The organism is Microbacterium sp., assembly GCF_029263575.1.
Taxonomy (GTDB): domain Bacteria; phylum Actinomycetota; class Actinomycetes; order Actinomycetales; family Microbacteriaceae; genus Microbacterium.
The window spans coordinates 1-57,135 of record NZ_JAJUFV010000002.1 but is presented as its reverse complement, the minus strand read 5'-3'; the positions used below and the strand labels follow the sequence as shown (position 1 = coordinate 57,135).

General features: G+C 64.1%; 29 protein-coding genes, 1 tRNA gene and 1 pseudogene. 21 read left to right on the top strand and 10 right to left on the bottom strand.

Features of this window, described 5'->3' with window-relative positions:
* The 4 genes and pseudogenes from Q1J95_RS00420 to Q1J95_RS00405 form a co-directional block, all read left to right on the top strand.
* Positions 1-315, top strand: a pseudogene (locus Q1J95_RS00420) (deoxyguanosinetriphosphate triphosphohydrolase); the annotation flags it as partial.
* Positions 315-2,174, top strand: a complete 1,860-nt coding sequence (gene dnaG, locus Q1J95_RS00415; protein ID WP_300264924.1) for a DNA primase — start codon at positions 315-317, stop codon at positions 2,172-2,174. The pseudogene Q1J95_RS00420 and the gene dnaG, both read left to right, overlap by 1 nt.
* A 36-nt stretch (positions 2,175-2,210) precedes the next feature.
* Positions 2,211-2,987, top strand: coding sequence for an ATP-binding cassette domain-containing protein (locus Q1J95_RS00410; RefSeq protein ID WP_300264921.1), 777 nt, complete (start codon positions 2,211-2,213; stop codon positions 2,985-2,987).
* A 95-nt stretch (positions 2,988-3,082) separates the two neighbouring features.
* Positions 3,083-3,157: transfer RNA gene (locus Q1J95_RS00405), tRNA-Asn, on the top strand.
* Between the two features lie 45 nt (positions 3,158-3,202).
* On the opposite strand, the gene Q1J95_RS00400 is transcribed toward Q1J95_RS00405, so the two are convergent.
* A complete protein-coding gene (locus Q1J95_RS00400; RefSeq protein ID WP_300264918.1) occupies positions 3,203-4,351 on the bottom strand; it encodes a histidine kinase in 1,149 nt (382 codons plus the stop codon).
* A 229-nt stretch (positions 4,352-4,580) separates the two neighbouring features.
* Between Q1J95_RS00400 and Q1J95_RS00395 the strand changes: the two genes are divergently transcribed.
* The 16 genes from Q1J95_RS00395 to Q1J95_RS00320 all read left to right on the top strand — a co-directional run bounded on the left by Q1J95_RS00395 (position 4,581) and on the right by Q1J95_RS00320 (position 47,923).
* Complete coding sequence (locus tag Q1J95_RS00395; protein ID WP_300264915.1) at positions 4,581-5,240, top strand: response regulator transcription factor; 660 nt, start codon at positions 4,581-4,583, stop codon at positions 5,238-5,240.
* A 103-nt stretch (positions 5,241-5,343) separates the two neighbouring features.
* A complete protein-coding gene (locus Q1J95_RS00390; protein ID WP_300264913.1) occupies positions 5,344-6,240 on the top strand; it encodes a 3-hydroxyacyl-CoA dehydrogenase family protein in 897 nt (298 codons plus the stop codon).
* Positions 6,237-7,292 (top strand): HAD family hydrolase, encoded by a 1,056-nt coding sequence (locus tag Q1J95_RS00385; RefSeq protein ID WP_206527857.1) that lies wholly within the window; start codon positions 6,237-6,239, stop codon positions 7,290-7,292. Before Q1J95_RS00390 ends, Q1J95_RS00385 begins: the two co-directional genes overlap by 4 nt.
* Positions 7,282-7,566 carry a phosphopantetheine-binding protein gene (locus tag Q1J95_RS00380; protein ID WP_300264903.1) on the top strand — a complete coding sequence of 95 codons (285 nt, stop codon included), beginning with the start codon at positions 7,282-7,284 and terminating at the stop codon, positions 7,564-7,566. The genes Q1J95_RS00385 and Q1J95_RS00380 overlap by 11 nt, the downstream gene beginning before the upstream one ends.
* Positions 7,550-8,734, top strand: coding sequence for an acyl-CoA dehydrogenase family protein (locus tag Q1J95_RS00375; RefSeq protein ID WP_300264900.1), 1,185 nt, complete (start codon positions 7,550-7,552; stop codon positions 8,732-8,734). Before Q1J95_RS00380 ends, Q1J95_RS00375 begins: the two co-directional genes overlap by 17 nt.
* Positions 8,731-18,615 carry a non-ribosomal peptide synthetase/type I polyketide synthase gene (locus Q1J95_RS00370; protein ID WP_300264897.1) on the top strand — a complete coding sequence of 3,295 codons (9,885 nt, stop codon included), beginning with the start codon at positions 8,731-8,733 and terminating at the stop codon, positions 18,613-18,615. Before Q1J95_RS00375 ends, Q1J95_RS00370 begins: the two co-directional genes overlap by 4 nt.
* Positions 18,612-19,853, top strand: coding sequence for an ACP S-malonyltransferase (locus Q1J95_RS00365; protein ID WP_300264894.1), 1,242 nt, complete (start codon positions 18,612-18,614; stop codon positions 19,851-19,853). Before Q1J95_RS00370 ends, Q1J95_RS00365 begins: the two co-directional genes overlap by 4 nt.
* 10 nt (positions 19,854-19,863) lie before the next feature.
* Positions 19,864-24,330: a type I polyketide synthase gene (locus tag Q1J95_RS00360; RefSeq protein ID WP_300264892.1), complete on the top strand. Its 4,467-nt coding sequence runs from the start codon at positions 19,864-19,866 to the stop codon at positions 24,328-24,330.
* 12 nt (positions 24,331-24,342) lie between these two features.
* Positions 24,343-28,947 carry an SDR family NAD(P)-dependent oxidoreductase gene (locus Q1J95_RS00355; protein WP_300264889.1) on the top strand — a complete coding sequence of 1,535 codons (4,605 nt, stop codon included), beginning with the start codon at positions 24,343-24,345 and terminating at the stop codon, positions 28,945-28,947.
* Entirely contained in the window at positions 28,940-35,716 is a 6,777-nt protein-coding gene (locus tag Q1J95_RS00350; RefSeq protein ID WP_300264886.1) for a non-ribosomal peptide synthetase, read from the top strand. The genes Q1J95_RS00355 and Q1J95_RS00350 overlap by 8 nt, the downstream gene beginning before the upstream one ends.
* On the top strand, positions 35,713-38,916 hold the full coding sequence (locus Q1J95_RS00345; RefSeq protein WP_300264883.1) for an amino acid adenylation domain-containing protein: 3,204 nt from the start codon (positions 35,713-35,715) through the stop codon (positions 38,914-38,916). Before Q1J95_RS00350 ends, Q1J95_RS00345 begins: the two co-directional genes overlap by 4 nt.
* A 1-nt stretch (position 38,917) precedes the next feature.
* Positions 38,918-44,737, top strand: a complete 5,820-nt coding sequence (locus Q1J95_RS00340) for a type I polyketide synthase (RefSeq protein ID WP_300264880.1) — start codon at positions 38,918-38,920, stop codon at positions 44,735-44,737.
* A 59-nt stretch (positions 44,738-44,796) separates the two neighbouring features.
* Positions 44,797-45,732 (top strand): ABC transporter ATP-binding protein, encoded by a 936-nt coding sequence (locus tag Q1J95_RS00335; RefSeq protein ID WP_300264877.1) that lies wholly within the window; start codon positions 44,797-44,799, stop codon positions 45,730-45,732.
* Positions 45,722-46,453, top strand: coding sequence for an ABC transporter permease (locus Q1J95_RS00330; protein WP_300264874.1), 732 nt, complete (start codon positions 45,722-45,724; stop codon positions 46,451-46,453). The genes Q1J95_RS00335 and Q1J95_RS00330 overlap by 11 nt, the downstream gene beginning before the upstream one ends.
* Positions 46,454-46,520: 67 nt before the next feature.
* The gene (locus Q1J95_RS00325) at positions 46,521-47,237 is read left to right on the top strand and encodes an alpha/beta fold hydrolase (RefSeq protein WP_300264871.1); all 717 of its coding nucleotides are present in this window, start codon (positions 46,521-46,523) and stop codon (positions 47,235-47,237) included.
* Positions 47,210-47,923, top strand: a complete 714-nt coding sequence (locus Q1J95_RS00320) for a 4'-phosphopantetheinyl transferase superfamily protein (RefSeq protein WP_300264868.1) — start codon at positions 47,210-47,212, stop codon at positions 47,921-47,923. Before Q1J95_RS00325 ends, Q1J95_RS00320 begins: the two co-directional genes overlap by 28 nt.
* Here Q1J95_RS00320 and Q1J95_RS00315 read toward each other — a convergent pair.
* The 3 genes from Q1J95_RS00315 to def form a co-directional block, all read right to left on the bottom strand.
* Positions 47,863-48,480: a PadR family transcriptional regulator gene (locus tag Q1J95_RS00315; RefSeq protein ID WP_300264866.1), complete on the bottom strand. Its 618-nt coding sequence runs from the start codon at positions 48,478-48,480 to the stop codon at positions 47,863-47,865. The genes Q1J95_RS00320 and Q1J95_RS00315 overlap by 61 nt on opposite strands.
* Before the next feature lie 54 nt (positions 48,481-48,534).
* Entirely contained in the window at positions 48,535-48,924 is a 390-nt protein-coding gene (locus tag Q1J95_RS00310) for a hypothetical protein (RefSeq protein WP_300264863.1), read from the bottom strand.
* Positions 48,925-49,012: 88 nt separating this feature from the next.
* Positions 49,013-49,579 (bottom strand): peptide deformylase, encoded by a 567-nt coding sequence (gene def / locus Q1J95_RS00305; protein ID WP_300264860.1) that lies wholly within the window; start codon positions 49,577-49,579, stop codon positions 49,013-49,015.
* Positions 49,580-49,646: 67 nt separating this feature from the next.
* Here def and Q1J95_RS00300 point away from each other — a divergent pair, with 67 nt between their 5' ends.
* Positions 49,647-50,693, top strand: coding sequence for a DMT family transporter (locus tag Q1J95_RS00300; RefSeq protein ID WP_300264856.1), 1,047 nt, complete (start codon positions 49,647-49,649; stop codon positions 50,691-50,693).
* Here the strand turns inward: Q1J95_RS00300 and pgl are convergent.
* The 6 genes from pgl to Q1J95_RS00270 form a co-directional block, all read right to left on the bottom strand.
* Positions 50,674-51,453: a 6-phosphogluconolactonase gene (gene pgl, locus Q1J95_RS00295; RefSeq protein ID WP_300264854.1), complete on the bottom strand. Its 780-nt coding sequence runs from the start codon at positions 51,451-51,453 to the stop codon at positions 50,674-50,676. The genes Q1J95_RS00300 and pgl overlap by 20 nt on opposite strands.
* Positions 51,454-51,458: 5 nt before the next feature.
* A complete protein-coding gene (locus Q1J95_RS00290; protein WP_300264851.1) occupies positions 51,459-52,394 on the bottom strand; it encodes a glucose-6-phosphate dehydrogenase assembly protein OpcA in 936 nt (311 codons plus the stop codon).
* Positions 52,391-53,938, bottom strand: a complete 1,548-nt coding sequence (gene zwf, locus Q1J95_RS00285; RefSeq protein ID WP_300264848.1) for a glucose-6-phosphate dehydrogenase — start codon at positions 53,936-53,938, stop codon at positions 52,391-52,393. The genes Q1J95_RS00290 and zwf overlap by 4 nt, the downstream gene beginning before the upstream one ends.
* A 47-nt stretch (positions 53,939-53,985) precedes the next feature.
* Positions 53,986-55,593: a glucose-6-phosphate isomerase gene (locus Q1J95_RS00280; RefSeq protein WP_300264845.1), complete on the bottom strand. Its 1,608-nt coding sequence runs from the start codon at positions 55,591-55,593 to the stop codon at positions 53,986-53,988.
* Positions 55,590-56,702 (bottom strand): transaldolase, encoded by a 1,113-nt coding sequence (gene tal / locus Q1J95_RS00275; RefSeq protein WP_300264842.1) that lies wholly within the window; start codon positions 56,700-56,702, stop codon positions 55,590-55,592. Before tal ends, Q1J95_RS00280 begins: the two co-directional genes overlap by 4 nt.
* A partial coding sequence (locus Q1J95_RS00270; protein ID WP_300264839.1) for a transketolase C-terminal domain-containing protein occupies positions 56,699-57,135 on the bottom strand: 437 nt, incomplete at its 5' end. The genes Q1J95_RS00270 and tal, both read right to left, overlap by 4 nt.

Genomic DNA, 57,135 nt, shown 5'->3' with positions numbered 1-57,135 from the left:
TACAAAGAGCAGCGTCGCGTGCTCAAGCGTCTGGCGGATGCCCTGTGGTCGACGGATGCGCTGTGGGTGTCGGGTGCTGACGTGCTCGAGCCGGCGTTCGCGGCAGACTTCCTCGACGCCGCATCGGATGCCGAGCGCGCCCGCGTGGTGGTCGATCAGGTCGCGAGTCTGACGGATCAGACAGCGCTCGACTGGCACGGTCGACTGGTCGGTGACGTCGATCCGGCGGAGGTGGGGATCTGGAGTCCGCGCCATGCTCGCCGCGCACCGCGGGTGCACGCCGTCGCCGAGACGGTCTCCGAAGGAGCCCGCTGATGCCCAGAATCCGGCAGTCAGACGTCGACGAGGTCAAATCTCGCACGAATATCGGTGACATCATCGCCGAACGCGTGGCGCTGAAGTCTGCTGGTGTTGGCTCTCTCAAGGGGCTGTGTCCCTTTCACGACGAGAAGAGTCCGAGCTTTCACGTCCGCCCGCAGGTGGGTTTCTACCACTGCTTCGGATGCGGGGAGTCCGGCGACGTCTATTCGTTCCTGCGGGCGATGGACCATGTCAGCTTCACGGAGGCGGTGGAGCGTCTGGCCGGTCGCATCGGCTACACCCTGCACTACGAAGACGGTGGGGCTGCGCCCGAGAACAGCGGCCGCAGCAGGCTCTATGCGGCCAACAGCGCCGCCGTGGAGTACTTCCGCGCCCAGCTTCTGACACCCGAGGCCGAGACCGCACGCCGGTTCCTCGGCGAGCGTGGCTTCGACGCCGGGGCAGCGGCCCATTTCGGCGTCGGCTATGCACCGCGCGGGTGGGAGAACATGATGAAGGCCCTCACGGCGCAGGGCTTCACCCGGGAGGAACTGCTGGGCGCGGGTCTCGTCTCTCAGGGACAACGCGGCGTATACGACCGTTTTCGTGGCAGGTTGATCTGGCCTATCCGCGACGTCACCGGCCAGACCATCGGCTTCGGCGCACGAAAGCTCTACGAGGACGATCAGGGCCCGAAGTATCTGAATACCCCCGAGACCAACATCTACAAGAAGGCGCAGGTGCTCTACGGGCTCGACCTCGCCAAGCGTGATATCTCGCGCGGTGATCCGCGGCGTGTGGTGGTCGTCGAGGGGTACACCGACGTCATGGCCTGCCATCTCGCGGGAGTGACGACGGCGATCGCGACCTGCGGCACGGCATTCGGCGCCGAGCACATCAAGGTTCTGCGCCGGGTGATGGGGGATGACTCCGGCGCGGGCGAGGTCGTGTTCACCTTCGACGGTGACGAGGCCGGGCAGAAAGCGGCGCTGCGCGCCTTCACCGAAGACGATCGGTTCAACGCACAGACCTTCGTCGCCGTGGCACCCGATGGGCTCGACCCGTGCGACCTGCGATTGCAACGCGGCGATGCGGCGGTCCGAGCTCTGATGGACACCAAGGTGCCCATGTTCGAGTTCGCGATCGACCGCAAGCTCAGCGGCTTCGACCTCGCCACGGTCGAGGGCCAGGTTGGCGCGCTGCGCGCCGCCGCCCCGATCGTGGCAGAGATCCGCGATCAGCTGCTACGACCGGGCTACGAGCGCGTGCTCGCGCGTCGGCTGGGGATGAACCCGACAGAGGTCAGCGCCGAGGTGAAACGGGCCGCACGCGGGGCACGAACCACCCCCGCTCGGCAGGAGCCGGCGGCGGCGCCGAACGCCGAGGCGGAATCGCCGGGCCTGGCCCCGGTAACGCTGGCGAGTCTGCCACGCTCGGCAGAGGTCGCGATGGAGCGCGGCGTGCTGATGGGCGCGCTGCAGTACGGCCATCAGGTCGACCAGGAGATGCTCACCCGGGCGCTGGAGGCGCCGTTTCGCCACCCGGCTCTGGAGACGATTCGTGAGGCGGTCGCGGCTGTCTCTGATCGCACGAAGGCGGGCTGGGCGATGGATGCCGTCAATGCCGTGCGCGAGCCCTACCGGTCGCTGGCGGGGGAGCTGCTGATGGCTCCCTTCCCCGCGAAGGACGAAGAAGGTGCCGTCGCGTCGACGGCTGATCTGACACGCCGGATGATCGTGCGCCACCTCGAGCATGAGAAGAACGAACTGCTGGGCGCCGTGCAGCGCGTGCCCGCAGAATCGGATGGTGGACGTGCGTTGCGGATGCGCCTGCGCGACATCGACGTCGAGCGTCAGCGCTTCGCCGAGTCGTAACAGCCTCAGCGCGCCGGGCGGGAGATGATGGGGGATATGTCTCGAAAGTCCCCCTCGCCGCACGCGATCGACTGTTCTGACCTGGTGATCGATCGCATCGGACACAGCGCACCGACTCGCGCCGTCGACGGAGTGACGTTCGAGCTCTCTCCGGGGGAGCTGATCTGTGTCGCAGGCCCCACCGGTTCGGGTAAGTCGACCCTCGTGGCAGCTCTTGCCGGATCCACTGACCCGTCCGTGCGAATCGTCGGCGGTCGGGCCGAGGTCTGCGGTGTCAACGTGCGAAAGCCGGGCCGACGACACCGCGAGCTCACGTATCTCACCGGCTTCATCCCGCAGGGTGCCGGTGCGGATCTTCCGCCCACTCTCACCGTGCAGGAAGTGATCGCCGAGCCGATCCTGATCCGTGAGAAGCGGGTGAACACGAAGGCGCTCTCGATTCGGGTCGCGACGTTGTTGGACGAGATGCATCTGCCCTTGGGTACCGCCGCGAAGTTTCCCTATGAACTCAGCGCGGGGATGCGTCAGCGCGTGGCGATCGCTCGCGCGTTCGTGCTGCAGCCGAGAGTGCTCATCGCCGACGAACCGCTCGCGAACCTTGACCTGGAGGTGCGCCCGGTCGTCTTCGACGCGATCACCCGACGCCGCAAGGACGAGGGCATGGGCGCCTTGCTGGTCACGAATGATGCCGCATTCATCCGCGAGCTCAACGCTGAGACGTTGATGCTTCGCTCCGGTCATGTGGTCGCGCGCGGGGTGGGCAAAGACCTTCTGTGGGTGCCCAATGCCGAAGCGGATTCCGGTGTCGTCTGAGCCAGCCGACGACACGCCCGACGGCTCTGGTCGATGTCACGACCACCTGCGGGAGTTTGCTAGGATTGTGGAGTTGCCTGCGCGGCATCATGTAATCCCCGATAGCTCAACGGCAGAGCAGCCGGCTGTTAACCGGCAGGTTGTTGGTTCGAATCCAACTCGGGGAGCCAAGTAAGAAGGCGCCGATCTCGGAGAATCGAGATCGGCGCCTTCCTTCATATGAGCGGAATCGTGGCCGTGGCTACCCACTCCTTCTCATGCGCCTGCGACGAGAACTGGCCTCCCATGAGGGTGACCCGTTCGTTCAGCCGAACCATTCCGTATCCACCCGAGGGAATGTCTCGTGAGATCGGGCGCCCCAGTGTATTGCGAATCTCCAGGCTGATGGCCTCCGAGTCGGCGACGACACGGATGGAGACGCACCCTGGGTCGGAGTGTTTCATGACATTGGTCGTGCTCTCTCGGAGCACGCGCGATAGCGTCACGTCGATGAGCCGGGGGAGCGGGTGCTCGAAACAGATGTCGGTCTGCACGCGGTGTCCGGCTGTCCGCAGTGCCAGAGCCGTCGACTCCACGGTGTCCTGCAACCCGTCTGCGCGCGTCGACGGCTGTTCCATCTCTTCACGTGCGATGAGCCTGCGCAGATCGTGCAGTGCGCGGCGGGCGGAGTCTCCGATCTCCTGCTGCGTCTGTGCTCTGAGAACCGGGTCGGTTTCATGATCCATGACCCGCGCCTGCATGGCGATTGCTGTCAGGTCATGCGCAATGACGTCATGCAATTCATCTGCGAGCATCAGACGCTCTTCACGGCGAGCGTCGCGAAACGCCGCCGCCTGTGTCTCCAGATGGATGCTGAACATATGCTCGCGGCTGCGCACTGTGCGCAGGATAAGCCCGAACGATCCAGCCGCGGCCGCAATCAGTAACCCAAGCGCGACCATGGGAGGGTCGGCAGAGCTCTGATTGAGCGTGACGCCTGCCGCCGACACCATGAGCAGGGCGGAGAACATCATCATCAGCAGAGGCGACCCCAAACGGGTGACGGCCCCCGTCGCAATCGCGAGTGCAGAAAAAGCCTCCCCCGACACATCGAGAGGGAAAGAGGCCGCCATGGCCACGGCGAACAATGCGATCGCCAGCGTCGGGGAGAAGAAGAACGTGAGAAAGAGGACCGTGAGGAGGCGGTCGAAGACGGCCTGAGTGAGGGTGACATCAGGGTCAGAGCTGATCATGACGCCACCGACCACCAGCACGGCGAACAGTGTCAGAACAGACGTGACGCCTTCGGCCCTGTTGAGCGGTGGGGCGGAATCGAGTCGGAGGATCTCACCGAACCGCACGATCGCGGACCGAATGTGGCTCATACGGTCCAGTATCGCCGATCAGGAGCAGACACGAATGAAGCGGCAGAACTCAGCCCATGGTCCGGCGGCGGGGATGATGACAGCAAGGAGAAGCGACGACATGTCGGGCCTTTCTGTAGATGCGGAGGGTAAGCACTTTCATCATGCAGGGAATCGGAGGCGTGCCACCACCGTACTTTTGGGTAGAACTACCTCATGCGAATGAAGGAGCGATTGATAAGCTGAAAATATGCGGGAGATCAGTGTGGTTGTCGTCGATGACGACAAACTTGTACGACGTTCATTAGCCACTTTCTTCCGTACCGTAGAGGACATCACGCTCGTGGGCGAGGCCGCCGACGGGGTCGAAGGGCTCGAAGTTGCTCGTGCGACCAAGCCTGACGTCGTGATGCTCGATCTTCATATGCCGCGAATGGGTGGTATCGAGGCCGCGACAGCTATTCGAGCTGAGCTGCCCGATACGGGTGTGCTCGCCATCACGACGTTCGGAACCGCCGATGTCGTGGTTCCCATGATCAGGGCCGGTGCGTCCGGTTATCTGCTGAAAGACTCGGAACCGGAAGACATCATCGCCGCCGTTCGTCGCGTGCACGCGGGCGAAGGTGCATTGTCTCCGGCTGTCACGGGACGCCTGATCGAAACGATCCAGGATGCGCAGCCGGTCTCTCACGTCGAACTGTCACCGGAACAAATTCTCTCTGACCGTGAGCGTGACGTCCTCGACCAGTTGGCCCTAGGGCGCTCGAACGGAGAGATTGCGCGCGCGCTCCACGTTTCTGAGAGCACCGTGAAGACGCATCTACGCAGCATCATGGTGAAGTGGGGTGCGCGCGACCGCGTGCAGATCTTGATCCGCGCTGCGCGTGCTGGGCTCGTGCTCCTCAGCTGACGTGGCTGTCTGATCGGGCGCGGCCAAGTCGTCCGAAAGTACGGCGAGTTCTTCTCCTTGGGGAGGATGTTGACGACTGGACGCCTGCGTCAGAGTCAGAGACATGCAGCACGAACTCTCCGCCAGCACCCACGTCGCCGTCATCGGCATCGGCGAGATGGGGCTGGGGATCGCACTCCTATTGGCTTCCTCAGGACACGAGGTCATCGCCTTTGAGAAAGACCCCGTCCGGCGCGCAGCGCTGCCGCACGAGTTCAAACGACAGCTTCGCCGGCAGCGCATGCTCGCTGGCGAATCAGGTGTCCCGCAGGCTGATCTCATCGGCCGCATCCGTGTGCCTGATGAAGTCGAGGCGGTGCGCGACGCCGACTGGATCATCGACTGCATCGTCGAGAACGAGGATGCGAAGATCGCCCTCGCCGACGCCCTGAGCGACATCGTTCGGCCGGACGCGGTCATCGCCGTAAACACGAGTTGCGTGCCCATCACACGTCTGGCAGCCCGCGCTACAGACCCGACACGCGTGATCGGGATGCACTTCATGAACCCGGTCGCCTCGATTGACGCGGTCGAAGTTATTCCAGCCGTACAGACCTCGGTCGACACAGAAGAGCAGGCCGCTGCGTTTCTTACCTCGCTCGGAAAGAACGCGCTGTTTGTCAGTGACAGTCCCGGGTTCGTGTCGAACCGGCTGTCGCACCTGCTCATGAACGAGGCGGCGATGCTCGTGAGCGAGGGGGTCGCAGAGCCCGGGCGCATCGACAGCATCTTCCGCGATGGCTATGGGCACCGGATGGGACCGCTGGAAACGGCCGATCTGATCGGACTCGACACCGTCGTGAACTCGCTTGATGTTCTGTTCGCCGAGTTCAAAGACACGAAGTTTCGGTGCTCGCCCTATCTGCGCCGACTCGTCGACGCGGGGTATCTCGGACGCAAATCTGGCCGCGGTTTTTACGACTACAGCAGTAAGACGACTACGAGGGTGGCTTCCGCATGACGAATTCGATGACGCTTCCTGCCGTCTCAGCCGTCGCCAAATGCGTCGTCTGGGACCTGGACGACACCCTGTGGACGGGAACCCTTTCCGCTGGCGATGACCTTGTGCTGCGCGACGGCGTGCGCGAGATCGTCATGGCCCTCGATGAGCGCGGAATCCTGCAGTCGATCGCAAGCAAGAACAACCATGACGACGCTTGGGCGCAGGTGGTCGCGTTCAGTCTCGACGAGTACTTTCTGGAGCCGCAGATCAACTGGGGCCCCAAGTCGGCATCGGTAAAGCGGCTCAGCGAGCTTCTCAGCATCGGGATCGACACCCTTGTGTTCGTCGACGATCGCGCGATGGAGCGCGACGAGGTGGCGTTCGCGCACCCGAGCGTCGAGACCGTCGACTCGGCAGACCTCAGCGTGTTGTTGGCGATGCCTCGGCTGAGTCCAGAGGTCGTGACAGAAGATGCCCGACGTCGTCGCTCGATGTATGTCGCTAACCGTCAGCGCACGCAGGACGAAGAGACCCACGCCGGGCCGCACGATGATTTTCTGCGCACCTTGGATCTCACGTTCGACATCGCGCACGCCACAGCAGACGACCTCGACAGGGCCGAAGAGCTCACATTCCGCACGAATCAGCTCAACTCGACGGGAATCCACTACTCGCGCGCAGATCTCGAACAGCTGCTTGAGAGTGATGAACATGACGTGTGGGTGTGTGAGCTCGATGACCGTTACGGCTCGTACGGCAAGATCGGCCTCGCGCTGGTACATCGGACATCGAGCACCTGGACCATCAAGCTGCTGTTGATGTCATGCCGCACGCTCTCGACGGGTGCTGGCACGGTGTTGCTGAACTTTCTTATTCGGCGAGCAGCGGCGCATGAGGTCGCGCTGCACGCGGACTTCCGCCGGACGGACCGAAACCGTCAGATGCTGCTCACGTATCGCTTCGCCGGGTTTGTGCAGCAGACCGATTCCGACCTCGAGACATTCGAGTGGGATGGCGACGAGCTGCCCACATACCCCGACTACATCAAGGTGACCACAGATGAGCATTGACCAGATCAGCACCGACAGCAGCCACGTCGCCACATCGATCCGCGACTACATGACCAGCGGAATGAGCTCACCGTCAGCGCAGGCTCTCACTGATGACGACAACATCTTTGAACTTGGTTTCGTCACGTCGCTGTTCGCCATGCAGCTTCTGGACTTCGTCGAGGAAGAGTTCAGCGTTGAAATTCCTGATGATGAGATCACGCTGGCGAACTTCAGCAGCGTCGCACGTCTTACCGCGCTCGTGACGAGGTTGCGTGATGACCACGCTGCATGAGCCGCAGGTGCTTACCGCGCCCGTGACGCCCATCGCTGAGCGTGCACAGCGCTTCGCCGACGAGACGCTGCGACCTAACGCCGCTTTCTTTGATCGCCAGGGCTGGCTGCCGCGCGATGTGATCGATGAGATGGCCGGTCTCGGGCTGCTGGGTGCGCCGATCGGCACCGAGTGGGGCGGAGCCGGATGCTCCGCGCACGAGTACGGCGAGATCACGGAGATCATCGGCCGTGCCTGCGCGTCGACGAGGACGCTCATGACTGTGCATTCGTCGCTGGTCGGCCAGACGATTCAGCGGCGAGGGAGTCGCGAACAGAAAGTGCGCTACCTTCCCGAGCTGGCTGCCGGCCGGATGCTGGCCTGCTTTGCACTGTCGGAGCCGGAAGTCGGATCGGACGCCAGCGCCGTGCGAACGACCTACACCCGCACTGCCGATGGCTACCGCCTGTCGGGCCGCAAACGCTGGATCTCGTTCGGCGGGATCGCAGACTGTTTCTTGGTCATCGCCACGGGTGAGGCTGGACCCTGTGCCTTTCTCGTCGAGCGTGACTTCGGCGGGGTGACGACGCGCGGTATCGACGGGATGATCGGCAGTCGCGCGAGTGCGATCGCCGACATCTGGTTCGACGATGTTCCGGTGCCCGCGGCGAATCGGCTTGGTGCCGAGGGTGCTGGCTTTGCCTTCATCGCAAACACAGCCTTGCAGTTCGGGAGATTCAGCGTCGCGTGGGGTGGTGTCGCGCTCATCCAGGAGGCGCTGGATGTGATGTCGGAGTACGCGTCGCAACGTGAGCAGTTTGGCGCAGTCATTGGCTCCCATCAGCTCGTGCGCGCTCTCATTGCGGATGCCTTCGTCGATGCAGCGGCTGCGCGTGAACTGGCCGTCGCGGCGGCGCGATCGGTTGAAGCGCGGGCGGGCAGCGCCGTTATTGACACCAACGTTGCGAAGCAGTTCGCTGCCCGCGCCGCGACGCGCGTCACTGCCGACGCCGCGCAGGTGCTGGGTGCGAACGGCTGCTGGGAGGGCCATCCGGCCGAGCGACTTCTTCGCGAGTCGAAGATTCTCGAGGTCATCGAGGGGACTACTCAGCTTCAGCAGCTCATCATCGCAGAACATGCCCTGGCTGGCTTCACGTCGTCCAGGAACAACCTCGGGAAGATCGCATGAGCGAGTCACAGATCATCACCGCCGAGACCCTCGCAGCTTTCGCGGCGGGGGAGCAGCCCGCGGACCTCTTCCATGCATCTGGGGCACATCGGCGTCGCGCCGTCTTTCTCTTTCCCGGTCAGGGAGTGGTCTTCGACGGGATGAGCGCTGGGCTGTGCGAGCAATCGCCGGTGTTTGCCGCTCGCATGCGTGAGTGCGATGCTGCGTTTCAGGCTGTCACCGGCTGGTCGGTCTGGGATGTCATCCACCAGGTCCCGTCAGCGCCCCCGCTCACTGATCTCGACGTGCTCGAACCCGTCATCGTGTCGATCATGCTCTCGCTCGCTGAACTGTGGCGTGCAGCAGGTGTCGAGCCCGAGGCCGTTATCGGTTACAGCATCGGCGAGATCGCGGCGGCGGGCTTCTGCGGCGCTATGTCGTTGGATGAGGTCGCACGAGTAACCGTAGCGTGGGCACGTGGGCAGAAGCCCATTGCCGGGGCAGGCGTCATGGCTGTTCTCGGCCGCTCGGCCGAAGATGTCGAACCCCACATCACCTCGCTGTCGTCCGTGTCGATCGCGGCTCGCCTCTCGCCGACATCCACCGTGATCTCGGGTGAAGAGCACGAAGTCGCAGCCGTTATGCGCGCGACACGCGACGGCGGTGGCTACGCCCAGAACATCTCGGTCGATTTCGCCGCACACTCGCCCGCGGTGGAACCCGAGCGTGACCGCATCCTCGAACTACTCGGAACGTGCGAGCTGGGCCCGTCGCGGCTGCCGTTCTACTCGAGCCTGCGCGGCGGACTCCTCGATACCGTTGGCCTCGGGGCTGAACACTGGTACGACCTGCTGCGCGAGCCGTTCGATCTCGCCGCTGCCGTCACAGCAGCCTGCGCCGACGGCTTTGACGCATTCATCGACCTTGAGCCGCACGCCGGACTCGGAAAAGCGCTCTCGCAGACGTTCGCTGCCATCGACGTCGATGCCATCGCCGTACCGAGCCTTCGCCGTGATCAGCAAGATGCCGCACGTTTCGCGCGTTCCGCTGCCTTCGCGTTCGCTAACGGTGTCGATGTCGACTGGGCCGCGCTCGCGGTTGCCCTGCCTCACATCACTGCGGCAACCGTGGCTCCCGCGGCGCAGGCGGCGGTCAAAGCGTCCGATCCCGGCAATGAGAGCGACCTGCTCGCAGCGCTCACAGCCCGGGTCACTGCTCTGCTCGACGGCACGCGTGCGGACACGCCTGCCGTGCTCGCGGCCGCGGCCGGCACGAACGCCGATACGACGAGTCTGTTCGACCTGGGTTTGACATCGATCGAACTCGTGGAATTGGCAGAACTTCTGCAGCAGCGCACCGGTGTCGAACTCGAAAGCACTTTCGTGCTCGATTTTCAGACTGTCGAGCACATTGTGGCAGAAATCGCTCGACGCCGGACGCCGGATGAAGCGCCAGCCCCGGCCGCGGCGACATCCGTACGCAGCGAAAGTGCGACAGATTTTGCCGAGCCGATTGCCATCATCGGTATGGGTATGCGCCTGCCCGGTGGCATCCGGACGCGAAGCGCCCTGTGGAAGATCCTTGACGAAGGGATCGACGTCGTCACGCCCGTTCCCGCCGGGCGCTGGGAACATAGCGACCTGGACCTGTCCGAGATCACAACGACCGATGGTGGCTATCTCAGCGATATTGATCAATTCGATCCGCTGTTCTTCGGTATCTCGCCGAAGGAAGCCGAGGTCATCGACCCGCAGCAGCGCCTGCTTCTCGAGCTCACGTGGGAAGCGATAGAAGACGCCGGGTACGACCCGTTCCGCATTGGCCGCGAGAGCCGCGTCGGCGCGTTCGTCGGGATCATGCCCGATGACTACAGCCAGGTCGGCCGCAATCTCGGGCACGCACCCGGTGCATACTCCGTGCTGGGCGTGTTGAGCAACGTGGCCGCCGGTCGGGTCAATCACACGTTTGGTTTCACCGGCCCGAGCATCGCGGTTGACGCCGCATGCGCCTCGTCCATCCACGCGATTCACCTGGGCGCGAATGCACTGCGCCAGGGAGACTGCGACGTGGCGGTGGCGGGCGCCGTCAACCTGATCCTCAGCCCGGAGTGGCATGTGTCGTTCTCAGCGCTTCAGGCGTTGGCGCCGAGCGGGCGTTGCCGCAGCTTCGACGCCGGTGCCGATGGTTACATCCGCAGCGAGGGCGCTGCCATGGTGACACTCAAACGACTGTCTGACGCACAACGCGACGGCGACGAGATCATCGCCGTGCTGCGCGGCTCATCGGTCAACCACAACGGTGGCGACGGTGGTTTCACTGTGCCCAGCGGGCAAGCACAGGCCCAGGTCATTCTCGGAGCTCTCGCTCAGGGCGGGCTCGGCATTGACGACGTCTCGTACATCGAGGCGCACGGTTCGGGAACTCCGATCGGCGACCCGCAAGAGGTCAATGCCCTCGCACGCGTATTCCGCGATCGTCAGCAGCCACTTTCGGTCGGCAGCATCAAATCGCACCTGGGTCACCTGGAGGCGGCGGCTGGCATGGCCGGACTGTGCAAGGTGATCGCGTCGATGGATCACGCCACGATCCCGGGGATTCTGCACTTCTCCGAGCCCAATCCGCTCATCTCCTGGGACAGCATTCCCATGCGGGTCTCGGCGCACGGTCAACCGTGGAACACGGATGGCTCTCCGCGGCGAGCCGGGATCAGCTCGTTCGGAATCAGCGGCACCAACGCACACCTGGTCGTCGAGCAGGCACCGCGAACGCAGCGTGCGGTGCGCGAGGTAAGTGGGCTACCCGTGCTGATCGGGTTGTCAGCCAACGACGCGGACGCACTCGAAGAGTCAGCCGCCCAGGTCGCCGAGTGGCGATCGCACGGCGACCATGTCGCCGACATCGCCGCCACGTGGTCAACCCGCCGGGCCCTGGGCTATCGACGCGCGCTGATGACAATCGATGACAGCGATAACCGTGAACTCGTCGCCGTATCGCTAGACGACGATGCCCCGACATCGGTTCGAACTCGCGGAGTGGTCTTTGTGTTCTCCGGTCAGGGGACGCAGTACCTCGGCATGGGAGCCCACCTGTACGAGCATGCGCCGGCTTTCCGCGCACGCATCGACGAACTGGCCGACGAATTCGACAACGCCGCGAATCTGGCAGTGCGCACTGCGATTCTCGGCGATGATGAAGCCGTGTTCAGCGATCAGCTGCTGACGCAAGCATCGATCTTCTCCGTGCAGGTTGCACTCGTCGAACTTTGGCGCGATCTGGGCATCGTGGCGGATGCCGTGATCGGCCACAGCATCGGCGAGTACGCTGCGGCAGTCGCAGCCGGGGCGATGACTTGGCAGCAGGGCGTGCACGCTGTCGTCGAGCGGGGACGCGCCGTCGGCACGGGAGTTGCTGATGAAGCGATGGCGACCCTGCTCGCACCGGCACAGCACGTGCGAACGCTGATCGAAGACATCAACGACATCAGCATCGCCGCTGTCAACGGGCCGGAGAACACCACCGTGTCAGGCACAGTCGAGGCCGTCTCGGCGCTGCGCAAGAAGGCACGATCTGAGCGCATTTTTGTGGAGAGGCTCGACGTCCCGCGCGCTTTTCACTCGCCGCTCATGGCACGCGAGGCTACCGCGCTCGGTACGGCGCTGCAGAGCGCGACATTCAGCCAGCCCACGGCCGCCTGGTTCTCGACCGTCACGGGCGAGCAGATCGAGGGGATTGATTCGCACTACTGGGCACGTCACCTAGCCGAACCGGTGCAATTCGAAGCGGCGCTGGCCGCCGCCGGAACCGCCGGCTACGACCTGTTCCTCGAGATCGGCTCGACGGCGACTGTGGGCGGCCTCATCGCTCAGCAGAGCGCCGGTTCCGAGGTTCTCACGAGCCTTCGGGCCGAGCGGCCGGATGCCGAGCAGCTCGTGCAGACGGCCGGTCGCCTCTGGGAACTCGGCGCCGATGTGCGCCTGTCTCGTCTCCCCGTCGCCCGGGGAAACCGACTGCACGACCGAACCCCACGCCCCTTCAGCCGCCAGCGGGTCTGGTACCGCGACCTAAGGAATGAGCACATGGAGACAGCACAGGAATCCCCAGAGCACCACGCCCAGGTGCTCAGCTACGTCATCGGCGCGCTCGAGCAGATCACCGGCGCCACCGGGTTGACGGCGGACAGCGAGCTGTTCGGGCTCGGAGTGGACTCGCTGATGCTCGTTCAACTCTCGAACCGCCTCGAGCGGCAGTTCGGGCTCGCCGTCGCCGTACGCGAGTATTCCGAATCACTGCACACGCTCGGGCTGATCGCCGAACATGTATCGGCGCACACGGTTCCCGCGGTTCAGACGGAGCCAGCTCAGGTTGAGCCGGCTCAGGTCGAGGAGACGCCGAGCACCGCCGCATCCGCAGGCCGCGCGCCGGGTACGGCCGCTGGCGAATCCAATGCAGCACTCGTTCCGAATCTGCCGACCGCAGCTCCCGCGCAGGCGAGCATCGCACCGCTTTCCGCGCCCACAGAAAGCACCCACGCAGTCATCGAGCGCCAACTTGCACTCATGCAGCAGCAGCTTGCGGTGCTCGGCGGGCAGAGCGTCGGCATCGAAGCGGCCGAACAGCAGGCCGCGCTGACCGCTTCTCTCGCACCGGTCACAGCGCCAAGCCCGCAGACTCTCACCGCACCCGAGCCGACAATTCTGCCCGCCCAGCCGGGCTCTGCTGTCGCCTGCAGGATTAGCCCATCGGGAGTGCCGACTGTGCGCCGCACGGGATCGCACTCGAACAACATCTCCCTGCACGATGACGGCCTCAGCGCCGAGCAGGAGCGATTCGTGCGTGGCTTCGTGCGACGCTATGTGGCACGCACAGCGAAATCGAAAGCATACGCCGAGCGACACCGCGGCCACTTGGCCGACTGGATCGCCTCGCTGAACTTTAATCCGAGCCTGAAAGAGACGGTGTATCCGGTCGTCTCTGAGCGTTCACAGGGCGCCTATTTCTGGGACGTCGACGGCAATGAGTACCTTGACACGACCATGGGGTACGGCGTTCATTTCTTCGGACACAGCCCCGACTTCGTGGTCGATGCGATCAGTGCCCAGCTAGAGAAAGGCTACGACCTCGGCCCACAGAACGCCGTCGTCGGCGAGGTCGCCGAGCTCATCGCAGGCATGACAGGTGCCGAACGCGTCGCCTTCTGCAACACCGGCACCGAGGCTGTCATGGTTGCTGTGCGTCTTGCACGGGCTGTCTCAGGGCGTGACGGCATCGTGCGCTTCACGACTTCATTCCACGGCGCATACGACGGTGTACTCGCTGAAGCGGACGGCGACGAAAGCATGCCGATGTCGATTGGCATTCCGCAGAGCGCGATCGATGACACCACTGTGCTCACCTACGGAAGCGATGAGGCGCTGCGCCGGATCGAAGAGAACGCCGAGAACCTCGCGGCGGTTCTTGTCGAGCCGGTTCAGACACGTAACCTCGCTCTGCAGCCGGAAGCATTCTTGAAGAAGCTGCGTGAAGTGTGCACGCGGCACGGGATCGCGCTGATCTTCGATGAGATCGTCGTCGGATTCCGCGTCGAGCTCGGTGGTGCGCAATCGTACTTCGGCGTCCGCGCCGATATCGCGCTGTATGGAAAGCTGCTCGGTGGCGGTATGCCGATCGGGATTATCGCCGGTGACGCACGGTATCTCGATGCGGTTGACGGTGGCTCGTTCAACACAGACGACGACTCGAAGCCAGCGACACCGACGACGTTCTTCGCCGGCACATTCTGCAAGCATCCGTTGACGATGGTCGCGTGCCGCGCGGTGCTGCAGCGCTTGCGTGACGGCGGCGAGGAGGCTTTGACGCGTCTGAATGACCTGACAGCCGACTTCGCACGTCGCGCGAACGCGCTTTTCGAGTCGGAGCATGTGCCACTGCGCGTGCTGCAGTTCGCCTCGGTTTACCGCTATGAAACGCTGCCGGCGGTCGACATGGCGATGCTCGGATACGAGACCAACCTGTACTTCAAACTGCTCCTCGAGCACGGCATCTTCGTGTGGGAAAAGCACATCGGCTTCTTCTCCATGGAGCACACCCCCCAGCACGCCGATCACATCCTCGCGGCGCTCAAGGCAAGCATCGACGCCCTTCGCTCAGGAGGATTCAGTTTTCAGCGAACCGGTCGTCGCTCGGCGACAGTCGCAGCTGCAGTGCACGCAGACGCCGATGCGGAGGGAGCGCGGGCGATCTCCACACAGGAGAAGCGCGTCTTCGTCCTCTCACAGCTGAAAGGCGGTAACGAGGCGTACCAGGTTGTCAGCGGGCTGAAGTTCGATACGGCGCCAGACGTCGATGCGCTCACAGCCGCGCTACATGCGGCGGTGACGGCGCACCCGGCGCTGCGCACGAGCTATCGCGTCGATGGCGCAGACGTCGAAGCACACGTCGATGCCTCGGCAACCGTGACGGGAGTGCACGTCGACCTCCGTGTTGAGGCCGACACAAGTCTCGAAGGTGTCGTCCGCGAGCTGACAGCACCCTTCGACCTCGCGGTTGCTCCTCTCTGGCGATATGCCCACGTGATCGACCAGCAGGGTGTGCACCGGCTGCTGATCAGCATGCACCATGCGATCGCCGACGGTACGTCGATGCAGATTCTCTTCGCTGACATCGCGCATCACGTCGACACCGGGCGCATCATCGGGCCGGATGCCTCCTATGAGAGCTTTGTCGTCGAACAGAAGAAGGTAGCTCCGACGTACGCCGATGACCGTGGCTGGTGGCTGTCGGCCTTTGAGGCTCTGCCTCCGGCGCTTGAACTGCCGCTGGCGAAGCCGATGCCAGATATCTCGGACTTCCGCGGCGGACATGTCACCTTCACGATCCCAGAGGATCTCGCAGCGAGCCTGAAGAAGCTCGCTGGTGAGCACCGTGTCACCCTGTCATCGCTGTACGCCGGAATGTGGATCATGCTGCTGGCCCGCGTCTGCCAGGTTGACGACGTATGCATCGGCATCCCAGTCGATGAGCGCAACGGCGCATACGAGCACACAATGGGAATGTTCGCGCAGACCGTCCCGCTGCGGGTCGGTGTGGGGTCGGATGAGTCAGCGCTCGAGGTGATCCGTCGTACCCAGAAGGCCACGATCGATTCGCTGGAGCACTCTGCATACTCATACGACAATCTCGTTGCCGACCTCGGTGTGCACGGCCAGTTCGGGCGCAATCCGCTGTTCGATGTGATGTTCACGCTGAACCGTGCCGGTGGCATCCCCGAGCAGATCGGGCAGGCGCGTACGCAACTCATTCCCGTTGAATCACCGTGGGCGATGTTCGCTCTCGCCCTTGAACTCACCGAGGTTGAGGGGATCGTCCTAGGTGATGTGACCTTCTCCGACCCGGTCGGGCGTGCGAACGCAGAGCGACTGGGTGAGCAGTTCGTCGCACTCGCAACCTCGTTGCTCGCCGATCCGCGAACTACGGTGGCAACGCTGGACATCGTCGGCACTCAGCGGGAGACCATCATCACGGCGGGCACCGGCCCCGCCAAGCCGGTGCGTCTGCCGATCGAGCTCCTCGCTGAGTCATTCACCTCCTGGCCCGAACGCATCGCTGTGCGCTCGGCCGAGGGCGAGACGACCTACGCCGAGCTCTGGGCTCGTGCGCACGACTTTGCCGCTCACTTGCGTGCCCGCGGCATCGAGTCCGGAGAAGTCGTCGGAATCAGCCTGCCGGGCGGCTCAGAACTGCTGGCAGCGACAATCGGCGTCCACCTGGCGGGTGCCGCATGGCTGCCGATCGATGTCAGCACCCCCGCGCTGCGACTGCAATCAATCCTCGAGACGTCAGCGGCCGTACTCGTACTGACCACAGCAGAGCTTGCGAAATCGGAGGCTTTGGGCGGCCTCGGCGTCAGCATCGACCAGGTGGCAGGCGGCGATGCTCAAAGCCGTGAGGTCGCCGAACGCGGGAGAGCGGATGTCGCCTACGTGATCTTCACCTCGGGATCCACGGGCATGCCGAAGGGCGTCGTGCAGACAGATCGCGCTCTCGGGAACTTCCTCACCGCGTTCCCTGAAGCGGTCGATTGGAGTGAGGGCAGCGCTGTTGCGTGTTTGACGACGCCCTCCTTCGACATCCATCTGCTGGAGACGCTGGTGACGCTGGTTCGCGGCGGAGCGGTGGCGTTCCCCGACCCGAAGGAACCGACCACACCATCCGCGATTGCCCGGCTGGTGGCTGAGGCTGAGGTGCAGATCCTGCAGATGACGCCCACGCGGCTACGTATGCTCGCAGCTGACATCGGTGCCTTCCAGCAGGCGCTGAGTCAGATCACCACGCTGATCATCGGCGGAGAGGCCTTCCCAGACGATCTCCGGGAGAAGCTGGCGGCATTCGAGGGTCTCGAGGTCTTCAACGCCTATGGACCGACGGAGACCTGCATCTGGTCATCGGTGCGTCGAATCGAGCCCGAGGCACCCGTTTCGTTGGGCACGCCTCTGGCCAACACGACGCTGTACGTCCTGGACGCTCAGCTGTCTCTCGTGCCGGATGGCGTCGAGGGCGACCTGTGGATCGGCGGCGACGGCGTGTCGCCCGGTTATCTCGGCCGCGACGATCTCAACAGCACTGTCTTCGCAGCCAACCCCTTCGGAGACGACATCATCTACCGCACGGGTGATCGTGCGGTATGGATCGATGGCGAGCTCCGCCACCGAGGACGGCAGGACAGCCAGGTGAAACTGCGTGGCTACCGTGTCGAGCTCGAAGAGATCGATCGTGTTCTGGCACAGCTTCCGGGAATTGCCGAAGCCGCCACAACAGTGACCGAAGAGTCACCGGGAAACATGCTGCTGCGCGGCTTCGTACGGTGTGAGACGGGCGCGCACTGGGAAGCAGCGCACATTCGCGCAGCGCTAGCCGAGCGGCTTCCGTCGTACATGGTGCCAGCCTCTGTTGAGGTGCTGGCCGAGATTCCGATGACGACGAGCGGAAAGGTCGACCGACCTGCGCTTCGGGCCTTGCCTCGGTCATCAGCGGCATCCGCGAGCGATGAAGCCCCGAAGACAGTCGATGTGACGACAGCGCTGCTGTCGGCGTGGCATGAGGTGCTCGGCGAGGTCGAGTTCGGGGTTCATGACAGCTTCTTCGACGTGGGCGGAAACTCCTTCAGCCTTGTCATTCTGATCGAGAAGGTCAACGCTGCGTTCGATGTGTCTGTCGATGTCGCCGACGTCTTCGCCAACCCCACGTTCGATCGGCTTCGCACACGATTGGGCGAACTGCTCGCTCCCGCCTCAGCAGGGCACGCGCTGCGCGCCACGAACTGGCGCGACCTGACGTCAGCGGGCGGGCGGCTCAGCCGCTCGCTGGATCTGGCAGTGACCTCCGCCCTCGCCGACGTCGCAACCCGATCGGATCGCTCGGTGCGCGAGGTGTTGCAGGCGGCGTTGGCGGTCACGGCAGGACGGCTGAGCGAACGGGCGCTTGTGCCTCTGCTCATCCCGGCCTCAGCAGAGACAGCGCGCGTGATGACGTTCGACCTGGACGGATGCGCCGACCTCGATGACGTGATCGCCCGGTCTGTCGCCGCTCCGGCGCACGAGCTCGACGCTTTCACCCCGGCGAAAAGCAGACGCGACGAGGTTGCGCTCGCCCTGACGAACACATCTCGACGCGATCTCGTCTCGCACGTCGATGTCGCCGTGGTCATTGACGAGCTCACCCAAGAAAGCGTTGAGGTGCACTACGCCCCTCGCATGTCGGAAGCGGCGATGAACGACCTATTGGATGGCGTCGTCGAACTGCTGAACCTGATCACCGCCTCGGCCGCACCGACGATGACCCACGACCCAGACGAGCGCGTCTCGTCTACTGTCCCGTCTGCCGACCCACAAGAGGAGTCAAAATGAGCCAGATCGCGATCGCCTTCACCGGTCAGGGCGCCCAGTTCATCGGGATGGGCAAACACTGGTACGACGAGCATGAGAGCGTCAGGCAGCGTTATCTGCAGGCCTCGGAGGTGCTCGGATACTCGTTGGAAGAGTTGACCTTCGAAGGCGCGGCCGATGAGCTGACCCGAACTGACCGGGCTCAGGTGGCGCTGCTCGTACTCGAGTACGCGATGTTCGAGGTGCTCACCGAACGTCGCGGTAACGACGGCCTGGTCGTGATCGGACACAGCCTCGGAGAGATCACGGCCCTCGTCGCTGCAGACGCGCTTTCGTTTGTGGATGCGGTGCGGTTGGTGAAAGCCAGGGGAGAGGCCATGGCCGCCGCGGCTGCCGAGACACCGTCCGGAATGTCGGCCGTGCTCGATCTCACTCCGGATCAGGTGACCGATACGGTGCAGCGCCTGCGCGAGGCCGGGCACAGCGTTGAGGTATCGAACTTTAACACCGCTCGGCAGACCGTCGTCTCTGGCGCACCATCGGGCCTCGCGGAGCTGGCGAACGTCGTCGAGGGTATGAACGGACGATGCGTACCGCTGAACGTCGCCGGCGGATTCCACAGCTCGTTCATGGAGAGCGCACGAGAGCAGTATGCGGCCGTCGTCGCCGAGATCGAACTGCGCGGCCCGCGCCTGGACGTCTGGAGCACAGTCACGGGCGACCGCGTCGAGACTGCGGATCAGATCCGCGATGCACTCGCACGCCAGCTCACGGCGCCCGTGCTGTGGGAGAAGGCCGTGCGCTCTATCGCGCGCGCCGACGTCAGCGTGTGGGTTGAAATCGGACCGAAGCCCGTGCTTACCCGGATGATCACCGACATCGTCTCTGGTTCGTCGACGGCCAATCTCTACGACGACGAGGCCGCCGTCGATGCTGCTTTCGACGCGCGTGAGATCGCGCGCCGCACGCCCGGGATCATCGGGCTCTGCCTGGGAGCTGTGGCGTCAACCCGAAACAGAAACTTCGATGACGCTGAGTTCACCCGCGGTGTCGTTGAGCCCTACCAGCGGCTCGTTGCCCTCAATCAGGGTGTTGATGAGCACGGGGTTGCGCCGGTGCGTAGCGAGGCTGAAATGCGCGAGGCCCTGCGTCTGCTCTCCGACATCATGACCGTCAAGCAGGTGCCGGCATCCGAACGGAACGAACGCCTGGACGAGATTCTGCGTCGTTCGGGCGCAGCACGCGAGCTGGTGGGATGACGAACGAACGATGAGCCGCATACTGGATCTCACAGACGTCGCTCTGGCGAAAGGCCGCCCGGATACGGGGAATGCACGGCAGCCGATCGCGATTGTCGGCATGGCTGGGCGCGCGGGGCGCTCACGCGACCTGGCGCAGTTCTGGCAGCTGCTGCGCGACGGTGAGCAGGATTTCACCCGCATCGCCGGGCAACGCCGTGATGATGTTGAGGACTTCCTCGCCGCGCGCGGCACAGCGAGCTTGAGCAATGCGGATCTCATCGGCGGCGCGCGCCTGCCCTCTGTTGCGGATTTCGATCACCGCTTCTTCGGTATGTCGCGTCAGGAGGCGCGAATGCTCGATCCGAATCAGCGCATCTTCCTGCAGACGGCGTGGGAGGCCTTGGAGGATGCCGGACACCTCGGTCAAGACGTCCGCGGTCAGCGTATCGGCGTCTATGTGGGAATGTCGTCGGACTTCGGCCACGACTACCGCTCGATCGTGCAGGCATCGCAGCCGCGCCCGCCTGAGGCAGCCGTTGCGGGCAACGTCCGCTCGATCATCGCGAGTCGGCTCTCCTATCTGCTCGATTTCTCTGGGCCGGCGATGTTGATCGACACCGCGTGCTCTTCCGGGCTCGTCGCGATCTATACGGCCATGCGCGCGCTGCAGTCAGGCGAGTGCACGATGGCGGTCGTGGGCGGAGTCAAATGCGATCTGGTGCCGGTCATCGCGCAGCACGAGGGCGTCGGCGTGGTCGATATCGCAGCCACGGAGGCCGCCGATCACCGTACCCGCACGTTTGATCGGCGCAGTGATGGCACCACAGGAGCAGAAGGCGCATTCGCCTTCGTGCTAAAACGTCTCGACCACGCTGAGCGCGACGGTGACACCGTGCGCGCTGTCGTCCTGGGCGGCGCTGTCAATCAAGACGGCACGTCGAACGGAATCACGGCGCCGGATGCTGCGGCACAAGCCGAGCTCATTCAGGCGGCGCTGGCGGATGCCGAAACACCCGCCGAACGCATCAGCTATGTCGAGGCGCACGGTACGGCGACACGCCTCGGGGACCCTATCGAGATCTCTGGAATCACACGCGCGTTCGGCGCGCGGAGTAGTCGTCAGCAGTTCTGCGCGGTCGGAACGGTGAAGACGAACGTCGGACACATGGACAACGCGGCGGGCCTGGCGGGCTTGGCGAAGGTCGTGCTCTCGATGCAGCACCGTGAGCTGCCGGCGAGCCTGAACTTCCGCGAGCCGAATCCGCAGATCGACTTCGTGGGATCACCGCTGTATGTCAATGACAGGGCAACTGCGTGGGACGATGAGCGTCACCTGCACGCCGGCATCAGCAGCTTCGGTCTCAGCGGCACCAACTGCCATCTCATCGTGCGCAGCGCCGACGCCGTTACTCCTGGTGCGAGTCGTCAGGGCGTCTCGCGCGTGCTGCCGCTCAGCGCCCAGGATGATCTGGCGCTCGGTCGGCTCGCGCAGCGGTATGTCGCCTTCCTCGAGTCGGCCACGATCGATGCCGACGACATGGTCTACACCGCGGGCGTGGGGCGCACGCATCATTCCGTGCGGGCGGGGATCGTGTTTGACGATCACGATGAGCTACTCGATGCCCTGCGCTGCCTCTCGAACGGCTACGCTCACCCCGCCGTCAGTCGGGGAAGCTTCCGTGTCGTCCTGCGCACGCAGCGGGGGGCCCGTGACGGCGATCTCACCGAGGCTGAGCATGAGGCCCTCACGCGGCGCGCCGATTCGCACGCTGCCCAACACAGTGAGGCGGCAGATCGCGAAACGGCCACAGCATTGGCCGAGGCCTATGCTCGCGGCGGCGACGTCGATTTCAGGCGCGCACATGCCGTATCGCGCCGCCGCATCGCCTTGCCCACCTACCCCTTCGAAGACATCCACTGCTGGGTTCCGAGAGCAGCTACGACATCGGCTATGGCAAGCATCGTGAACAACAGCATCCTGGTCTCTGCGGGGCGCGCCGTCGCAGTGCATCGATTGGATGCACGCGAGCACTGGCTGCTGTCAGACCACCGTGTTCAGGGTGTGAGCGTGCTTCCTGGCACGGGGCTCATCGACCTCGTGCTGTCAGCGGCCAGCGCGCTGAGCGCGAAAGCGGTGCCCGTGCGGATCCGACGGATGGTGTTCGAAGAACCCGTGACGGTCGAAGACGCTGAGCCGCGCGAGCTGCACATTCATCTCGACGAGCGCGAGGTCGATGCGCATGAGCATGAATACGACGTGCGCATCGTCTCGCGCGGCGACACCGGCGAATGGACGACGCACGTGCGCGCAGAGCTCGAGGTCACCTCGCACGCCGAGACTCCGGAGGCACTGGATCTCGCAGCGATCAGGGATCGACTCTCGGTCGAGGTAGATCTCGACGATGATCATGACGTGGATCGCGGGCTCGTCTTGGGCTCACGCTGGACTGACGGCCCGCGTTCGGGCAGGACGAATGCGACGGCGACCGAGTATCTTTTCGATTTTGCTCTGCCGCCGCAGAACGCGCATGAGATCGATGAGCATCTGCTTCATCCGGCACTGTTGGATCTGCTCGTGAACGCGACGAACAACCTGACAGAAGACGCAGCCCTCTACCTGCCGTTCTCATACGGTGAGTTGCAGGTGTACGGCAGGCTTCCTGCGCGAGCGTTTGCACATTTCATCCACCGTCCGGAGTCGGTCGAGAAGCGGATGCACGTCTTCGACGTCATCGTCACGGACGCAGCCGGAGCGATCGTGCTGACCGCCGAGCGTTACTGCATCACAGCGGTTCGCGACCAGCGCGACGACGGTTACGGCCACCTCACGGTGGCGAAGCGAATTGACGCGGCCGAGGTCAGCACAGCGACACCTGGTGGTCGTGCGCTTGTTATCGGCAGGGTCAGCGCCACCAGTGACGCGCTCGTCGCCGAACTTGAGCGGCGCGGAATGGCTGTCACCCGGGTGCTGGATCCTGTGGACGCCGAAGACGTCGCCACCGATGCGCAGTTCGCGCTCGGCTACTTCGTTCCCCTCGCCGATGAGCGCGCTGTTGCGGATGCTTCGCGCGGTGCCATCACAGCCGGTCTCGACGTGCTCGATCTCATCGCCACGCGCCGCGTCGGCTTTGAACATGGGCTTGCGATCATCACACGCGGTGCGTATGAGATTGACCCCGCTGCCGACGACGCGAGCCCCGGCCACGCCGCCGTCGGCGGTCTCTTCGACGTTGCCGCCACCGAGTTCCGTGAGCTGGGGATCCGCCTCATCGACATTGACTCTGCGAGCGAAGCGGTTCTGCTGGTAGACGAGATGCTCAGTCCAAAACGTCCGCGTGCTGTGGCATATCGCGGCGGCATCGCCCACGTCACCGATCTGCGCCCAGCACCCATTCCCCTGATTGAGCGTGAGAGCCACGGCGAGGGAGCGGTAATCGTGTCGGGCGGAACCGGCGCTCTTGGACGCGAAGCGGCGCTCGCGTTCAAGGCAGATGGCTACGACTCGGTCGTCGTGTTCGGCTCCTCCGTGACTGATACCCCTCGTTCTGATGAGCTGTTGGAGGCGAGCGGCATCGTTGTCGAACGCTTCGATATCGCCGATGAGGCTCGCACTCGCGAGGTCGTCGCTGAGGTCCGTGAGCGGTACGGCAGTATCACGGGGGTCGTGCACGTGGCGGGTCGACCCGGTGCAGGCTATTTGCACACGAAGACCAGAGCCCAGTTTGAATCGGTTTTCGCGCCCAAGGCGATCGGCGGGTTGAATCTGCACGCGGCGACCGCTGAGGACGAACTTGACTTCTTCGTGCTCTTCTCCAGCATCGCAGCGCTGACCGCTGATATCGGGCAGTCCGACTATACGGCTGCGAACAGGTCTCTCGACGCTCTCGCGCGCCATCGCGCACGTCATGGAATGCCTGCTGTGAGCGTGCAGTGGCCGGCCTGGCGCGAGGTCGGTATGGCGCACCGACTCGGTGCCGTCGACGAGCAGGATCGTTTCGTGCCACTCGACCCAGACGTCGGCATCGATCTGCTGCGGCGGCTCATCAACTGGCGCGATGCGCCCGCGGTGATCATGCCGGGCACGTTGCAGTCGGTGCGCACCTCGACATCGTCGACGGCCACACAGCCGCGAAGCGAAGATGTTCGCCTCCTGGGCTTGGCGCATGTTGATGACATCGACCGCGCGGTCGCTGCTATCTGGGCAGAATGTCTCGGCGTCGACGAACTCGACGCTCATGAGGACTTCGAGCAGCTCGGGGGCAATTCGCTCATCAGCTCGCAGATGATGCGCATCTTTGACGAGCGCTTCCCCGGAGCGCTCGACATCACTGATCTTTTCCGCTACACGACGGTGTCCGCGCAGGCCGAGGTGCTGCGAGAGCGCACCGCTGGCTCCGCAACACCTTCCGCAGACGATCAAGACGATCTCGACGCTCTGCTCGACCGCATCGAACGCGGCGAGTTGAGCATCGAGGAATCGCCCGGGCTCATCTAGAAAGCGAATGCCATGCAAAACGTCCGAGAATTCATCCTTGCCCAGCACGTCGCGAAGAATATCGATCGCGCGCAGACCAAAAAGCTCCTCCGGGAGATATCGGATGCGGCGGTTCGGGAAGATATCGCGATCATCGGGCTGGCGGGACGCTTCGCATCCGCAGGCGACGAAGAGCAGTACTGGGACAGCCTCGTCGAGGGGGCGAACTGTTTGCGTGACTTCCCTCAGCTGCGTAAAGACGACCAGCGCGAGATCCTTCGAAATCCCGCACATGCCGAGCTTCTGCTTGGTGCGCCCGTGGCTGAGGCCGATCTCGATCGGATCTATGACCTGAGTGGGTACATGGACCGCATCGACACTTTCGACGCTGGGTTCTTCTCGATCCCGCCGCTGGAGGCGGACTACATGGACCCGCATCAGCGGGTCGCTCTCGAGATCGCCTACGAGGCGATGGAGAACGCCGGATACGGCGGCGAGGCTATGCGCGGGAGCAGAACAGGAGTTTTCGTCGGGCGAGACCAGACGAACTACTCCTACTACAAGATGTTCTCTGAACGCAGCCCCATGCAGTTGTCTGGCTCATGGGAAGGCATGGTCGCAAGTCGCATCTCATACCTGTTCGACTTCACCGGTCCGTCCATGATGACCGATACAGCCTGTTCTGCGGGCGCGGTGTGCATTCATCAGGCGATCCAGTCCCTGACTCTGGGGGAGTGCGATGTCGCCCTCGCGGGTGGCATCAACCTGTCGTCGGGCGGCGAGGTTCGCCCCGAGCACATCAACGGCGCTTCCATGGACAACGTCGTATCCAGTGCCAGTACTGTTCGTACCTTCGATGCGCGCGCGGATGGCACGCTCTGGGGCGAGGGAGCGGGCATCGTCGTGCTCAAGCCACTGGCGCGTGCACTAGCCGACGGAGACCACATCCGAGCCGTCATCAAAGGCACGGCCATCAACAACGACGGCACTTCGAACAGCATCACGGCGCCGAACGCTCTCATGCAGGAACGTGTGATCCTCGATGCCTGGTCCCGCGCCAGCGTGGATCCCGAGACGATCAGCTATATCGAAGCGCACGGTACCGGTACCGTGCTCGGTGACCCCATCGAGGCGAAGGGCCTGACGAACGCCTTCCGCCGCCACACTCAGGCGCGTCAGTTCTGCGGAATCGGCTCGCTCAAGACGTCAATGGGGCACATGGTCGCGGCATCCGGCGTCGCGGCCGTGACGAAGGTCGTCAAGATGCTCGAAGCAGGCCAGCTGGCGCCGTCGGCCAATTTCGCATCGCCGAACCCCTACATCGACTTCACGGGAAGTCCGCTGTACGTCAACGACCGGCTGTCGGAATGGGAGCCCGTCGATGGGGTCCGCCGTGCCGGGGTGAGCTCATTCGGCTTCATCCGCACCAACGCTCACATGGTGCTGGAAGAAGCGCCGGCGTATCGTCCTTCTGAGCCCGCGCACAGCGCATCGCTGTTCACCCTCAGCGCGAAGACGCCGACTGCGCTTCGCCAACTTGTCGATCGTTTCGCGCGGACACTCGAAAACACCCCGTTCAGCCTCAACGACATCTGTGCGACCGTGAACCTCGGGCGCGGGCACTACGAGCATCGTCTGCTCATCGTCGCCCGTTCGGTCGAAGAGATCCGCGACCGCCTGCGCGAGGTGTACAGCGATGGCATCGCCTCGCGGCCTGCTCGAGCTGTGTTTGCCGGCTCGCATGCGCTGGTGAGTGCGAAAAAGCGCGATCGCGAACCGGGTGAGCTGACGGCAGAAGAGCGCCGGAGCATCACGGCGGATGCCGCGACGGCACTGGGCGACTATCTGCGTGACGGCGATGTTCGCCACCTCGAGCGGCTCGGACAATGCTATGTCGCCGGAGCGCAGGTCGACTTCGCCGAGTTCTATCCGCGCGAAAGCCGTCGGCGTGTGCCGCTGCCGACCTATCCTTATGCCCCCGACCGGCACTGGGCACCGATTCTGACGTCGCGGGTGCAACTGCAGGGCCCCGCCACCTCCTTCAGCCACCCCATTCTCGGCACGATCGTTTCATCAGAGGCCGACGAGATCGTCTTCACCAGCACGATGTCACCGCGAACGCACTGGGTGCTCGATGACCACCGCATCAACCGCACAGCGGTCATTCCCGGCACGACCTACCTGGAGATGGCCAGAGCGGCCTATGCACACGTCACGGGTGCCGAGCACATGCGCCTCTCGCAGGTGTTCTTCCTCACCCCGCTTTCCCTCGACGAAGATGAGTCGGCCGTCGTGACGACGACGCTCACCCGCGATGGGAATGAATATGCGTTCCGTATCGCCGGCGCGCGAGACGGCGAATCGGTGCCGCTTGTGGAGGGTCGTATCGGCGCGTCAGACTCGACAGTGCAGCGGCGTGAGCTCGATCTCATCGCGATCGCAGCGGCCGCCGCCGAGGTGCATGATCCCTATGACGCCGAACCCGAGACCGACGTCTTTCAATTCGGGCCGCGGTGGGACTGCGTTCGCGCAGCCTGGATCGGTGAGACCGAGTCGACAGCGCGCATCCGCCTGCGTGATGGTGTGTCACGCGAGAGCGAGATCGCGCTTCACCCGGCCATGCTAGATCACGCCGTCAACCTCGTATCGCAGATGGGCGAGCACACCTATCTGCCGTATGTCTATAAAGAGCTCGTGCTGCACGGGCCGATGCCTGACGAGTTCCACTCCGTCATCACCAAGCGCCGCGGGGCCGATGGTGATGAGGTCATCACCTACGACGTCGATCTCGTCGATGCCGAGGGAAACGTGTTCGCACAGGTGCGCGACTACTCGGTCAAGCGGGTCGACTGGAGCCGGTTCCAACTCGACAGTGCGCCGCGAAGCCTGGAGTTCTCATGGCGCGAGGTGCCGGATGCAGAGCAGGTAGCCGTATCCGAGGGGTCGTGGGTTCTCGTCATCTGTGATTCCCCGGCGGGCCGCCAGTGGGAGCAGACCTTCGAGGCAGTCGGCCGCGCCGTCGAGGTCGTGCGACTGACGGGAGATATCGAAGCGGATGCGACGAGCTTTACTGCGGTGACGGATCGTGTAGCCGCAGGGGCGGAGGGCATCGTCTGGGCGTTTGACGGTGGCGATGGCCAGCAAGCAACCGATGCTCGGCAGCTGTTCTCATTCGTGCGCCACCTTGTCGACAGTCGAGTGCGACCGTCCGAGGGGCTGAAGATCGCGGTTCGCGACGCCTGGTCTTTCTCGGCGGATGACCGTGTTGCTCCGGCCGCGGCGGCTGCGGCGGCGCTAGGAATCGTGGTCGGACAGGAGCATGAGAACCTGCTGGTCGATGTCGTCTCTGCCGGGCGCGACGCCGATAACGCCGTGCTCGTCCGCGAGATCGTGGACGTTCATCGTGCCACGCCGCGAACGGTCGTCGGATCGCGCGTGCTCATCCGCCGCGCAGACTTCGCCGCAGGTCGCACGGTCGAAGACCACACGGTCACAGGCGCCACGATCGTCATCACCGGGGGAACGGGCGGTCTGGGCCTCGCTCTCGCCGAACGCTTCGCCGCTGCCGGTGCGGCACGGTTGTTGTTGTTGTCACGGCGAACCCCTGATGAGGCGACACGTGCGCGCATCGACGCAATCCCTGGAGCGCGGTGGTTCGGCGTTGACCTCGCCAGGGAAGATGACGTGCACGCATTCACCGAGTGGCTGCGAACCGAACAGATCGCGATCGATATCGTGCTGCACGCTGCTGGCATCGCCGGTGCTGGGTTCCTCGCCCGCAAGGAGGAAGCGGAGTTTGCCGCGGTTCTGGCGCCCAAGGTCTCGGGTGCTCACGCTGCCACCCAGCTGTTGACGGTGCCGGATCAGGGGCGAATCGTGTTCTTCTCGTCGATCACCTCACTGCTCGGTGGGCCGGGACAGGGCGACTACTGCGCCGCGAACGCCTATATGGACGGCCTCGCTGCAGATCTGCGCTCGCGCGGTGTGCACGCGGCATCCGTTCGTTGGCCAGCATGGTCGGGCGCGGGCATGGCCGTGGAGCATGGCGTCGACGATCAGGCGCCTGTGCGCTCGATCTCGCTGGACGACGGCTTTCAGTGGCTGCTGGGCGTGCTCGCAGAGCCCGCCGACGACATCGTGCCCTCGACGTTCGACACACGTGTGCTGGCAGACGAGGCGGCGGGCTTGCCCTTTGAGATCCCTGCCGAGGTCGCCGCGCAGATCGCCGCGAAGCCGGAGAACATCCCCTCCGGTGATGAGATCACGAGCGTGCAACTGACCGGGATCGCAGATCCCACCCCGGTGCAGGTCGCGGTGGGCTCGTGCTATGGGGCGGTTCTCGGCCTGTCGAAGATCGATGCCTTCGCATCTTTCCAGGAGCTCGGCGGCAACTCCCTGGTGACCACGCAGTTGCTGGGTGTGCTTGGCGAACGCTATCCGGGCGTCGTCGACATCGCTGATCTCTTCTCGTATTCCACGGTCGTCGACCTCGCTGACTTCATCGCTTCGTCGACCGGGCAGGAAGAGCCGGCAACCGAGAGCCCGCGCGATGACCTGCTCGGCGAAGTTCTCGCCGAGCTACGAGACGACGAGCTCAGCGCCATGTTCGCTAACGAGGGGGTAGCCAGCCATGAGTGAGACCGTGACGGATGCCCGCAAGGATCTGCTGCGCTACGTGCTGTTGGAGGCGAAGGAGCGTCGACTCGATGCCGACCGCGCCCGACAGTTCGTTGCATCGCTGGCTTCGTCGCGACCGGAGTCGACACCTATGGCCGTCGTCGGCATAGCCTGCCGATTCCCGGGTGGTGAGAGCAAAGAAGAATTCTGGGACGCACTGTCCGAAGGGCGTGAGTCGATCGGCGAGTTCCCTTCTGACCGTCTGGCGGATCTGCTGCGGGTTGACCCGGACGCAGCCGCGAATGTACGCCGCGGCGGATATCTCGAGGCCATCGACGAGTTCGATGCCGAGTACTTTGGGATCCCACCGCGTACGGCCCAGCAGATCGATCCCTACCATCGGGTGTTGATGCATGCGCTCATCGAGGCGATGGACGACGCCGGCCACCCGCGAGACCAGCTTCAGGGGTCCCGAACGGGCGTGTTCGTCGGCAATGACCATACGCATCGTCTGATCACGTCGTATCTGCCATTTCTCGAGGAGACTGACTTTGGCGGCATCACCGGGTCGTGGACCGGTATCCTCGCCAGCAGGCTGTCTTATCACCTCAATTTGCGCGGTCCGGCACAGGTCATCGATACCGGATGCTCGTCGAGCCTCGTAGCGTTGGACGCTGCGATCAAGGCGATCTCGCAGGGCGACTGCGACACGGCCTTCGTCGCCGGCGCGAACCTCTTCCTCTCACCGTCGAGCATCGGCAACGAGACAGAATCCGATGGCAGCCGCGTGCGCCCCTTCGACGCCGCCGCCGACGGCACGGTCTGGAGCGAGGGCGTGGCGGCCGTGTACATCAAACCGCTTGACGCGGCGCAGCGCGATCGCGACCACATCTACGGTGTCATTCTGGGCAGCGCGGTCAACAACGATGGCAAGAGCAACGGTCTCACAGCCCCGAACGCCACCGCACAGCGTGATCTTCTTGTGCAGGCCTGGTCGCGCGCCAAAGTGGTGCCCGAGTCGATCGAGTACATCGAAGCGCACGGCACCGGCACCACGATCGGCGACCCGATCGAGCTGAAGGGGCTGGCAGCTGCCTTCGCGCAGTCGACCGATCGTCGACAGTTCTGCGGAATCGGATCGGTCAAGTCGAACATCGGGCACAGCGTCGGGGCAGCAGGGCTCGCGTCGCTCATCAAGACGCTTCTGACGATCGAGCGGGGTGTGATGACGCCGACGGTGAACTTCACCGCCCCCAATCCTCTAAGCGATCCCTCCGGCTCTCCCGTATACGTTGTCGATCGCACGACCGAGTGGGCCACACCGATCGCTGAACGACGCGCCGGAGTGAGCAGCTTCAGCCTGAGCGGAACGAACTGCCATGTGGTCCTGGCAGGTCACGAGCACAAGCGCGAGCGTGTAGCGCAGCGCGAGAACTATTTCCTGCCGCTCTCAGCACGCGATGAAGACCTGCTCGCACGCGCCGCGAGCGCACTGGAGAGCCATCTGACCGCGAACAGCGAGCTGGCTATGGAAGACATTCTCTTCACCGCCGTGCAGGGGCGCGAGCACCACGAGACCCGTGTTGTCGTGCATGCTCGTGACCGAGATGGGCTGCGAAGCGCGCTGCGCTCTGTCGCCGAGAGTCGAATCGACGAAGCAGTGCTGCGCCGCGGCGATGACGCCGTGGTCCGGTTCGATTCGACGAGCGCTCACGGTGCGCTGTCGCGATACCTCGCTGGCGGCGATCCGACGGCAGAAGAATTCTTCGCCACGGATGACGGACGACGAATCCCGCTACCTCCGCAACCTCTTCGCCGCACGCGCGTGTGGGAGGAACGATCAGCTAGTGCTCCGACAGCCGTCCTCGCCGGACGCTCGGCCGCATCCGGTTCCGATCCGACGAGCATCCTCGCCGACGCGCTACGCCGCGACGGCGACCCGCTCACGAACGCGATGCGCGCCGTATGGAGCGGCGTTCTCGGCTACGCACACATCGATGAATCAGCTGACTTCTTTGCACTGGGCGGAGACTCAATCACAGCGGTCAAACTCACGCAGCAGGCGAGTGCGGTTCTCGGTTCAGCGATCTCGGAGACTGCGATCTTGGAACAGCCGCAGCTGGCTGACTTCGTTCGCGCGCTGCATCAGGAAGGCAACTTCAGCCCGGAGACGCTGTCTGAGCGCGCAGCGCAAGAGTCGGTGAGCGGGGGAGAAAGCGAATCGATCGACCTTCCGATCACGCCGCAACAGCGCAGCATCTTCACCTCAGCGCAGTACTTCCATGACTCGGTGAACTACAACGTCTCGGGCATGCTCCTGGCCCCTGAGCCTCAGAGTGTTTCCGCTCTGCAGGCGGCGCTGGACGCACTGATTGCCCGTCACCCTGCCCTTCGCACCTCGTTCCACCTGATCGATGGCACGCCAGTGCAGCGCGTGCATGCCACAGCATCCGTCCAGATCGACAGGCTCACCCTGGCTGACCCGGAGACGACCGACGAGCATGAGGCTGTCGCAGCCCAGGCGATGTCAGAGTGGGTGCGCCCGTTCGAGCTGACTCGGGCGCCGCTCATCAGAGTCGGCTATGCCGAGTTTGCCGACGGCACCAGTGGCGTGGCCATCGACATGCACCATCTCGTCACCGACGGAATGTCGATGGGTGTGCTCTTCCGCGATCTGCGTCACTTGCTTGACTCTGCGGCGCTGCCGGCGTTGCCCGACGCCGAACAGATCGCTCGTGATTCGGTATTTGCGCACACGGATGCCGCGATGATCGAGCACCGCGGCTACTGGCGTGAGCGTTTTTCGGATGGTGTGCCCGTTCTCGACCTCAACACAGACTTCCGTCGGCCGACGACGCTGTCGGTCGACGGAACGCAGCACGTGCGTGTGGTCGAGGATGACATGCTCGCCGCACTGACTGCCTGGGCACGCGCACGCGGTGTGACACTGACGGCGGTTTTGCTTGCCGCTTACCACCGCGTTCTGGCGATAGCCAGTGGCCAAGAAGACATCGTGATCGGCATGCCTGTGACGGGACGCACGGCACCGGGCTCCGACGATCTGGTCGGGATGTTCGTGAACACCGTCGCCGTCCGCATCGATACGAAAGAGAGCGACACGATCGCCGATGTGGTCTCGCGCACAGGCGAGCGTGTGCGCGAAGCCGTGGCGCACCAGAGTTTCCCGCTTGAGTCGCTTGCCGCCGCAGTGGACGCCCCGCGCCTGGCAGGCAGGCGCCCGATGTTCGACGTATACTTCGCGCATCAGAACATCGATATGGCGTTAGAGAGCGACGGCGAGCGACAGGTGCCGTTCCACACGGGCACCGCCAAATTCGACATCACCCTGTCAGCACGCCCCGCCGCTGGCGGACTCGCGCTGGAGTGGGAGTACGCGACAGCACTGTTTCGCGCGGAGACGATCGAGCTCTACGCGGATCGCTTCGTCCATGTGCTGCGTCAGTTCATCGCATCCGACGCCTCTTCGTCACGTGATTCGCTGGAGCGCATGGATGCGCGTGAGCGCGATCTCATCCGCAGCTACGCGGTTTCGCCGGCGGCAGAACTGGACAAGCGTCAGCCGGAGGGCGTGTTCAGCAGGTTCCTTGACATGGCCAAACGTGACCCCGAGCGGGATGCGATCGTATACCGAGGACGACGCACAAGCTATGGCGAGCTTCGTGAGCGCATCGAGATTCTGCGCTGTGGCCTGCACGCACGAGGCGTGATGCCGGGTGATCGCGTCGGTATTCTCGTCGGGCGCGGCCCTGAGATGATGGCGGCCATGCTGGCTGTCTGCGCGGCCGGTGGCGTGTATGTGCCGTTGAACACCACTTTTCCCGATGAACGACTGCGCGGCATCCTGACGGACTCTGAAGCCCGTCTGGTGCTGTGCGATCAGGATCGTCGCGATGCGGCCGAGCGGGCAGCGCCAGCGGCAACAGCGGTGATCGACGTCGCCGAGTGCCGCGCGGCGGCGGATGCTCCACGCCCCGCCGTTCGTGAGACCTCGCCAGCCGATCCGCTTTACGTCATGTACACCTCTGGCACGACGGGGCGTCCGAAGGGAATTGTCATCCGTCAGGAGGGAATCCTGCGGGTCGTGGTGGACGCCTGGTATGCGCCCGTGCACGAGGACGACACCTTCCTCATGATCTCGGACTACTCATTCGACGGCTCTGTCTATGACCTTTACGGCGCTCTGCTCAACGGTGCACGCGTCGTGATCGCCGAGGCAGAGACAGCCGCCGACGTACCTCGTCTGGTCGAGCTCATCGACCGCGAGTGCATCACGACCTTCTTCATCACGACCGCACTGTTCAACGTGCTCGTCGAGCATGACTCGCAGGCATTGGGAGCCGTGCGCCGAATTATTTTTGGCGGGGAGACCGCCTCGTACCCGCACGTGCAGCGTGCGTGCCTGACCTTCACGAACACGACCTTCATCCATGCATACGGTCCGACGGAGACGAGCGTGTTCGCGACCGTGACGGAAGTGGATGCCGCCAGCTCTGACCCCCTTCCCATCGGTCGTCCTCTCGATTCGACAACCATTCGAGTATTGGATGCCACGGGAGCCCCGTGCCCGGTCGGTGTCGAAGGCGAACTCTACGTGGGCGGACGCGGCGTGGCTGACGGCTATGTCAACCGGCCCGAGCTGCAGGCCGAGAAGTTCGTCTCGCTTCCGGCGGCGCCCGGCGAGCGCCTCTACCGCACCGGAGATCTGGCAGTGCTGGGGTCAGACGGATGCTTCTACCACCGCGGTCGGATCGACGACCAGGTGAAGGTGCGTGGCTTCCGCATCGAACCGCAGGAGATCGCCCGCAGCGCCTGCCGTGCCGCAGGAGTGACGTGGGCTCACGCCGCCGTGCTCGCACGCGGTGGGGCGACGCCGAGCCTGTGCCTGTGGTTCACCGGAGGCGTTGACGGGCCGACATCCGTCGAGCTGCGCACGCACCTGCGCCGGGAGCTGCCCGATTACATGGTGCCCGCGTTCCTTACGAAAGTGGACGAGGTGCCGCTGACGCCCAACGGCAAGGTCGATGTGGCAGCACTGGCTGCGCGCGAGGACGTGGCACCGACGCCGCAGCCCGTTGAGGTAAGTGACGTTATCGCGGACTCGTTGATCGACGACATTCGATCGGTGTGGTCGGATTGCCTGGGCGTTGTCGTGCATGACATCGATGCCGTCTTCTACGAAGCCGGGGGCGACTCGATCAAGGCGATCCAGGTCGTAGCCGGGCTTCGCGATAAGGGGATCGAGATCGAGGTCGCTGACCTTCTCGGAGACGAGACCATTCGCACGCTAGCGGATCGTTTCTCAGACCGGTCGCGATCAGGTGGCGCAAGCGTCGAGCGCGTCAGGGAAGTTGTTCAGTCGACACCGCTCGGTGTGGTGACGCCCTCTCCAGCACAGCAGGCCTACCTCGATGAGGAGCACAATAGCGGGAAGCTCTTTACACAGAGCATCCGCGTGCGCCTCGACTCGTCTGTGCCGGCCACGGCCGTGCGTAGCGCTCTGGAGCAGGCAGTGGAGCGTCATGAGGCGTTGCGCACGACGCTTACCGCGCGCCGCACCCTGAGGCTGCGTTCGACAGATCAGCTGGTGGCACCGATCGTGATCGACGCCCGCGCCGATGACATCGACGACCCGATCGCGGCGGTGCAGGCAGCTGTAGACGAGCAGCACGGCCCGCTCATCGCAGCCGGTGTCGAGGACGATTACATCGTCTTCGCAGCCCATCACCTCAGCGTCGATGTCGTGTCGTGGACGGTGCTGCTGCCTGAGATCGTCGGCACGTTGAGCGGCGAAAGTATCGACCCGGTGGCGACGCGGCCAATAGCGCAATGGTCCGCGGAGATGGCAGAGAAATCAGCTCGCGGCCAACGCCGCAGCGAGCTGCCCTACTGGCGGGCGCTCGCGGCACGTGCGACATATGAGGTCGAACTGTTCACTCGTGGTGAGCTGCGACGCGATGAGACCGTACAGATGCAACACGTGATCGATGGCGAACGCGCTACGGCGCTGTTCGAAGCCGCGCAGGAGCATGCCGGTCTCGGCCGCGACGACGTCGTCGTGCTTGTGATGGCGCGAGCAGCCGCGCAGTGGGGGAGCAGATCGCAGTTGCTCGTGGCTCGCGAGGGGCATGGGCGAGACGCTCTCGGCGATGCCGCCGAGGTGTCCCGAACCGTCGGCTGGTTCACGACGGTCTATCCTCAGCTGGTCGCGGTGACCACGGATGCTGTTGCCGACGCGAAGCAGCTGCGTCGAGATATCGACGAGCTTCCGGCACACGGCACGGGCTTTCGGCCTCTGATTCAGCACGACGATCTCGATGACGACGATCGCTCGCTGCTGGAAGCCATGCGCCCACAGCTGCGCGTGAATTTCTTGGGGACTCAGGAGCACTCGGGCGGGGCATCGTCGTCTGTGCTCGAGGTTGAGCACCTTCCCGCTGAGATGACGGTGGATGCGCACTACGCCTCAGACATCTGGATCGATGTGGTCGCGGAGCTGCGGACGGACGCGCTGGTGGTTGAGGTGCGCCTGCCGGCGAATGATCCGATTGCGCCGGCCTTCTCGATGGCACTCGATTCGGCATTCACCGAGGTCTTCGATGCCTTCGCCTCCACACAGGCGCGGTCAGTTATCGCGCCCGCTGATCTCGGCGCCGACACTCTGGCAGATATTCTCGCCGGTCTCGATCTCGGTTCAGCGGTTGACGCATCCGTTTCGAACACTCCAACGCACAGCGCTTCCGGCGCTGACAACGCACTGAGGAACTCATGACAGACACCGCCGCGCCCGCCGTCGAGTCGATCAATCGGTTGACCGCGATGCAGAAGGGCATGTACTTCAGCACTGTTCGTGACCCTGACAGCGACGCCTACATCGAGCAGTTCGATTTCACTCTCGTCGGCACGCTGCCGCTCGACGCATTGCACCAGGCTTTGGCTGCGACCTGCGCGCACTTCGCGGTGCTGCGCACAGCAATTTCGTATCGAAACACGGACGACCCCTTCCAAGTGGTGATGCGCGAGCGCACCATGCCGGTCGAGGTGGTCGATCTGCGCAGAGACCGCGATGCGCTGTCTCGACTCGACGATGTGAAGGCTGCCGATCGCTTTCGCGGATTCGACCTCGCGGCTGACCCGCTGATGCGCGCCACTGTACTTCTCGTCGACGACGACACCACGCATCTGCTGCTGACCTTTCATCACATCGTGCTCGATGGCTGGTCGCTCGGGCCGCTCTTCGCGACACTGTTCGAGTATCTCGGCGAGGCACAGGAACGCGGTGAGATCATACAGCGTCGGGAAGAGCATCCTTTCGGCCGCTATATCGACTGGTGCCAGTCGGTTCCCAGCGCCGACGCTGAGCATTTCTGGACGGAGCGGCTGAGCGGTTATGAACGCAAAACGCTCATCCCCGTAGACGCGGCGGTGTCGGTTGATGCCACCGTCACGCGAATGCACACCGTGCAGCTCGGCAGCGAGGTCGTCAGTGCCATGGCACGCGCCTCACGTGAGTGGCGCGTCAGCGCAAGTACGATCTTTCATGCCGCCTGGGGCGTATTGCTTCAAAAGGTGGCGTACAGCGACGATGTGGTCTTCGGAAGCGTGGTTTCCGGTCGTGCCGTACCTGTTGAGGGCATCGAACACATGGTGGGGCTCTTCGTCAATACATCGCCCGTCCGCGTGACCAGCACAGCAGATGCGAACTTTGAGCAAATGTGCCGTGCCGTGCACGAGGACTCCCGGCTCGCAACGGCTCACGCGCATCATCCGCTGTACGAGGTGGCTGCGCTGGTGCCCGGGGCAGGCGAGCTGATCGATCACGTGCTCGCATTTGAGAACTATCCGCCGGTCGAATCCTTCGTGAGTGACGACGACGACGAACGGCTGCGGGTCACCGGGTTGGATGTCTTCGAACGCACACCTTACGCCCTGCACGTGGTCGTCAACCCGGGCGATACGCCGACCGTCACGTTCACGTATGACGAGGCACGCTTGCCCCAGGAACGGGTGCAGATGCTGGCCGACGGCCTGGTGCGCATCCTGACCATCGCTCTGGACCAGCCCGCGCTCGCGCTCGATGAGATCGCCCTTGTCGAAGCATCAAACGTCGACATTCACGAAGGCATCATCGACAGTACGATTCTGGAAGAGTTCGCACGCTGGGTGCAGTCGACTCCGGAGGCTATCGCGCTGGATGCCGGACCGGATTCTCTGAGCTACCGCGAGCTCGACGATCGGGCCCGCCGGATAGCCACCGAGGTCGAGTCAGCGGCAGCGGGCAGCGATGCCCCCGTTGGCGTGCTCGTGGGCCGATCCCCGAACCTCGTGGCCGCGCTACTGGGTGTGCTCATGTCGGGTCGGGCATACTTGCCGCTCGATGGAAAGGATCCGGATTCGAGGATCGCGACAATCTTGCGCGATGCCGAGGCCGTCGTCGTCTGCGTCGACCACGATCGTGCGTCGCGAATCCCCACTGATCTGCGCTTACTCAGTGTCGACGTGCAAAGGCTCGGAACCTCGGCCGTGATCACGCGAATCCCCACGCCCGACGCTCCCGCATATGTGATGTACACCTCGGGGTCGACCGGCACACCGAAGGGGTGCATCATCACGCACCGCAACGTGGTGCGCCTGGTCACTGATCAGAGTTATTTCGACTTCACCCCGGCACAGCGCATCCTGCATACCAGCTCACCGGCTTTCGACGCCTTCACGTTCGAAATGTGGGGAGCGCTGCTATCCGGCGCCACTCTCGTCTTCGCCGACGAGATGGACGTCCTCGACGGGAATCGTCTGCGGTCGGTAATCGCCGAGCGAGCCATCACGGCGATGTGGCTCACCGTCGGGCTGTTCAATCAGCTCGCGGATCTCGACCCGGCCCTGTTTGTGGATCTCGACCACCTCCTCATCGGAGGAAGCGCGCTCGCACCGCGCCAGGTGGAGCGGGTCCAGGCGGCTTGTCCCGGACTGCGCATCACGAACGGCTATGGTCCCACAGAGAACACCACGTTCTCGACGACGCACGAGATCACCCCCGACGATCTGCGCGGTGGGCCGATTCCGATTGGCCGCCCCCTTGCACACTCGAGTGCTTTCGTCGTCGATCGTGGTTTCAATCTGTTGCCCCCGGGAGCGCTCGGCGAACTGTGTGTCGGAGGCGCGGGCGTCGCCGCCGGATACTTGCAGCGCCCAGAGCTCACAGCTGAACGCTTTATCTCACTCGCAGCTGTCGGCAGTGCGCGGGTGTATCGGACGGGCGACCTGGTGCGCTCGCGTGCTGATGGGACGCTCGTGTACCTCGGCCGCGCAGACGACCAGGTAAAGATCAACGGCTACCGTGTCGAGATTGGCGAGGTAGAACGCGCTCTCACAGCAGTGGCGGGTGTCAGCACAGCGGCCGTGCTCGCGATCGAGACGGCGGGAGCGTTGCGCCTGGCAGGATTCTTCACGACGCACGGTGACCCTGCGCCGGCAGAGGTGAGGCGTCTGCTCGGAGCCGCACTGCCTGCGTATCTTGTTCCCTCATCGATCGATCGTGTTGACACGATCCCGCTCACTCGCAACGGCAAGGTCGATCGCGCGCAGCTGCTGGCGGCCGTCACCACCGAGCCGAGCACGACGCCGGTGCCGGTGACTGCGGCTCCCGGAAGCAGCGGCGCGGTACTCGCGCAGATCTTCGCCGATGTGCTTGAAGTGGCATCCGTCGACGTGCAGGCAAACTTCTTTGATCTCGGGCTCAACTCGCTCACTCTGCTCACGGTGAACAACCGCATCCGCGCCGAGCTCGGCGTCGAGTTGGCCGTGACCGAGCTGTTCGAACACACCACGGTGCGAGCGCTGGACGAGCGCATCGTGCGCCTGACAACGCCAAATGCAACCGAATCGGCCGACGACGTTGACGATGACGCATCCCTGGTTGCGGCGCCGTCCATGCTGAACCGACTTGCCCTTGATCTTGAGGAAGAGGACTGAGATGACCGATCTGGCACGCGCACAGGAGACTTCGCCGACGACCGGACTGGAGGTGGCCGTCATCGGCATGGCGGGTCGTTTTCCCGGTGCGCGGACGGTGGACGAGTTCTGGGGCAACCTGATCGACGGCGTCGACGCGATCACGCACTTCACCGACGAAGAACTACGTGATCGCGGTGTACCGTCGGAGATTCGCTCGCAAGCCGACTATGTCGGCGCCCGCGGTGTGTTTCCTGAACTCGACGCATTCGATGCTGGCTTCTTCAATTACACTCCGGCGGATGCACGTGTGCTCGATCCGCAGGTGCGCGCGCTGCACGAGGAGGTCTATCACGCCCTGGAGGATGCCGGATACAGCGCCGAGGGCCGTGGCAAGGGTGTTGGACTGTTTCTTGGCGCAACGAACAACCTCGCGTGGGAGGCGCATTCGCTGCAGCAGTACGTGATCCCCTCGGGATCGACTTTCGCGGGAACCCAGCTCAACGACAAGGACTTCGCGGCGACGCGTATCGCCTACACGCTGGATCTCACCGGACCGGCGATGACGCTGCACTCGGCGTGCTCGACCTCGCTCGTGGCTATCGACATGGCGTGCAGATATCTGTGGACCGGGGCGTGCCAGGTCGCCCTCGCAGGCGGCAGCGGGCTCACGCTGCCGCATGAGAACGGCTACATGTATCAGCCAGGCATGATTCACTCGCCCGACGGCCACTGCCGTCCCTTCGACCGCGACGCGGCCGGAACGGTAGAGGGCAATGGCGCAGGCGTCGTCGTCCTCAAGCGACTTGAAGCTGCCCTGCGCGACGGAGACCGAATCTACGCGGTCGTCAAAGGCTCGGCAGTCAACAATGACGGTCACCGCAAGGTGGGCTACACGGCACCGAGTATCGAAGGACAGACCGAGGTGATCCGTCGCGCCTATCGGGTCGCGCAGGTTGCTCCCCAAGAGATCCATTACCTAGAGACTCACGGAACAGGAACCGCTCTCGGAGACCCCATCGAAGTCGAGGCTCTACGTCGAGCCTTCGGTGAGACGACCACGGGGCAGATTGGGCTCGGATCGACGAAGGCCAGCATCGGTCACCTCGATACCGCGGCCGGCGTGACATCTTTCATCAAAGCCTGCAAGGTCGTCAGTGAACGGACTGCTCCGCGTAGCCTGAATTTCACAGAGTGGAACGCGAACATCGTCGCGGAAGGCAGTCCCTTCCACGTCGTGACTGAGACGACCGATCTCGCAGTTCATTCGACGGCTTCGTCGCCGGTACGCGCAGGCGTCAGCTCGTTCGGCATCGGGGGGACGAACGCGCACGTGATCTTGGAGGAGCCGCCCGTCGTCGTCGCAGACGCAGCACAAGCGCGTGACGCGCACTCGTTCGTGCTCGGCGCAGCATCCGAGAGCGCGATTCGCCAGACGCAGGAATCGTTCCTTCGTTTTCTCGAATCCGGTGCTGATGTGCGTCCACAAGACCTCGCATGGACGCTGCAGCAGCGCCAGCGAAACCTTCCGTACCGGTTTGCGACCGCGTTCGATTCACTCGACGATCTGCGTGCGCAACTGGACGAGGCGGTCGCCGCCGGGGGAGATGCACACGATCTGACGGCCGCGCCGACTCGCCGCATCGTCTTCCTTTTCAGCGGAATGGGTGCTCAGTACGCCGGAATGGCGCGCGGACTCTATGAAAGTGAACCAGTGTTCCGCGCGAACATGGACGAAGGGTTCGAATACTGCGCGAGCCTAGGCGTCGAGGAGCCGCGCCAGGCATTCTTTGAGACGGGAGAGGCCGCCGAGGCGCTGCTGACCGACATCGTCAATACCCAGCTGCTGCTGTTTCTGACCGAGTACTCACTCGCGAGCACGGTCATGGCATGGGGGATCTCGCCCGACGCGATGATCGGGCATAGCGCGGGTGAGCTTGCCGCAGCCTGCCTCGCCGGTGTATTCAGCTATGAGTCGGGCGTTCGGCTTGTGCACCTGCGCGGAACGATGATGGCGCGCTCCGCTGCCGGAGCGATGACGTCGGTAAAGGCCTCTGTTGCCGCCATCGAGCCACTGCTCGGTACAGGAGTCGAGCTCGCAGCTGAGAATTCAGCCGAAGACATCACCGTCACCGGCCTTGAGGCGGATATTGCCGCTTTTGAGCAGCGCTGCGAAGAGGGCTTGACCTACTCGAGAATCGACTCACCACGTGCGAACCATTCGCGCACTATGGATGCGGTGCTGGACGACTTCGCACGCGGCTTGGAAGGGATCGAGCTGTCCGCACCGACTCTGCGCTACACCTCGAATGTGACCGGCGACTGGATCACTGCTGACGATGCACAGCGCATCGGCTACTACCTGGCCCACCTGCGAAACACCGTCAAGTTCAAGGCGAACGTTGATACCGTGCTGGCGGATGGCCCCGCGGTCTTCCTCGAACTCGGACCTGGGCGGGTACTGAGCTCTTTCGTCCGGCGCATCGCCGCAGGTGGGGAGAGCACCGCGGTCAACCTGCTGCGACACCGTAAAGAGACTGTGACGGACGCACATCACCTGGCACGCGCAATCGGGCGTATGTGGGAGGCTGGTGTCGCGCCAGATTGGGCGCGCTTCCACGCCGACAGGTCGGTGCGGCGCGTCGCGCTTCCGCTCTACGCCTTTGACCGCACGCCGTACCCCGTCGATGTTGACCGCTTCACCGCATTGCTTGAGGGCGGATCAGCCGCCGTCGGGCCGGCGCAGCGCGCGGCTCTCGACATGACGGTCGGTCAACTCCAATGGACGAGAACGGTCGCGCCAGTGGTGGACAGGCAGGGGCGCGGTCGAGTGATTATCTGTCTCGGCGACGATGATCGGGCTCGTGCCGCCGTCGATGCCGTGCCGCACTGGCGGGCATTCCCGGTGCGCTTCGGAGCGTCGTACCAATTCGACCCGGCAGGCGGCGCCCAGGTGCGCGTCGATCACAGCGGTGACATCCGCCGCCTGTTCGATGACCTTACGGCGCACCGTCAGCACGGCGACGCGATCGTCGCCAGCGGTGACTTCAAGGCCGTGCAAGCATCGACCCGCTCGCTTCTTCGCCTGCTCGACGAGGAAGAGGCTCCGGCATACGAACGTATAGTGGCGCTGACCGATGCTGCGCCCGACGGCACCGCCGACAGCATCGCGGCGTCGTGGGCGGCGGGTATTGCCCGTGAGCAGCACGCGGTGGCCGTCACCGCATTGCAAGCCGATGGCGGACTGGGCGCGGCGTTGCTCGCAGAACTTGACTCCAGCGCAGAGCCGGAGATCGCCGTGCGGCACAGCGCAGACGGTCGTCAGATCGTGCGGCTGCATCCCGTGATGCTTGAGGACGTCGACCCGGTCAGTGACGCGACCGTCATCGTGTGCCCCGCTCACGCGGTCACAGCGGCGATGAACGCGCTCGTGCCGACGCATCCGCTACGGCGGTTTCACATTGTCCCCTACGCAACAGTGCTGGGTCCGACAGCCGACATCGGCGTGACTAACGAGCGGTGCACGGTGGGGGACACCGTGCATGCGCGCGGCGTCCATGCATTGGCGCGAGCTCTTGTCGACGGCATCCGCAATCGTCCGGGAAATCGAGAGATCGTCGTGTGGGACGACGGGCCGCGCACGACCGGTGGCAGTGTTCCAGACCTTGGACGCGAGCTGCGGTCACAGCTTCAGGCTCCGCCGGTGCCGATGCAGCGTCGTGTCACCGTGGTAGCTGCCTGGGATGCTTCCGTCGACGGTTGGAGCGGCGAGACGACCGAATGGTTCAATAGCTTTCATCGCCGTACTGCGGATATTCCGGTTGTGCTGCTGTTGGGAGATGGCGCTGCCGCCTCGGTGCTCGATCTTGCAGCGCGGATGCCGGAATCGGGCATTCCCGTCGCTTATCTGGGTGACGACCCCTTCGTGGCACCTGCGCGACCGGCCGAACCCGAGACCGTCGTCGAAGGGCGAGCGAACATCGCCGGCGTACTGACCGAAGAGCTGCGCACCCTCTTGGGGCTCGAAACCATCCCCCCGCGTGCCGATGTGTTCGATCTCGGCCTCGACTCGGTGCGCTTGACCACCTTCACTCGGGCGCTGGATGGGCGCGGCGTCAAACTGCTCGACAGCGATGTGCATAACAATCCGTCGATTGCGCAACTGAGTGCGTTTCTCATCGAGCAAGCCGGGTCACAAGATGTGTCGGAGGGGGGTTTCACAGCGATCGAACAGCAACTGAGCGCCAACGTCGGCTTCGTGTGCCGGTTCGCTCGCACTCGCGATGACGACGGGGAGTTCGGCAGGCTTGTGTTGCTCGCCGGTGAAACGAGCGAACAGCAGCGTGCACGGGTGATGCGGGAATTGGCCGATCTGCGCGTCGGCCCCGATCAGACGCCGGAGTTGATCTGGCCGATCACAACGGACACGGGCGACGTAGAAGGCGTGGACCTTCCTGTCGTGAAGACTGAGCCGTTCGAAGTGGCCGCTTCGCTGGACGCTGTCTTCAACGAGATCGATCGACGTCAAGACGACGTGCGCCGAATGGTCACGTCCAGGCCCGTGCGGTGGAGCTACCCACTTACGGGTGTGCAGAAGTACCACTTCAAGGGCAAGACGCCGCTGCAGATGTATCTCATCAATTTGCGAGAGCCCGTGCGCATCGATCTCCTCAACCAGGCAATGCGCGACGTGGTTGGCCGTCATGGCGTGATGCGGATGGCTCTTGGTCGATCACGCGGACGCATGGTGTGGAGAGAGCACGAGCCGCCGTCAGACTTCGCTCTTCCGCTGCTCGATCTGTCCAGGTTCTCGCCCGAGGAAGCACAAGAGATTCATCGTGCGCTCGTGCGTCGCAAGTGGACGATCGACTTCAAGGTGCTCGGGCGGCCCATGTACACAGCCGTTCTGATCAAGCATCATGAGCGCAGCTACGACATCCTGTTCCAGTTCGACCACTCGATCTTCGACGCAGGCTCAGGGCAGGTGCTGCGCAGTGACCTCATCCGTCGTTATCGACAGCTCGTCGCCGGAACCACTGCCGCCATGCCTGCTGCGGTGAGCTATCGACACCTGCAGCAGCAGTTCGCCAAGGGCCCTGTCGATATCTCAGCGGACGAGATCGTCGAGCGCTTCGAGTTGGAGCGCTGGACGAGCGGCGCGAAGCAGATTCAGGAGCGGTCGGCGTCGCGGCTTACCGCGGAAGTGCGCCAGCTGCGCTTCTCCACCGACCTCGGCGGTGACGAGGACGGTTCGGGAATCGATCCGTTCGCCGCGGTCGTGCACCTGTATTCCCGACTCGTCGCTCGAACTCTCGAGGTTGATGAAGTCGCCCTGGACGTACTGTTTCGAGCGCGTGAGTACGAGGGACGCGATTACTCAGACATGATGGGCATGATGATCGGCAGCGTTCCCGTTGTCGTTCCGGCCGAGCGCGGTTCGCACGCCTCGGCGCAAGACATCGTGCAAGAGAAGTTCCGCCTGATGGACAGGCACAACATTCACTTCTTGAACCTGTTCTCGAGTCTTCGGCTCATGATGAAGTTCGGCAAGGTCTTCACTGCGACCAAGTCGGTCAAGCCCAAGGGGAACTCGCAGACCTGCATGCTCAATTACGCCGGAAACCTCGAAGCCGAGTACGACGAGATCTGGGACATGACCCTCGATCAGTTGTCGACCGAGCAGGACAAGCTCGACTACGCCGATTTCTACTGCGTCGCGAAGACCACGGGAACGCGCCTCGATTTGCTCTTTCTTACCCGCTGGGATGTTCCGTCCGATGAATTGCACGGCATCCTCCTCGAGGAGGTGGAGGCGCTGCGCGAAGACATCCACGCACCGTAACCGATCGACCAACCAACTGCCCGACACACATCAGGGAAGAATCAATGACATTGATAAATGTGGAAAACGTAACCAAGTCATACAAGAGCAGAGGAAAGACACGCGTCGCCAACCAGGACGTGAGCTTCTCTGTTGAAGAAGGAGAGGTTTACGGCCTTTTCGGCCACAACGGCGCGGGCAAGACGACTCTTGTCAACCAGCTTCTCGGGCTCTTGAAGCCTGATTCGGGCGAGATCCGAATCGCCGGTGAGGACATCGTCAAGAACCGCAATCGTGGCCGGTATCTGTGCTCGGTTCAGCCGCAGTCGAAGACGCCGCTCGGCGAGCTCACACCGCGTGCTGCCATGGGCATCATGGGAAAGCTGCGCGGCGCCAGTGACGCCGAGGTAACCGAACGAACCGACGCGCTGCTGGATGCTCTCAACATCCGCGAGTGGGCGGACGTCGAGGGCAACAAGCTCTCCGGCGGCGTCCTGCGTCTTACCGGATTCTGCATGGCTGCGATTCGCCCCGGACGCGCGGTCATTCTGGATGAGCCGACGAACGACGTCGACCCGGTACGCCGTCGCCTGCTGTGGTCTGCCATCAGAGAGCTCACCGACGACGGCACAGCCGTTCTGCTGGTGACGCACAGCATCCGTGAAGCAGAGGGCGTGGTCGATAAGATCGCGATCCTCGACGAGGGACGCGTGCTCCTGCAGGGAGACGCGAGCACGATCAAGGCCGTCGAAGGACAGGGGCGCATGAAGCTGATCGCCCCCGTCATCGACAGTGCCTTCGACGCACCTCTGCTCGCCTGGGCAGAGGAGGCGACGGTACGCGAGCAGGAGCTCGCCGTCACCTTTACCCGCGAGCGATCGGCTGAGGCACTGGCCTGGGCTACTGAGGAATCAGCCCAGCGGCGAATCGGCGACTATGCGCTCACCGAAGTCACGCTGGAAGACATCTACATCGACGTCCTGTCGAGCAAGGAAGGAGCCACCAGTGGCCGCTAAGAATCAACTGGGCACGATCTTCGAGCTCCAGCTGCGTAAACAGGGTAGCTATCTTGTCGTGTTCGCGATCATCATGGTGATCATCGCACTCGGCGTCGTGATTGGCTTCTCGTTCTTGATGCCAGCGCAAGACGGCACTCAGCTGCTCTATCTTGCTACCGGTGCGCCGACGATCGTGCTGGTCATGACGGCGCTGGTGACAGTGCCCATGCAGAACGCCGGCGCGAAGATGTCGGGTTACATCGACTTCATCAAGGCGCTGCCGTCGAGCCGAAGGTCCTTCCTGATCGCAGACGTGACCATCTGGGCTGCGATCACGGTTCCGGCGATCGCAATCTCGATCCTCATCGCCAACCTGGTCTTCAACCCGGGATATGACATCTCGTGGACGATCGTTCCGGTGTTCATTCTCGTCGTGGCCTCGTGCTTCGGTATCGGATACGGGTACTCGTTCGTCATGCCCGCCGAGCTCTCGATGGCGCTCTCTCAGGTCATCGCGTTCACGGCTCTTATGTTCACCCCGATCAACTTTCCGATCGATCGGCTGCCGGAGTGGCTGCAGGTCGTGCACATGGGGCTGCCGCTGTACCACATGGCTGAGGTCATGCGTGCGGCGCTGGCGCAGTCCGTGTTCAGTGCAGATCCGATCAGCTACATCATTCTCGGCGTCTGGGCGCTGATCGGCTTCTTCGGAGCCGCGCGGTTCCTTGAGCGGGCCTAACAGAATCAGCACGCCAGGGGCTGCGGTGCTGACATCACCGCCGCCCCTGGAGCGCGAAAGGATCGACATGCATGAGCAAAAAGTTCCGATGGTGTGCTTCCCGCACGCTGGTGCGGGCCGGTTGTACTACGGACGGTGGCGTGCGGCGTTCACAACGAGCGTCGAGCTGACGGTCGCACAATACCCGCAGCGCGAGCAGAAGCTCGCCGTGCCGATGCCGGGGAGCGTGCGAGAGCTCGCCGCTGACCTGGTCGAGGAGCTGAGACCGGTGTTCTCGCGCCCGTACGTCATCTGGGGCCACAGCATGGGCAGTGTCGTCGGCTATGAGGTCGCGAAGATCGCACAGGAGCGTTTCGGCCCACCCTTGGTCTTCTTCAGTTCCGGAGCGTCATCGCCGAGCGTGAGCAGATTCACCCGGGCGGATGACCTGGCCACCGACGAGTCGATGAAGGACGTCCTGCGCAGTTACGGGGGCATCAGCGAAGCAAGCCTGGCCGATCCAGACTTCATGAAATGGTTCGCCCCGGCAATCCGGGCGGATCTGAGGCTGTTGTCGACGTACCAGGACACCGAGTTTGAGCGGCTGCGTTGTCCACTCGTGCTCTTGGAAGGGCGCTCTGACAAAGTGCAGATCGAGCAATGGCCCTGGTACGCGGAAGGGCCCGTGGAAGTGCATGAATTCGACGGCGGTCACTTCTTCATCGACGAACATCGTCAGACGATCGCTGCACTTATCGAGTCTCGGATCAACCTCGCATGGCAGCGCCGGCCACAGACCGTGTGACCACGGCTATCGGTCTGGCGAACGTGACCGTTTTCACATTCGACCTCGCGAAGCTGACAGACGACGTCGAACGTCAAATCGCGGGAGCGATAGCTCCAGCGCGCCGGGAACGAGCCGCGAGGTATCGCTTTGCTGATGATCGCCGGCGCAGTCATGTCGCGGGTGCGCTGATCCGACGCGCCCTGGCACGCTCGGGCGAAGATCCCGCCGGAGAGCACCGGCTATCGGCTGGCGAACATGGCAAGCCGTTCTTGCCCGGTGCGGCGCTTCACTTCAACGTCTCGCATGCGGGTGACCGCGTCGTATGTGCGGTATCGGCACAGAACCTCGGCGTCGACGTCGAGGCTGTCATGTGGCCAGGACTTGATCTGAGGAAGATATTCTCGCCCGATGAGCGTGACTATGTCGAAGGCGGTGACATTGTCGAGCGTGCACGGCGCTTCACACGGGTGTGGACGCTCAAAGAGAGCTACATCAAATACCTCGGCGTCGGGCTGGGCTTGCCGTTACGCGACTTCAGCGTGGTGCACGGTGAACAGCTCGCTGTCATCGACGGCGCTGGCGACTCGTCACCGTCGATGCACGTGCGTGACTGGGGGCAGTATGTACTCGCCCTCTGCCATAATCAGCGCGACGCGGTCTGCATCGAGTCGGCAACTGCTGCGGAGCTGCTCGAATTCTGTTGAACTGAGGCCCGAGCCGCGGCGGCACCTACGCTGCCGGGCGTTTCCAGTGCCGCCAGCCAGTCGCCGAGGAGCCGATGCGCATGAGCACCGTATTCGAGCGTCGCTCTCTGGAAGTCGAAGACGTCGCGCTCGTCTGCGGCGATATCGTTCGAGTCGACCGATTGCAGCAGAGCGTCGATATCTTTCGCATCTTCTGATACTCGATCATGAAGCGCCTGGATCGTGACAACGCGCTCATCCTCCGGCAGCCATCCCAACAGGAACACCTTGGCCAGGATCATCGTCTCGCTGTCAGACGAGGGCGGAAGTGGTGCCTGCATCCATTCACGCCATGCCTGCTTTCCCTCGGGCGTGATGGTGTATTCGCGCTTTCCGCGCCGCCCGTCCTCTGCGTCTTCTACCGTCGCCCAGCCTGCGACGACGAGTTGCGTCAGAGCCCGTCGGATGCCACCGATGCTGCCGCTGTAGAACTGCGCCATTCCGGCGGTGAACCTCTTGTGCAGGTCATATAGCGAAAGCGGTCCGCCGAGAAGCAGCCCGAGGATCATGTAGCGCATTGTCCGAACTTATCGGAGGGACACGGCTTCTGCCACTCGTGTGCGTGGCTCAGCCTAGGTCAGCGTGATGATGAGCGTCGCGATGGCAAGGATGGCCGATGCGGGTGCCATGACATATCGCTCGGCCCTGCTCCGTGAGCGCAGATTGCCGAAGGTCGCGAGCACGAGGTACCCAAAGAGTACCCACGACAGCACCATGATCAAGCCGGAGCCGTTCAACGGGAGGTCGGCGCCCTGAACCAGCAGGATGTACGCGAAGACACCGTAGAGCACGACAGCGCCGACGCTCGCCCACCGCATGCCGACGGGGAGGACGCGTTTCGCACCGCCCCACAGGAGCCTGCCAACGGGGAGGCCGCACGCGGCCAGGATCTGCACCGCAGCGAGGACGGTGAGGGTGGTTAGGGCAATGATGGTGGCTGTTTGCTGCATCTGAGTGGGCACTTCCGTGAGGATCGCTGTTGGACGTGGTCACAACCCTGGCGGGCACTATCAATATAGTACCGCGATATATCGATGCGCAATATTTGAGTCAACCCTCCAGGTTGTCGACCCCCGGCATCCAGCTCACGCCTGGTTTTCCCCAGCCGCGCTTGCGGACGATCTTCTGCACGACCTTCGCATCGCCATCCGACAGGCGGTCGACGTACAGGATGCCGTCGAGGTGGTCGAACTCGTGCTGCATGATGCGCGCGCGCCAGTCGGAGACCTCGATGCGAACGTCTGCGCCCTCAAGATCGATCCCCGTCACCAGCACGTGATCGGCCCGGCGTAGCGCGAAGCGCTCACCGGGGAACGACAGGCATCCTTCGGACTCGTCATCAGGGTCGGGTGAGCCCGGTTCGGGCGGCGACATCCACAGCACCGGGTTGATGATCTCCCCGCGCCACGGCTGCTCGTCGTCGTCGACGTAGGAATAGGCGTAGATGCGCAGCGCCACGCCCACCTGGGGCGCGGCGAGGCCGACACCGGGCGCGGCATCCATGGTCTCGTACATGTCGGCCACGAGCGCGCGTATGTCGGGAGTGATCTCGTCGACAGCGGATGCGGGGGAGTGCAGAACAGGATCGCCGAGGACGCGAATTGGGAGAACAGCCACGCCACAAGCCTACTGCGGGGCAACGGCCCGGTATTGTTCTAGTGTGAGCGCGAGCGCAGGTGTGTGGATGGCAGAGGTGGATGTCGACCAACTCGTGGGCGCTTTCCAGAACCCCGCTCTGTTGCTGGGTATTCCGCTGGCCCTCGCGGGTGCCGTCTTCATGTCGCTGGGCGCGCAGTATCAGCACCGCGGCGTCGACAAGGTCGAGCGCCTGAGCGGTTCAGCCGGCACGACCGGACTCACCGGCGCGCAGCTGAAGGGTCTGTTGACCAGGCCCTCCTGGATCATCGGCACCGTCATGCTCGGGTTGGCGATTGTCTGTCAGCTCGCGGCCCTCTCGATCGCCCCGCTGATCGTCGTACAGCCGCTCGGAGCGATCGCTCTGGTGATGACAACGCTCCTGAACGCGCGTATTTCCGGTCATACACCCACCAGGCGGTCGCTGACCTCGATAGCCGCGTGCGTCGGTGGCATCTTCATCTTCGTGTTGGTCGCCGCCCTGTTTGCCACCGAGCACGCGATCTCTGATCGTCAGCTTTTCGTCATTCTCGCAATCCTGCTCGTGGTCATTATTCTCTTGGGCGGATGCTGGCTCATTCTGCGCCACCGGATGCGGGCGCTGTTCTACGTCGTCGGCGCCGGGATCCTCTACGGATTCGTGGCGACCATGGCCAAGGCGGTCATCGAGCGCGTGAAGGCTCAGGAGTTCGACTGGATCACCGTGGTGTGCGTGATCGCGCTTCTCGCCGCTGCCGCGGCGGGAGCGTACTTCGTGCAGACCGCTTACAGCTCGGGCCCGCCCGACCTGGTGATCGCCGGACTCACGGTCGTCGACCCGCTCATCGCCGTGCTGATCGGCATGCTGGTGCTCGGCGAAGCCGCCGCCGCGCCGCCGTGGGCACTCGTCGTCTTCGGCGTTGCGGGTGCGGCCGCGGTGTGGGGCGTCGTCGGACTCGCCCGCTACCACCCGCAGGTGCTCAGCGAGAGCCAGGAGCTCGGTATCACCCGCGGCAGCGGCGGGGCGGCTTCCACCCCGGGATGGTCGTCGTCCACCACCCCGAGCGAGCCGACCGACCGACCGGAGACAGACGGGTTCAGTAGCTCGGATCGATGAGGTCTTCTGAGACCTCAGAGGCGGCGGCCTCGTCGACGAAGAAGATCGTGCGCTTGCGTCCCTTCGCACCCGCCGCCGGCACATTCGTATAGCTCGCGCCGGCCAGAGCCAGGCCCAGCGCCGACGCCTTATCTGCGCCGGTCAACACCAGCCACACCCGCTTCGACGCGTTGATGACAGGGCGTGTGAGCGTGACGCGCTCGGGCGGAGGCTTGGGGGAGTCGCGCACCGGCAGAGCCACGGCATCCGTCTCGGTCACCTCTGCGCGATCCGGAAACAGCGACGCGATATGCCCATCGGGCCCGACGCCGAGAAAGCACACCGCGAAAGACGGCCAGGCCTGCCCGTCGTCAGCGAACCGCGCGAGCTCCTGCGCATACGCTTCCGCGGCCTCATCAAGGGTGAGCCCGCTGTCGGAAGCGGCGATCTCGTGCACGTTCTCGGCCGGGACATCGATGTGATCCAGCAGCGCGTCCCGAGACTGCACGGCGTTGCGATCAGCGTCGTCGTGCGCGACGAAGCGCTCATCACCCCACCAGAAGTGCACCAGCGACCAGTCGATCACTCCCACGTTCGGGTGGGCGGCCACAGCCCGAAGCACGGCGCCGCCCATGGAACCACCCGTCAGCGCGATGTGCGCGATACGGCCGTTCTTCGTGCGCGCGCGCACCCGGGTCAGAAACCGATCCGCGACCCGTTCAGCCAGCGCCGCGGGTGTGGACTCGACGACGACCGTCTTCTCTGCCGGCGTTGCAGTCATGCCGTTCACGCTCCTGTCTCGGGCGGGCCCAATTTCTCCCAGCCCTCGGTGATGACCCGACCGTACAGCACATCAGGATCGAGCCGGCGCAATTCTTCAGCCAGGCACTCGCGCAGCGTGCGGCGCGGCAGATGAAGCTCGTGATCGGGCTGACCCGGCTGCGTGAGTACCGCGACGCTGCTCTCGGGGCGCTCCAGGAGGATATCGCCGCTGGCGCGTGTCAGCCGCACCGATTTGATGCCGACCTCCCAGTGCGACGGATCTTCGAAGTGCCACTGCACGGGAACATCCAACGATAGTTGCAGCCACGCGGCCAGCAACGCCGTCGACGGCGACGCCGCGGCGCCGAGAACCTCAACGGCTGTCACCGTCTCGTACGGCGGCTGGTCGAGTACGGCGGCCAACTGCTCGCGCCAGTGCGTCAGACGCGTCCACGCCAGATCGGTGTCGCCTGGCGCATGGCTCGAACCGAGAACCGCGAGCTGTTCGCGGACATCGGAAGCGGTGGCGGCATCTGTGATGCGACGCTGGGCGATGCGCCCGAGCGGCGACTGCGCAGGGTTGTCTGGCGCGTCCTCAGGCCACCACGCCACGACGGGGGCATCGGGCAGCAGGAGCCCCGTGACCAGGCTCTCCTCGTTGCTGGCCGCATCGCCGTAGGCATGCAGCACGACGACCTCGCTCGCTCCGGCGTCGCCGCCGACACGGATCTGCGCATCGAGGCGGGATTCGCCCTCGCCTGTGGTGAGCACGATGACCCGCATCGGGTGCTCGCGTGAGGCGTCGTTGGCGGCGTCGATAGCCGCCTCTGCTACGCCATTGCGTGCCGAGATGATGAGGGTGAGCACACGGCCGAGCGCGACAGCACCGCCGTCTTCGCGTACCGTGACGAGCTGCTTGGCGACCTGACTGGTGGTGGTGTCGGGAAGGTCGATGATCATGGTCGTCTCCAGACTCGTCCGTCGCGGGCAAGCAGTTCATCAGCCGATGCCGGCCCCCAGGATCCAGAGGCGTATTGCTCGAGCGGACCGCCCTCGGCTTCCCAGTACCTCTCGACGGGGTCGAGGATCTTCCAGCTCAACTCGACCTCTTCGTGCCGCGGGAACAGCGGCGGGTCGCCCAGTAGCACGTCGAGGATCAGGCGCTCGTAGGCCTCGGGGCTCGCCTCGGTGAAGGCGTGTCCGTAGCCGAAGTCCATCGTGACATCGCGCACGTTCGTGCCGGCACCGGGAACCTTCGACCCGAATCGGATCGTGACGCCCTCGTCGGGCTGAACGCGGATCACGAGAGCGTTCTGTCCGAGCTCCGCCGCGTTTCCGCGGCCGAACAGGTGCTCAGGAGCCCGGTTGAACACCACGGCAATCTCGGTGACGCGGCGGCCCAGACGCTTGCCGCTGCGCAGATAGAAGGGCACGCCGGCCCAGCGTCGGGTGGCGATCTCGAGCTTGATAGCGGCGAAGGTCTCGGTGGTCGACTCGGGGTTCATGCCGTCTTCGCTGAGGAAGCCGTCGACCTTCTCGCCACCCTGCCAGCCGCCGGCGTACTGCCCGCGGGCGGTGGCGAGCGACAGATCATCGGGCAGGGTGACAGCGGCCAGCACCTTCTCCTTCTCAGCGCGCAGGTGCTCGGCCGAGAGGCTGATGGGCTCTTCCATGGCCGTCAGAGCCATGAGCTGCAGCAAGTGATTCTGGATGACGTCGCGCGCCGCGCCGATGCCGTCATAGTAGCCGGCGCGCCCGCCGACGCCGATGTCCTCGGCCATCGTGATCTGCACGTGGTCCACATAGTTGCGGTTCCAGATCGGCTCGTAGAGCTCGTTCGCGAAGCGCAGCGCCATGATGTTCTGGACGGTCTCTTTGCCCAGATAATGATCGATGCGGAAGATCGAGTCGGCCGGGAACGCCACCTCCAGCGCTTCGTTGAGCGCACGGGCTGATTCGAGATCGTTGCCGAATGGCTTCTCGATGACGACACGACGCCACTGGTCTCGGCCGCGCTCGTCGCCGACGAGGCCGGACTCCTTCAGCTGCTTGGCCACCAGCGGGAAGGACTTCGGCGGAATCGAGAGATAGTAGGCATGGTTGCCCATCGTGCCGCGTTCGACGTCGAGTTTCTCGACCGTCTCGCGGAGCTTCTGGAAAGAAGCCGGATTGTCGAACTCACCGGAGACGAAGCGGATGCCCTGCAGCAGCTGCTGCCAGGTCTCTTCACGGAACTCGGTGCGCGCGTGCTTCTTGACCGCGTCGTAGACGACGTCGGCGAAATCCTGATCTTCCCAATCGCGTCGCGCGAAGCCGACGAGAGCGAATCCCGGGGGGAGCAGGCCACGATTGGCCAGGTCGTAGACCGCGGGCATGAGTTTTTTGCGCGACAGATCGCCGGTGACACCGAAGATCACCAGGGCGCTGGGACCGGCGATGCGGCTCAGGCGACGATCGTCGGGATCGCGAAGCGGATTGTGGCCGCGTGAAACGGGAACGGTCATCGGCGGGGCATTCTCCTACTGATGTCTTGCGTGTGGATTGTTGCGGACTACTTCTGGGCGGCTTCGAACAGCGCGAGGACGTCAGCGGAATCGTCCGTGATCGTCAGCGTCACCACCGGCAGACCCAGATCGGCGAGGACTTTCGCGTCGCCGGCGGCCTGAGCCTCGATGAGCTGGCCATATGTGAAGGGACGATCGGGGATCTCGAGGTCGACGTCGGTGCGTTCCAGGATCTGCAGGAAGACGCCCTGTGCCGGACCACCCTTGTGATACTGACCGGTCGAGTGCAGGAAACGCGGGCCCCAGCCGAACGTGGTCGGCCTGCCGGAGTCGGCCGCGACCAGCTCTCGGAGGCCGGCCAGCTGTGACAGCTCGAGCCGGTTGACGTAAGCCTGGATCGCGACGTAGCCGTCGTCGCTCAATCGTGCCCAGAGGGCATCCATGACGGCTTCGATGTCGCCTGAGGCGGTCAGGGCCGCATCCGAGGCGCGCACTTCGATGCCGTTCTGGACGAAAGCGGGAGCAGCCTGCTCGGGGCGCTCATCCAACAGGCCGCGCGTGGCGGCCTTGGCCGATTCGACATCGGGTTGGTTGAACGGATCGATGACGAGCAGATAGCCGGCAATGGCCGTCGCATACTCCCACACGAGGAAGTTCGCGCCCAGCGAGCCGCTGATGAGGATCTCTCCCTGGTGACGTTCACGCATGTGAAACTCATTGGCGTCGTCCACGAGGCGGACGATCTGCAAATCGTCGGGAACGTTTTCGACTTCCGGCGATACGGGCAGCAGCACGACCGGGAGGATGCCGGTGCCGTTCTTGCCCGTTGACTCGGCGACGAGCTGCTCGATCCAATCGGGCAATCCGACGATGTGCGTGCCGTCGGTGACCAGACCCAGCTTGTCTCGGCGCGGATTCGTGCATGAGATCGCGGCGGCGAGACGCAGCGCGGGATTATCCGCCTGGTCGACCGCGACCGGAAGGAGCATGGCTTCGGCCTCGTCGAGCAGCTCATCGATGTCGACGCCCGCGAGCCCGGTGGGAACCAGGCCGAAAGCGGTCAGTGCCGAGTATCGACCGCCGACGTTCGGGTCGGCGTTGAAGACCCGGTAGCCTTCGGCGCGCGCGGTGGTGTCAAGCGGAGACCCGGGATCGGTGACGACGACGATGCGTTCGGTCGGATCGATGCCCAGGTCGCGGAAGGCGGCTGCGAACGTGCGCCGGTGCGAGTCCGTCTCAACGGTCGATCCCGACTTCGACGACACGACCAGCACGGTCTCGGCGAGCGCCTGATCGAGCGCAGCCAGGACCTGCCCCGGGGCCGTCGAATCGAGGATCGTGAGCGGAACGCCCGCGGTTCTGCTGATGACCTCGGGAGCGAGCGATGACCCACCCATGCCAGCCAGTGCGACACGCGTCACCCCGCTGGCGCGCAATTCATCGCGCAGGGCGATGATATCGGCGACCAGCGGGCGCGAGAGCGCGACGGCTTCGACCCATCCCAGACGAGCGGATGCCTCGGCCTCAGCCTCAGCACCCCACAGGGTCGAGTCGAAAGCCGTGATGCGCGATGCGATGAGGTCACCGACGAGCGCCGGGACCACCTCGTCGATCGCGACCCGCGCCGCGCCGGTGGCATGGATGGCAAATGTCATCGCTGCGAGTCCAGCTCTTCGGCAACCTGCGTCAGCAAGTCGTGCCAGGAGTCGATGAACTTCTTCACACCTTCGTCTTCGAGTACCTGCGTGACGTCATCGAAATCGACGCCGACCTCGGCCAGCCCTGCGAACACGGCGCGAGCCTGCTCGTAGCCGCTGGTGACTGTGTCACCGGTGACGACAGCGTGATCGAACGTCGCCTCGAGAGTCTTCTCGGGCATCGTGTTGACGACGCCCTGCGCCACGAGTTCGGTGACGTAGAGCGTGTCGGGCAGAGCCGGGTCCTTGACACCGGTAGAGGCCCACAGCGGGCGCTGCAGATTGGCGCCAGCATCCAGCAGAGCCGTGGCGCGGGCGTCCGCGAAGGTCTTCTCGAAGAGCTCGTATGCCAGGCGTGCGTTGGCGAGCCCGGCCTTGCTTTTCAGCGCGAGTGCCTCATCGGTTCCGATCTCGGTCAGACGCTTGTCGGTCTCGGTGTCGACGCGCGACACGAAGAACGAGGCGACCGAATGGATGGTCGACAGATCGATGCCGGCGGCCTTCGCCTTCTCAAGCCCGGTCAGGTAGGCGTCGATGACGTCCGCGTAGCGCTCCAGGCTGAAGATCAGCGTGACGTTGACGCTGATGCCCGCGGCGATGGCCTTCGTGATCGCGGGAAGCCCGGCCTTGGTCGCGGGGATCTTCACGAGCAGGTTCGGGCGGTTGATTTTATCCCACAGCTGCTTGGCCTGCGCCACGGTTCCCTCGGTGTCGTGGGCGAGATCGGGGGAGACCTCGATCGATACACGACCGTCGACGTGACCGGACGACTCCCACACCGGACGGAAGACGTCGAGCGCTGCGGCGACATCCTGCGTCGTCGCAGCGAAGACGGCCTCTTCGGCGGTGGCACCTGAGGCAGCCAACTCGCTGACCTGCGCGTCGTAGGAGGTGTCGTTCGCGTCGGTGATCGCGCCGGCGAAGATCGTCGGGTTGGTCGTGACACCGACGACATTGCGCGTCTCGATCAGCGCGGCGAGGTTGCCGGAGTCGATACGCGTACGGGAGAGGTCATCGAGCCAGATGCTGACGCCGGCTGCGGCGAGGGCTGCGGTGGGGGTGGTCATGCGTTCTCCTTGATGGTCTCGCGGGCCGCCTCGACGACGGCTTCGGCGGTGATGCCGAACTTCTGGAAGAGGGTCTTGTAATCGGCAGAGGCGCCGAAGTGATCGATCGCGACCGAGCGGCCCTTGTCACCCACGATTCCGCGCCAGCTCAGCGCGGACCCGGCCTCAACTGAGACACGGGCGGTGACAGCGGCTGGCAGCACGGACTCGCGGTACGCGGCATCCTGTTCGTCGAACCATTCGAGCGACGGCGCCGAGACGACCCGGGCACCGATGCCTTCAGCGGCGAGCGTCTCACGTGCTGCGACGGCGAGCTGCACCTCGGAGCCGGTCGCGATCAGGATCACGTCGGTGGTTCCACCCGGGGCCTCCGCGAGCACGTAAGCGCCCTTGGTCGCGTTGTCGGCCGAGGCGAGCGTGTCGCCGGAAGCCG

Bases quoted from the DNA above. Each gene is read 5' to 3' on its own strand.
- dnaG (WP_300264924.1), top strand. From the start codon at position 315: ATGCCCAGAATCCGGCAGTCAGACGTCGACGAGGTCAAATCTCGCACG.
- Q1J95_RS00410 (WP_300264921.1), top strand. From the start codon at position 2,211: ATGTCTCGAAAGTCCCCCTCGCCGCACGCGATCGACTGTTCTGACCTG.
- Q1J95_RS00400 (WP_300264918.1), bottom strand. From the start codon at position 4,351: ATGAGCCACATTCGGTCCGCGATCGTGCGGTTCGGTGAGATCCTCCGA.
- Q1J95_RS00395 (WP_300264915.1), top strand. From the start codon at position 4,581: ATGCGGGAGATCAGTGTGGTTGTCGTCGATGACGACAAACTTGTACGA.
- Q1J95_RS00390 (WP_300264913.1), top strand. From the start codon at position 5,344: ATGCAGCACGAACTCTCCGCCAGCACCCACGTCGCCGTCATCGGCATC.
- Q1J95_RS00385 (WP_206527857.1), top strand. From the start codon at position 6,237: ATGACGAATTCGATGACGCTTCCTGCCGTCTCAGCCGTCGCCAAATGC.
- Q1J95_RS00380 (WP_300264903.1), top strand. From the start codon at position 7,282: ATGAGCATTGACCAGATCAGCACCGACAGCAGCCACGTCGCCACATCG.
- Q1J95_RS00375 (WP_300264900.1), top strand. From the start codon at position 7,550: ATGACCACGCTGCATGAGCCGCAGGTGCTTACCGCGCCCGTGACGCCC.
- Q1J95_RS00370 (WP_300264897.1), top strand. From the start codon at position 8,731: ATGAGCGAGTCACAGATCATCACCGCCGAGACCCTCGCAGCTTTCGCG.
- Q1J95_RS00365 (WP_300264894.1), top strand. From the start codon at position 18,612: ATGAGCCAGATCGCGATCGCCTTCACCGGTCAGGGCGCCCAGTTCATC.
- Q1J95_RS00360 (WP_300264892.1), top strand. From the start codon at position 19,864: ATGAGCCGCATACTGGATCTCACAGACGTCGCTCTGGCGAAAGGCCGC.
- Q1J95_RS00355 (WP_300264889.1), top strand. From the start codon at position 24,343: ATGCAAAACGTCCGAGAATTCATCCTTGCCCAGCACGTCGCGAAGAAT.
- Q1J95_RS00350 (WP_300264886.1), top strand. From the start codon at position 28,940: ATGAGTGAGACCGTGACGGATGCCCGCAAGGATCTGCTGCGCTACGTG.
- Q1J95_RS00345 (WP_300264883.1), top strand. From the start codon at position 35,713: ATGACAGACACCGCCGCGCCCGCCGTCGAGTCGATCAATCGGTTGACC.
- Q1J95_RS00340 (WP_300264880.1), top strand. From the start codon at position 38,918: ATGACCGATCTGGCACGCGCACAGGAGACTTCGCCGACGACCGGACTG.
- Q1J95_RS00325 (WP_300264871.1), top strand. From the start codon at position 46,521: ATGCATGAGCAAAAAGTTCCGATGGTGTGCTTCCCGCACGCTGGTGCG.
- Q1J95_RS00320 (WP_300264868.1), top strand. From the start codon at position 47,210: ATGGCAGCGCCGGCCACAGACCGTGTGACCACGGCTATCGGTCTGGCG.
- Q1J95_RS00315 (WP_300264866.1), bottom strand. From the start codon at position 48,480: ATGCGCTACATGATCCTCGGGCTGCTTCTCGGCGGACCGCTTTCGCTA.
- Q1J95_RS00300 (WP_300264856.1), top strand. From the start codon at position 49,647: ATGGCAGAGGTGGATGTCGACCAACTCGTGGGCGCTTTCCAGAACCCC.
- pgl (WP_300264854.1), bottom strand. From the start codon at position 51,453: ATGACTGCAACGCCGGCAGAGAAGACGGTCGTCGTCGAGTCCACACCC.
- Q1J95_RS00290 (WP_300264851.1), bottom strand. From the start codon at position 52,394: ATGATCATCGACCTTCCCGACACCACCACCAGTCAGGTCGCCAAGCAG.
- zwf (WP_300264848.1), bottom strand. From the start codon at position 53,938: ATGACCGTTCCCGTTTCACGCGGCCACAATCCGCTTCGCGATCCCGAC.
- Q1J95_RS00280 (WP_300264845.1), bottom strand. From the start codon at position 55,593: ATGACATTTGCCATCCATGCCACCGGCGCGGCGCGGGTCGCGATCGAC.
- tal (WP_300264842.1), bottom strand. From the start codon at position 56,702: ATGACCACCCCCACCGCAGCCCTCGCCGCAGCCGGCGTCAGCATCTGG.